Source organism: Roseovarius sp. MMSF_3298, assembly GCF_030733705.1.
GTDB classification, from domain to species: domain Bacteria; phylum Pseudomonadota; class Alphaproteobacteria; order Rhodobacterales; family Rhodobacteraceae; genus Roseovarius; species Roseovarius confluentis.
Window position 1 is genome coordinate 1 of record NZ_JASHIN010000014.1, and the last position, 55,594, is coordinate 55,594.

The window sequence follows — 55,594 nt, forward strand, 5'->3', positions numbered from 1 at the left end:
GTGATCCGCATCGAGCACATGCGCGAGATGAAGGACATGGCGATCGTCGGCAATATCGGTCACTTCGACAACGAGATTCAGGTCGCCAGCCTGAAGAACCACAAGTGGACCAACATCAAGGAACAGGTCGACATGATCGAGATGCCCTCGGGCAACCGCATCATCCTGCTCAGCGAAGGGCGCTTGCTGAACCTCGGCAACGCCACCGGCCACCCGTCCTTCGTGATGTCGGCCAGCTTTACCAACCAGGTTCTGGCGCAGATCGAGCTGTGGAAGAACGGCGGCGAATACCAGAACGAGGTCTATATCCTGCCCAAGCACCTGGACGAAAAGGTCGCGCGGCTGCACCTGGACCGCATCGGCGTGAAGCTGACACAGCTCTCGCCTGAACAGGCCTCTTACATAGGCGTCAAGCCGGAAGGGCCGTTCAAGCCCGAGCATTACCGCTACTGAACACAACCAGCTTGGTCCGGCCGCTCAGGCCGGGCCAAACGCCGTGGCGACTTCTTCTTGACACGCCATCTTGACCGCGACATAAGGCCCACCCACCTCAAGATATCGCATCGTCCGGCACGCCTTTGCCGATGGCTGGATCAACGGCTGTGTCGCAAACTGCGCATTTGAACTAGCGAGGCTGACCGCTGGACACACTTATGCTGCCAGTGACCTGCCCCCGAAACTTCCCTCGTTGTGATGTAGAGTTTGCTCAACCTTTCGAAGGAGCAAACAGATGCGAAAGAGCCGTTTCACCGAGGCGCAGATCATCGGTATGATCAAGGAACAGGAGGCAGGAATGCCGACGGCGGAGGTGTGCCGCAAGCACGGTCTCAGCCAGGGGGCGTTTTACAAATACAAATCGAAGTATGGCGGCATAGAAGTGTCTGACGTCGCGAAGCTGAGGGCGATGGAAGATGAGAATGCCAGGCTCAAACGCCTGCTGGCGGACAGCATGCTGGACAATGCTGTTCTGAAGGATTTGCTGGGAAAGAGCTGACGACGCCGAATGAGCGGCGAGAGGCAGCGCGTCGCGCGATGCGGGGTCACGATATCTCGCAACGACGGGCCTGCCGACTTGTCGGTGTCGATCTGAAGACGGTCCGGCGCGAACGCCCGCGGGACAACCCCGAGATACGCAAGGAGATGAAAGCCGTCGCGGCCAAGCGCCGTCGCTTCGGCTACCGGCGGATCGGGGTGATGCTGGAGCGCAAGGGAATGATCATGAACCACAAGAAGCTGTATCGGCTTTACACGGAGGAGAAGCTGGGCGTCAGGCGACGACGGGGCCGGAAACGGGCGCGAGGATCGAGGACGCCAATGCCGGAAGCTCTGAGGTCGGGCGAACGCTGGTCGTTGGACTTTCTGTCCGACACGTTCGGTGCTTCACGCCGGTTCCGCATCTTGGCAGTGAACGATGATTGCTGCCGCGAGAACCTGTGCCTGATGGCCGATACCAGTATCTCGGGCGCCCGTGTGGCGCGGAAACTGGATGCGCTGATTCGCATCTATGGCAAGCCCGCGGCGTTGAAACGCATCGGTCAGGGCGGGCAGGCGCCTTTCTTCGAAGGCGTCTTTTACTTGTCGTGGGTCTGACTTTACGTGCCGCCTGCATCCCCACACTGGGTCGAATAATGCCGGAGGCGCGTCATGCATTATGAGCGGCGCAAAGAAGCAAGATTTTGCGACGCGCTTTCGGTGATCATTCCATGCTACAACCCTGATCCAGACCGGTTGTATGCCTGTCTTGAGAGCCTTGCGGCTGTATACCCCGCGCCGGAGATCGTCATGGTCGATGACGGGTGTGACGAGCCTCTTACAAGCGCGCTGCGCCTGCCTGAGGGACTTGGCCAACCGCGTATCCTGCGACATGCGATCAATCGTGGTCCGCTCGATGCTCGGCGCAGCGGGCTACTCGGGGCAACCCGGCCGTATATCCATTTCGTCGATGCGGACGATCTGGTGGATGTCGCTCTCTATCGCGCCCTGTCGGGGCGTGACCGACTGCCTGATATCCTGACATTCCGGGCCCTAAATCAGTTGGAGGATGGCAGCGAAACTTCGAGAGGGCAGCCCGAGATGGACCACACGCTATTGCAGCGCGCCGAGCGCGTGGAAAGCTTCTTTGGCTTTCGCTATCTGTTTTCCGTGTGGAACAAGATCTACACGCGCGAACTGGCCATGCAGGTACATGCCAACCTGCCGACTATGCTGGACCTCCGGTTTGGCGAGGATTTTGTCTTTAACGCCTACGCTTTTTGGCTGGCAGAGAGCCATGAACACGTGGAAACTGTGGGCTACAGGTACTGTCAGCACGCCGCCCAGGTCAGCGCGTCTGCGTCCCAGGAGAAGATGCAGCAAAGGTTGATCGCGGACCAGACGACGTCGATGACAACCGTTTTGGAATTTCTACTGGCTCAGGAGCCGGGAAAAGACCGTGACACAGCAGTGCACGCTTTTTCCGTGCGCGAATACCATGCGACGATGCGGTTGCTACAGAACACGCTTGGAGTCACACAGGCAACGCAGATTGACGAGGTCGCGCATTTGATGGACGCCCGTCTTGCGGTCTTTGCCCCCTGGGCGCGCGAGATCCTGCGGCAGCGGGAAAGAGCCGACGGCCTTCAGGCCCGAATTGCCGATCGTTAGAGTTCGCGCCAGGAACACGTTCTACGATTGGGGTGGCATTCAGCCTCGCCCATTCGCTAAGAACAGAGATGTTTAAATACGACCGGCCTGGGTCAGGCTGGACTGACATGAAACGAAACGAGGATCACGGCCATGCCAAATGTCACTCCTGTTATACTTTCCGGCGGCTCTGGGACTCGGCTTTGGCCGCTCTCGCGCAAGGGGCATCCTAAGCAATTCACCTCGCTTATCGGCCAAACCTCGCTGTTTCAGCAGGCGGCGGCGAGGGTTTCGGGACCTGGCTTTGAACCGCCCATCGTCATCACTCATGCCGATTTTCGGTTCGTCGTGCTTGATCAACTCAGGGACATCGAAGTTGATCCGGGGCTTGTGCTGATTGAGCCCGAGGGGCGCAACACGGCGCCCGCGGTGTTGGCGGCCACGTTGGCCGCGCTTGCCGAAGATCCGGACGCGGTTCTGCTTGTGGCGCCTTCGGACCATGTCATTCCCGATGCGCCAGCCTTTCGTGACGCCGTGACACGCGGGCTTGGAGCGGTCGAGGAGGGCCGGCTAGTGACATTCGGGATCGAACCGGACCGGGCCGAGACCGGCTATGGCTATCTTGAGCTGAACTCTGTCCCTGATCAGGACGGCAGACCCGAAGAGCTCAAGCGTTTCGTGGAAAAGCCCGATGCGGATCGGGCCGAGCAGATGCTGGCCGCTGGAAATTACCTTTGGAACGCCGGCATCTTTCTTTTTGCCGCAAAAGACATGAAGGCCGCGTTTGAAGCTTATGCGCCCGACCTGTTGGCGCCGGTCACCGCCGCGGTCGAGCAGGCGGAATCCGATCTGGGTTTTGTGCGTCTGTCACCCGATACTTGGGCGCAGGCCGACGATATCTCGATCGATTACGCGGTGATGGAAAAGGCCGACGCCCTGTCTGTCGTCCCGTACCGGGCCGGCTGGTCTGATCTGGGAAGTTGGGAAGCGGTGGCCCGCGAGATGGGCCAGGACGAAGAGGGCATCGCCGCCGAAGGGCCAGTGACGGCCATTGACTGCAAGGATGTCATGTTGCGTGCCGAAGATCCCGATCAGGAACTGGTGGCAGTAGGTGTCAGCGACCTCTTGGTCGTCGCGATGAAGGACGCGGTTCTCGTGGCGGATCCTGCCCGTGCCCAGGACGTCAAGCTGGCCGTATCGACGCTGAAGGAAAAAGGCGCGCGCCAAGGTGAGCTTTTTGCCATGGATCACCGCCCATGGGGGCATTTCGAGACCTTGGCGGCAGGTGACAGGTTTCAGGTCAAGCGTATCGTCGTCAAACCCGGCGCGCAATTGTCCCTGCAAAGCCACCATCATCGGTCTGAACACTGGATTGTCGTGGCCGGTACGGCACGTGTCACCATCGGTGACGAAGTGCAACTCGTGACCGAGAACCAGTCGGTGTACATCCCGCTTGGGATGAAACATCGGATGGAGAATCCGGGGAAGGTGCCAATGATCCTGATAGAAGTGCAAACCGGCACGTATCTGGGGGAGGATGACATCGTACGATTTGATGACATCTATGCGCGCGGCCAAGGTGCGAAAGGGTAGCTTTCTTGTTCAGGGCGCCGCCTGTTGAGTTGGGAAACAAGTATCGGTTTCGTGCATGTTTTGGACTGACCCGGAAAGGCTCTAGATGCTCTGGTCGTATTCGCCCACGGAAGGTTCGGTGCGGATGACGGTGTCGATCTCGGCGAAGATGGCGCGCATTTCCTCGTCTGACGTGGCGCTTTCGCAGACCACTACGAGGTTGGGCGTGTTGGACGACGCGCGCACCAGGCCCCAGCTGCCGTTTTCCAGGATCACGCGGGCGCCGTTGACGGTGACCACTTCCTTGATGGGCTGGCCGGCAAAGGTTTCGCCCGCCTCATGCTTGGCGACGAGTTTCTGCACCAGGCGGTCGAGCACGTCGTATTTCTCGGTGTCGCCGCAATGGGGCGACATGGTGGGAGTGGACCAGGTCGTGGGCAGGGCGCGGCGCAGGTCGGACATGGACATGTCGGGATTGCGGTCCATCAGCTTGCAGATTTCCACCGCGACGCGCATGCCGCAGTCGTAGCCGCGGCCCACCGGCTGGGCCAGAAAGTAGTGGCCGGATTTTTCGAACCCGGCGAGCGCACCCAGTTCCTTGACCCGGCGCTTCATGTGGCTGTGGCCGGTTTTCCAGTAGTCGGCTTTCACGCCGTTCTTCTGCAGCTCGGGGTCGGCGGCGAAGAGACCGGTGGATTTCACGTCGGCCACGAAGGTGGAGTTGGGGTGCAGCTTCGACAGGTCGCGGGCCATGATGACGCCCATCTTGTCGGCGAAGATCTCTTCGCCTTCGTCATCCACCACGCCGCAGCGGTCGCCGTCGCCGTCGAAACCGAGCGCGAAATCGGCGCCCGAGTCCTTCACAGAAGCGGCCATGTCGTGCAGCATTTCCATGGCTTCGGGATTGGGGTTGTAGTTGGGGAAGGTGTAGTCGAGCGTGTTGTGCGAGGGGATGACCTCGACGCCCAGACGCGCGAACAGCTCGGGCGCGAAGGCCGAGGCGGTGCCGTTGCCGGTGGCGCAGACGACGCGCAGTTTGCGGGACATTTTGAAGTCGCCGACGAGGTCGTCGAGATAGGCCTCGCGCACGCCGCTTACGAATTCGTAGCCGCCACCCGAATGGGGTTCGCCCTCGCCATTCAGGACGATGTCGCGCAGTTCTCCCATCTCGTCGGGGCCGTGCGTGAGGGGGCGGTCAAAGCCCATTTTGACCCCGGTCCAGCCGTTCGGGTTGTGCGAGGCGGTGACCATCGCGACGGCCGGCACATCGAGGTGGAACTGCGAGAAATAGGCCATGGGCGAGAGTGCCGGGCCGATATCCTTGACGTGGATGCCGGCCTGCATGAGGCCGACGATCAGGGCGTTCTTGATCGACAGCGAATAGTCGCGGTAATCGTTGCCGACCGCGATCACCGGGTCGATGCCGCGGCGGCGCATCTGGGTGCCGAGACCGAGGCCGAGGGCGGTGATGCCGGGCAGGTTGATCTCGTCGGGGTATTTCCAGCGGGCGTCGTATTCACGAAAGCCCGTGGGCGTGATCATCGGGTCGCGGAGAAATTCCCAGGTGTTCTGGGTCACGTCGGCGGCAGGCTTGGTCACGGAAATACCTTTAGTTTGGATCGATGCGGCAAGGATATTCTTTTGCCAGCCTGTCGAATTGCATGAGGCTGTGCAAGAGGGCGGGCATCTGGTCGAGCTGGATCATGTTGGGCCCGTCCGAGGGCGCGGTGTCGGGCGCCTCGTGCGTCTCGATGAAGACCGCCGCGATGCCCAAGCTGACGGCGGCACGGGCCATGACCGGGGCAAACTCGCGCTGGCCGCCGGAGCTGCCGCCCTGGCCGCCGGGCTGTTGCACGGAATGGGTGGCGTCCATCACCACCGGATAGCCGGTGGCGGCCATTTGCGGCAGGGCCCGCATGTCCGCGACCAGGGTGTTGTAGCCAAAGGAGGTGCCGCGTTCGGTCAGCAGGATGCGGGTGTTGCCGGTGCTCTCGATCTTGGAGATGACATTGGGCATGTCCCAGGGGGCGAGGAACTGGCCCTTTTTGACGTTGATCGCGGCACCGGTTTCGCCGGCGGCGAGCAGGAGGTCGGTCTGGCGACAGAGGAAGGCGGGGATCTGCAGGATGTCTACGACCTCGGCCACCGGGGCGCACTGGTCGGGCAGGTGAATGTCGGTCAGGACCGGCACGCCGAGCGCATCCTTGACGGATTGCAGGGTCTTCAGCCCTTCGTCGATGCCGAGGCCGCGCTTGCCCGACAGGGACGTTCGGTTGGCCTTGTCGAAGGACGCCTTGAAGACGTACTGGGCACCGGCGGCGGCGCAAGCCTCTTGCATTGCGCCCGCGATCATCCGGGCGTGATCGGCGCTTTCCAGCTGGCAGGGGCCGGCGATGACGGTGAGCGGCGCGTCGTTTCCGACGCGCAGGTCTGCGATTTCAACTGTTTTCATGTCTTACGACGAAACCTGTTCCTTGAGCACCGATGCGGTCAGCGACAGCAACAGGTAGATACCGCCGAAGATCAGGAACGCAAGCAAAGTGTTCTCGAACTTGCGCGGATAGGAGGGATCCTGCGAAGCGACGGGTTTCACCGCGACTGTCAGGTAGCGGACTTGCTTGTTCGCCTCGATCTCGGACTGGCGCTTGGTTTCCAGCGCGGATTGCAGGACCATGTCGGAGGTGGCGAGATCGGCCTGTGCCATCTGGATCTCGGCAGCCTGGCTGGCGAGCGAGGCGTTTTCCTCGGTCGCCTCGGTCAGGCGGGCGTTCTGCTTGGCGAGTTCTTGCGACAGGACCTCGACCTCGGAGCGCAGGGCCTCGACCCGGGCGGTGTTGGGGCGAGAGTTGGCCAGCTGGGTGTTGAGCGCCAGCTGCTTTTCCTGCAGCTGCAATTCGACGTTGCCGATGAGTTGGCGGATGTTGGCGATCTCGCCTTCGGGGTCGAGGATCGAGCCTTCCTGCAATTCGACGAGGCGGCGCTGGGCGGCGCGGCGTTCATCCTTGGCCTCTTGCAGCGCGGCCTCGGCGGTCTTGACGGCATCGAAGCGTTTTTCCTGGCTGAGTGCGTCGACGCGTTCCTCGGCGTATTCGATCAGCTTCTCGGAGAACTCCTGGCTGGTTTCGGGATCGGCGGTGGCGACCTCAAGCCGGATCACGCCCTCGGTCGGGTCATAGCCGAGGTTCACGTATTTCTCATAGACCTTGTAGGCGTCCTCGTTCGTTGCATCGGGCTCGAGACGCTGGATCGGGTCGATCTCTTCGCCGCTGAACATCGCCTTGAAGCCCACATCCTCGTTCAGGCGCAGCATGGCATCCTTGGATTCGAGGTAGGATTGGACCGCGATTGAATCCTGCCCGGTGGCGAATTGCGAAGGCAGAAGGCCGCCCAGACCGCCCTGGCCACTGCCGCCGCCGTCGGCGGTGATGATCAGGAACTCGGACTTGGTGGAATACATCGGAGTGGCGATGGCATAGAAATAATAACCCGCGATCAACGTCGGCAGCATCACGAATGCCGCCAGCCGCGACATGAGCAGCAGCATCTTCTTGCGGCGGCGCGAGGCGATGTCGCGCTGGATCTTCTGGATTTCGTGGGCGCGCCGGTCGGCCGGGCTGAGCTCGGTCGAGGGCAATGCGATCTGGCCCACCGGCACGGTCTGGGGCAATTGCACGCGTTCGCCGCCGGTTTCCGCGGGCAGCGTGTTTTCGCCGCCCGAGACCAGCTCGACGATGTTGGAACGCTGGAACGGGTCGATGCCGCGGGCGCGCAGGAGGCGGACCGCGTCGAAATCGGAGGTGGGGGCCAGCCCATGTTTCTGGGCCATGCGGCGAGCCATGCGCAATTGCCGGCCGGTCAGGCCTTCCTTGCGGATATCGTCGATATCCTGAGACACCGAGACCTCGCGGGTCGAAGATACTTCGCCCTCGTGCACCGGGGCGTGCTGAGTGTCGTCCACAGGCGGTTGTGGGGTGGTTTCCGGCGTCTGCTGCACCTCGTCTTCGACGCCGGTCTCGGGGCCGGGCCCGGCGGCATGTCCGTTGCCCGACACGGTGCGGCGGATGCGGAACTTTCTAGCCTTGGGTTTCGTAGTCATAGAGCCTTTTTGCCTCTTCCAAGGTGTCGAAAATATGCAGTTTGCCATCCATCAGGACGGCTGCCTCTCGCGCGAATTTCTCGAGCGTGGCGGGCTGGTGCGATACGATCACCACTGTGGTTGTACGCAGGCGTTCCCGAAGGATGTCGCCCGCGCGCCGGTTGAATTCAACGTCGGTGGAGCTGGGCATGCCCTCGTCGATAAGGTACATGTCGAAATCCAGCGCCAGCATCAACGAAAAGGTGAAGCGCGATCTCATGCCCGAGGAATACGTGCCGAGCGGCTGGTCGAAATATTCGCCAAGGTTGCAGACATAACGGCAGTATGCCTCGACATAGTCGGGGTCGAGCCCGTAGAGCGTGGCGATGTAGCGCGCGTTTTCCTTGGCCGAGACGCGGCTGATGACGCCGCCCATGAAGCCCAAGGGGAAAGAGATGCGGCAGCCGCGCCGGATCTCGCCCTCGTCGGGTTTCTCAAGGCCCGCCATCATCTTGATCAGGGTGGTCTTGCCCGTGCCGTTGGGGGCCAGGATACCGAGCGAGCGGCCAAGCTCCACCCGGAACGACACGCGGTCAAGGATCACCTTGCGCTGCGTGCCCGTCCAGAAGGACTTGCTGACATTGTCGAACTCGAGCATTTGGAAGCTCCGTCGCTGCTCTTGACCCTCGTTTAGCGAGGTTTTGTTGCGGCTGCGTTAGCCATGATCCCGTACATTATGTCGGAATTGTCCACGATGTGACAACAAATCGGGGCAAATTTGTGTGCATGGTAAGAAAAAACGAGGAAGCGGCGCGAAAGCCCGGGAAGCTCTCGCGCCGCGTGGTCGAGGTTAAGAGGTCTTGCAGGGTCAGGCGACGGCGTGCCACGCCATCCCGGCCAGAACGGCGCCGGTGAGCCCGAAGCCGAAATAGGCAAAGAAAATCCGTGGCTTGACTAACGCCCAGACGGCGATGGCGGCGGGGATGCAACTGACGCCGCCTGCGATGACGAAGCTCATCGCAGCACCTTGGCTCATGCCTTGCGCCAGCAGGGCATCGACCAGCGGCACGGCGGCATAGCCGTTGAGGTAGGCCGGCGCGCCGACAAGCGCCCCGAGAAGGATCGTTCCGATGCCGTCGCCGCCCAGCACCGAGGCAATGGTTTCAGCGGGGATGTATTGCAGCATCACCGCCTCGATCACGTAGGCCAGCGTCAGCCATTTCAGCAGGAGGATGCCGTTGTCGATGACGTTCTCGCGGAAGGTGGCGGTGCGCTCGTCTTCGGCCCAGAAACGCCAGACAGGGCTGCCTTGGAACGGCTTCTTCGCACCGCAGCACCCGCCGGTCTGGCGGTTTTCGCGCAGGGGGTCGGCGAATAGGGGCGAGCGGGCGAGCGCCATGGTGACGAAGCCGCCCATGAGGCCAACACCCACCGCGGCGGCGGCCTTGGCGACGGCGAAATCCCAGCCGATCGTTCCGGAGGTGATGAGGAACATGGCCGGGTCCATCAGCGGCGAGGCAAGCCAGAAGGCCATCACGGCCCCAAGCGGCGCGCCGAGCGCCAGCATGGCGGCGATGAAGGGAATGACCTCGCACGAGCAGAAGGGCGACAGGCCGCCCAGGAGAGCCGCGAGGAAGATCATGCGGACCTGACGGCCCTCGAAGGCCTTGGCCAGCAGGGTCTCGGCGCCGGTGGCCTTCATGTAGGCCACGGCGAGGACGGCGAAGACGATGAAGGGCGCGGTGTGCAGGAGCGCGCCCGCGGTGAAAGTCACTGTCGGCCAGAATTGCGGCGGGTCAAGCACGGCCACGGCGGAGAGGATCAGCGCCAGCGCCAGCCACGCCTTGTCGAGGCTCGCCCATCTGCGGCGCAGGGTGGGGGCGGAAATGTCAGCCATGGTCGTGGTCCTTTGGATCATCGTGCGCGCAATGGTCCCTGTCGGCACAGCATTCGCGCAGCAGAAAGTCGGCCAGCGCGTGCAACTCGTCATAGGCGACAGCGGCGCAGATGATGCTGCGGCCCTGTTTTTCCTGCCGTACGAGCCCGGCCTGTGCCAGAATCTTCATGTGATGGGTCAGGGTCGAGCCTGCAACCCCGGCGCGTTCACCCAACTCGCCGATGCGCAGCCCTTCGGGACCGGCGCGCACGAGGGTGCGCAGCACGGCGAGACGTTGTTCGGAGCCCAGCGCGGCAAAGGTCGAGGCGGTGAGGGCGAGATCGAGGTCGGGAATCGAGGTTTGTTTCATGTTTCTAGAATTATCGAAATTAGCGTCGCTTGCAAGCCATATTTCTAGAAATATCGAAATGACATGCTCCGTGAGCCCTGTGGAGCCCCTTTAACATCGCGCTGCACTGCGGTATGAGCGGCGCAAAGAGACCCGAACCGAAGAGGATTTCCCAAGATGGGTTACAAAATCGTCGTCGCGGGCGCCACGGGCAACGTGGGCCGCGAAATGCTGAACATCCTGGCTGAGCGCCAGTTCCCTGTCGACGAGATCGCGGTACTTGCCAGCCGCCGGTCCATCGGCACAGAGGTCAGCTTTGGCGATCAGACATTGAAAACCAAGGACATCGACGGGTTCGATTTCACTGGCTGGGATATGGCGCTGTTTGCCATCGGCTCGGAGGCCACCAAGAAATACGCGCCGATCGCGGCCAAGGCGGGCTGCGTGGTGATCGATAACTCGTCGCTGTACCGCTATGATGCCGATGTGCCGCTGATCGTGCCGGAGGTGAACCCGGATGCGATCATGGGCTATACCAAGAAGAACATCATCGCGAACCCGAACTGTTCCACTGCTCAGATGGTCGTGGCGCTGAAGCCGCTGCATGACCGCGCGAAGATCAAGCGCGTGGTGGTCAGCACGTACCAGGCGACCTCAGGCGCGGGCAAGGAAGGCGTCGACGAGCTGTGGGACCAGACCAAGTCGATCTACAACCCCACGGACGAAGTGCCGCCGAAGAAGTTCCAGAAGCAGATCGCCTTCAACGTCATTCCGCATATCGATGTCTTCATGGAAGACGGGTCGACCAAGGAAGAATGGAAGATGGTGGTCGAGACGAAAAAGATCGTGGACCCAAAGATCAAGGTCACGGCGACCTGCGTGCGGGTGCCGGTGTTCGTAGGCCACGCGGAATCGGTGAATATCGAGTTCGAGGAGTTCCTGGACGAGGACGAGGCGCGCGACATCCTGCGCGAGGCGCCGGGTATCATGGTCGTCGACAAGCGCGAGGACGGCGGATACGTCACGCCGATCGAATGCGTGGGCGATTTCGCCACCTTCATTAGCCGCATCCGGCAGGACAGCACGATCGACAACGGCATCAACCTGTGGTGCGTCAGCGACAACCTGCGCAAGGGCGCGGCGTTGAACGCGGTGCAGATCGCGGAAACGCTGGGCAACCGGGTGTTGCAGAAGGGCTAAGCCCCTACCATCGCCGTGAAATTCCGGCCGCGCCGTCCTTTCCCAAGGGCGGCGCGTTTTCTTTTCGTGAAAAAATTTCACGGTGCGGCCAAGAACGGCGGACTTGCGCGCGTCACATGAGAGACCGATCATCCGGCCAATTATCCTGGAGTAGACACCATGCGTTCGCTTTCCCTGATCATCCTTGCCGCCCTGCCGTTTCCCGCGCTGGCCGAAGACTTCGCCCTGTCGAGTGACGTGGGCACGGTCACGCTTTACCCGCAAGGCGCCACCATTACGCGGCAGGTGTCTTACAGCATCCCGGCGGGTCAGCATCAGCTGATCCTGACGGATTTGCCGCGGTCGACGCCGCTCGCTTCTGTTCGCGTGGCGGTCGAGGGCGCGGCGATGGGCAGCGTCACGACGCGACGCGATTTCGTGCCGCCGCGCACCGAGGAAGACACCGCCGCGTTGCAGGCCGCCCGCGCCGAGGTGGAGCGGCTGGAAGACGAGTTGCGGGATGCCCGCGCCGCGGTCGAGACGATCCGACTGGAGGCCGAGGCGGCGCGGGCGCGAGTAGCGTTTCTTGAGAAACTGGGCGAAGGCGAGGGCGTGACCGAGCTGGACATTGCCGAGTTGCGCGACCTGTCGGCGATGATCGGAGAAGAGACCTTGGCGGCGCTTCGCAACGCTCAGGATGCCGAGCGGCGCGCCGATGCGGTGGCGCGGTCGCTTGAAGATCTGGAAGAAGAGCTGGAGCGTGCGAAACAGGCCGAGGCCGCGCTGGTGCCCGAGCACGAGGACCGCGCGATGCTGGCGGTCGCCGTCAGCGCCGAGGCGGCCGCCGATGGCGTGCTGACGGTGACCTACAACACCGACGCGGCCGGGTGGGAGCCTGTCTATGACCTGCGGCTGGATCGGACCAGCGGCACGCTGACGCTGGAACGGGGCGCCTACGTGGCGCAGTCGACGGGCGAGAACTGGCAGGCGGCGGAACTGACCCTGTCGACCGTGCGCCCCAGCGAGCAGACCGCCCCGAGCGAGGTGTGGCCATGGCTGCGCCGGATCTACGAGGAGCAGATGCCGCAACCGCCCATCCCGCTGGCGCGCAGTGCCGCCGAGTCGGACATGGCGGCGGGGGCCGCCAAGGAAGAGGCGATGGCGGTCATGCCCGAGCCTGTCGCCGATTTCGACGGGCTGTCCGTGACCTACAGCTATCCGGGCACGGTGTCGGTCGCCACTGGGGCGGACCGGGTACGCCTTGCGCTGGGCACGCTGGAGACGCAGGCCGAAACGGTCGCCAAGGCGGTTCCGCTGAACGACCCCAGCGCGTTCCTGGTGGCGGAGTTCACCAACGACATGGGCGAGCTGATCCTGCCCACCGCAGAGGCAAGCTTTTACCTGGACGGGCGCTTCGTGGGGCAGCGTTACCTCGAGATGATTCCGGCAGGCGACGAGGCGGAACTGTCCTTTGGCCCGATCGAGGGGCTGCGCCTGACGCGTACGGTCGAGGACCGGGCCGAGGGCGACCGCGGCGTGATCTCGAAATCCAACCGGATATCCGAGACGGTGCGCATCGAGGTCGAAAACCTGACCGGCGAGAGCTGGGCGTTGCGGGTGCTGGACCGGGTGCCCTATTCCGAGCAGGAGGACCTCAAGATCAATTGGGAGGCCAGCCCCGCCCCGACAGCGGAGAGCGTCGACGACAAACGCGGCGTGTTGGCGTGGGAGTTCGAGCTGGGCGCGGGCGACACGCAGAATATCCGCCTGGAGCACACGATCCAATGGCCGGATGGCATGATGCTGCGCTGAGGCGGTTCGCGGCCCGAAAAGCCGCATGCGCCGCCCACGCGGGCGCGGTGCATGCGGCGCGCGGCAGCTAGACCGGGACGAAGCCTTTTTCCTCGGGCAGGTAATGCTCGATCACGCCTTCGCCGATATCGTGCCAGAGGCCGTGCAGGGTGAGGTTGCCCGATTCGATGGCTGCTGCCACGAAGGGGAAGGTGACGAGGTTTTCGAGGCTGACGAGCACGGCCTGCTTTTCCAATGCCGCCACGCGTTCTTCGGTATCCTTGATCTTTTTCACGCGTTCGTAGCCGGGGCGCAGGATATCCATCCAGCGGCCCACGAAGCTGGTCTTGTCGTTGAGTTCGGGCGCCTCGCCCGAGCACATCGCGTCGCAGCCGCGCACGCCGCCGCAATTGGAATGGCCCAGCACGATGACGTGCGCGACCTTTAGCGCGGTGACGGCGTATTCCACCGCCGCCGAGGTGCCGTGCTGCTGGCCGTCGGGGGTGAAGGGCGGCACGAGGTTGGCGATGTTGCGGTGCAAAAAGAATTCGCCCTGGTCGGCACCGAAGATGGCGGTGACATGCACGCGGCTATCGCAGCAGCAGATGACCATCGCGCGGGGGTGCTGGCCTTCTTGCGCCAGGTGGCGGTACCAGGCCTGGTTGTCCTGGTATTTCGTGGCCTTCCAGCCCTTGTAGCGTTGCACGAGATAGCTGGGGAGCGGGCGGACTCTCTTCATGGTGGCGCCTTTGGATCTGTCACGGTTCCTAACGGTGATAATCTGGATTCTAGAAGAATTCGAGATAGAAATTGGTCGGCGGCAAACCAATTCAAAAGGCTTTGCCGGCATGGTCGGCCCTGCCGAGGGGGCATGGAAATGTGGGAAAGACCGTGGAAAGAATTACTCTTTTGAACCAGACCGAGGTCGTGGAGCTGGACCAGGGGCGGTTGGAGCAGCTTTACCTTCAACTCGGCGAGGCCGGAGCCGAGGATGTCGTCTGCCGCGCACTGGAAGAATTGGCGGTGCGCCTGTCGCATACAGAGCGGTGCTTTCGCCGCAACCAGGTACAGGACATGCGCAAGAGCGCCCGGAGCCTGATCGCCATTGCCGAGCAGGTCGGGATGAGCAAGCTGGCGGGCGTGGCACGGGACGTGACGCTGAGCATCGACCTGTGTGATAAGGTAGCGGTGGCGGCCACGCTCGCGCGGTTGCTCAGGATCGGCGAGAGCTCTTTGCATGAAATCTGGGACGTGCAGGATTATTCTGTCTGAGGCCTTGCAGGTGCGGCGCTTAAGGCTAGGCTGAGCGGGAACGAAACCATCCCGGGACATGCGCCATGCCGCTTGAGTTTGCACCGGACGGGGCTGATGCCCTTCCGCTTCACGTGATCGAACAGGACGCGCTGGAGGATTGGCTGTCAGGCCAGTCCGCCAATGTGACGACATGGGTGAATGCGGCGGGATTCACCGGCGGGCTGGGCCAGTCGCTGCTGGTGCCGGATGGTAATGGCGCGCCGGAGATGGCGTTGGCAGGCTATGGTACCGAGGCCGCACGCAGGCGGGGGCGGTTTCACCTTGCCGGGCAGGCCGCGAGCCTGCCCGAGGGGGTCTATCGTCTGGAAGGGCTGGCGCCGGAGCGGGCCGCGGAAGAGGCGCTGGGCTGGCTGTTCGCGGGCTATGCCTTTGACCGCTACAAGGATCAGAAACCCGCCAAGGCGACGCTTGTGGCCCCCGAGGGGGTCGATGCGGCCCGGCTGGAGGCGATTGCCGCCGGCGAGGCGCTGACGCGCGACCTGATCAACACGCCTGCGTCGGACATGGGGCCTGCCGAACTGGAGGCGGCCTGCGCCGACCTGGCCAAGGAGCAGGGCGCGGAGATCGAGGTCATTCGCGGCGAGGCGCTGCTGGACGAAAACTTTCCGATGATCCACACGGTGGGGCGCGCCGCCGACCAGGCGCCTCGGCTGATCGACATGCGCTGGGGCGACACCGGGCCGAACCTGACGTTGGTGGGAAAAGGTGTATGTTTCGACACCGGGGGGCTGAACCTGAAGCCGGGCGCAAGCATGGGCCTGATGAAGAAGGATATGGGTGGCGCGGCGACGGTGCTGGGATTGGCCCGTATGATCATGGCGCTGAAGCTGCCGGTGCGCTTGCGGGTGCTGATCCCGGCGGTGGAAAATTCCGTCAGCGGCAATGCATTTCGCCCCGGCGACATCCTGACCGCACGCAATGGCATGACGGTGGAAATCAACAACACCGACGCCGAAGGGCGGCTTGTGCTGGCCGATGCGCTGAGCTTTGGGGCCGAGGATGAACCGGACCTGATGATCTCGATGGCGACGCTGACCGGAGCCGCACGGGTGGCGGTGGGGCCGGATATCGCGCCGTATTTCACCGATGACGGGGTGCTGTCCGGCGCGCTGGACGCGGCGGCGTTGGAGGTGGCAGACCCTGTCTGGCGCCTGCCGTTCCATGAGCCCTACGAGGCTATGATCGAGCCGGGGATTGCCGATCTGGACAACGCGCCCAAAGGCGGGTTCGCTGGCGCGATCACTGCCGCGCTGTTCCTGCGGCGGTTCGCGGGTGGCACGCGATACGCGCATTTTGACATATACGGCTGGAGCCAGAGTGCTGCGCCGGGCCGTACCAAAGGCGGGGTCGGTATGGGTGCACGGGCGCTGCTGGAGGCTTTGCCCGAGGTGCTGACGCTGTGACCGACCGCCGGCGGCTGCATTCCAACGGCCGCGTGGCCGATGCGGGCCTTCTGGGACAGGTCGAGGCGGAGTTGTTCGTGGAAGGCGAAGACCGGCAGGTGATCGTGCCTGTCACGCCAGTCCTGTCGGAGCCGGAGGGCAAGCGCGAGCGTGAACTGGTATTTGGCGAGGGTGTGCGCCAGCTGGAGGAGCGGGACGGCTGGGTCTTTGGCTATGCGCTGCGCGATGGGTATGCGGGGTATGTCGGGGCCGGTGATCTTGCCTTGCCGAAAGGGCCGCCGAACCATGTGGTGCGGGCGCGAATGTCCTATGCGCTGGGAGAACCGGATTTCAAGGCGAAGACCGAGCATCTTGCGCTGAGCCTTGGGGCCTGGGTGAGCGTGACCGGCACCGAGGGGCGCTGGGCCGAGATCTTGGCACCGGAGGGCCGGATGTACGTCCCGGCGGTGCATTTGCGCGTGGCCCGCGCGGTCGAAGCCGATCCGGTGGGCGTGGCAGAGCGACTTGTGGGCACGCCCTATGTGTGGGGCGGGAACTCGGCGCTGGGGATCGATTGTTCGGGGCTGGTGCAGGCCGGGTGCCTCGCTTGTGGTGTGGCTTGCCCCGGCGACAGCGACATGCAGGAGGCGGAACTTGGTGAGGCGCTGCCCGAAGACGCGCCGTTGCAGCGTGGCGATTTGCTGTTCTGGAAAGGGCATGTGGCATGGGTGGTTGACCCCGAGACGATCCTGCATGCCAATGCGTATCACATGGCCGTCGCTTATGAACCATTGCAAGACGCCGTCGCGCGGATCGAGGCGCAGGGGGACGGGCCGGTGACGGCCCGCAAGAGATTGGAGACAAAGCCATGAGTGACCCGTTCTTTCAGCCCGTTTCCGGGTTCGAGCTGCCGCGTTTCGCCGGTGTGCCGACCTTCATGCGGTTGCCGCATCTGTTGCCGGATCATGCGCGGTATGGCGACGTGGATGTGGGGATCATCGGGGTGCCTTGGGACAGCGGGACGACGAACCGCCCCGGGCCACGCCACGGGCCGCGGCAGTTGCGCGATGCGTCCACGATGATCCGGGCGCAGCATGCGGTGAGCGGCGTGCGACCGTTCGAGGCGCTGAACTGTGCCGATCTGGGCGATGTAGGGCCGAACCCCGCTGATATCGCGGACAGCATGGAGCGGATCACGAACTTTTACCAAGGCGTCGTGGATGCCGGGATCACGCCGCTGACGGCGGGGGGCGATCACCTGACCAGCCTGCCGGTGCTGCGTGCGGTCGCCCAAAACGGCCCTCTGGGCATGGTGCATTTCGACAGCCATACGGACCTTTTTCACAGCTATTTCAACGGCCAGATGTACACCCACGGCACGCCCTTCCGCCGCGCGGTGGAGGAGAGTCTGCTGGACCCCAAGCGCGTGGTCCAGATCGGGCTGCGCGGCAGCATGTACGATTCCGAGGACCGCGATTTCGCCCGCGCCGAGGGCATCCGGCTGATCCTGATCGAGGAGTTCTTCGAACGAGGCGTGGCCGACGTGATGGCCGAGGCGCGTGAGATCGTGGGGGATAAGCCCGCTTACGTGTCCTACGACATCGACTTCGTAGATCCGACCTTTGCGCCCGGAACCGGCACACCCGAGGTGGGCGGTCCGAACTCGTACGAGGCGTTGCAGGTCTGCCGGGAACTTGAGGGCGTCAATATCGTGGGCGCCGACATGGTCGAAGTGTCGCCGCCGTTCGATGCCAGTGGGAACACGGCCTTTCTGGGCGTGTCGATCATGTTCGAGATCCTGTGCGTGATGGCCGCGGGACGCGCAAAATGAGTGCGATCGTCAATACCGAGCAGGCCGAGCATTGGTCGGGCAAGGCGGGCGAGGTCTGGGTGCGTGAACAGGCAATGTTCGATGGGCTGATGGCGCCGGTGCTGGACTTGTTGCTGGCGCGGGCAGGACTGCAAACCGGGAGCCGCGTGGTCGATATCGGCTGCGGCACAGGCGCTGGGTTGATCGCCGCGGCGGAGCTCGTGGGCGAGGGCGGCCACGTGATCGGGCTGGACGTGTCGGAGCCGATGCTGGAGCTGGCGAAAGAGCGGCTGGAGTCAGAGGGCGTGACCAATGCGACCTGCCTTTTGGCCGATGCGCAGGTGCATCCGTTCGGCGACATGGCGGCGGATCACCTGGTGTCGCGCTTTGGCGTGATGTTCTTTTCCGATCCCGTGGCAGCCTTTGCCAACATGCGGGGCGCGTTGAAACCGGGCGGGCGCATGACCTTCGTGTGCTGGGCCGGGATGGACGGCAACCCCTGGTTTCGCATCCCTGCCGAGGCGGCGAAGGCCGTGGTTGGCGCGCCCCCACAACAGGACCCGCGTGCGCCGGGGCCGATGGCATTTTCAGAGGCGGACTACGTGCGGGATATTCTGGGGCAGGCCGGGTTCGAGGGGATCGGGCTGACCACTGAAGAGATCACGCTGACGCCCATTGGCGACCTTGAGCAGAATGCCACCTTCGCGTCACGCGAAGGGCCCGCCGGGAGGATCGTCAAGGACATGGGCGGTGGTCGCAAGGACTATGTCGCCGTGGCGGCGAAGCTGCGCGAGGCCTTGAAAGCGTTCGAGCCCCCGGAAGGCGCGCTGCGCATTCCGGGGCGGGTGCACATGGTCAGCGCGACCGCAGGCGGTTGAGCACCTCGCGCGAGGCGTAGCCGTCGACCTTCATGCCCGCGCTTTGCTGGAAGCCCATGATCGACTTGGACGTGTTCGGCCCGATGATGCCGTCGATCTTTTCCAGCGGATAGCCCATTTGCTTCAGCCGGCGCTGGATTTCCTTGCGTTCCTCGAAGCTGACGGGGGTATAGCCGCGCGGCCAACTGGCCTGGATCGCGGGGCCGCCCTTGATGCGGTCGGACAGGTGCCCGACGCCGATCGCGTAGGCGTCGGCATTGTTGTAGCGCTTGATCACGTCGAAATTGGAAAAGACCATGAAGGACGCGCCGGCAGGCCCCGCCGGTTGCAGGATGCGGGCCGAGCCGTAGTCGCGCACCGGGCGGCCATCGACGCCGACGACGCCCTGCGCGGCCCATTGCGAGGGCATCCGGCTCGTGTTGCCGAAGCGGGCGCCATTGGGCACGCGCACTTCGACGCCCCAGGGCATGCCCTTGCGCCAGCCGAAACGCTTGAGATAGGCGGCGGTGGAGGCGAGCGCGTCGGAGGGATCATTGGACCAGATGTCGCGGCGCCCGTCGCCAGTGAAATCCACGGCATAGGCTTCATAAGATGTGGGAATGAACTGCGTATGGCCCATCGCGCCGGCCCAGGAGCCGGTGAAGTTTCGCGGCGTGGTGTCGCCGTTCTGCAGGATCTTCAGCGCGGCCATTAGCTGTTTCTCGAAGAAATCGCCCCGGCGGCCGTCGAAGGCCAGCGTCGAGAGCGCCTCTATCACGGGGATGTCGCCCATGCGGGTGCCGTACTTGCTTTCCAGGCCCCAGACGGCGGTGACGACCTCGGCCTCGACGCCGTAGGCCTGTTCGATCCGGTTCAGGGCGCGGCGGTGGCGGCGCAAGGCGTTTTGGCCCATGCCGACACGTTCGGGCGAGGCGGCGCTGTCGAGGTAATCCCAGATCTGGCGTTTGAACTCGGCCTGGTTGCGGTCTTTCGAGACCACGTCCGCGTTATAGTTGATGCCGCGGAAAGCGGCGTCGAAGACCTGCGCCCTGATCCCGCGCGACAGGGCGCGACCGCGGAACGAGCGGACCCAATTGTCGAAGGCGGGGTTGGAGACGCGGGTGACCTGCGCCTCGCCTGTGCTTTCGCTCAAGACTTCGGGGCGCAATTTCGGGCGAAGGGACTTGGTCGAGACGGCGACCCGTGTGACCTGTGGCGTCGGCGTGGCCGCCTGTGCCGCTGCGGGTCGTACGACGGGCCGGATCGACGATTCGAGGGCCGTGGCCGCCGCGCCGCCGGACAGAAGGGCAGCGCCCAGAACTGGAAAGAGATACCTGACAAACATTGCTCGCCCCTTTTGGATGGGTTTGATTGGAGCATAGCCTGAAACAGAGTGTTTCAAAAGTGTTCAATGATGGGGCCGGGCGAAGTGTCGCCGTTCTTCAGGCCGTGTCGCAGGTCATGGCGGCAAGGCATTCGCGCAGTAGGATCGCGCGGCGGGGGCGGAAGGACGCGCCGGTCAGTTCCAGCCCGTGCATCCGGTCGAGGCGGAAGGCGCGGAAATCGCCGCGCAAGTGGCAGAAGGCCAGAAGGCAGAGCGAGGATTGCATGAGGACGACCGACAACGGGTCGACCTCGCGCGTGGTTTCGCGGCCCTCGGCGTCGGAATAGTCGAAACGGATGGTCTTTTCCTCCCACGTGGCGCGGCGCAGGCGGGCGGTGTCGACGCCGGATTGCGGCAGAGGGGTAAAGCGGCGGGCCGAGAGCACGGCGTGATCCAGCCGGTGCGCCTGGGCCTGCGGCAGGCGGGCGCGCAGCTTGGCCAGCGCCGATTGCGCGGCTTCGGCCAAGGTGCTGTCGCCCACCTCTTCGACCTCGCGCAGGCCCAACACAAGCGCCTCGAGTTCGTCCTCGTCAAGGTTGAGCGGGGGCAGGGCGGCGTCCTCGATCAGGCGGTAGCCGAAGCCCGCCGCACCGTCGATCACCGCGCCAAGACCGCGAAGGGCGTCGATGTCGCGATAGATCGTGCGAGCGGTCACGTCGAGCCGGTCCGCCAGCGCCTGCGCCGTGGCGGGGGGCGGCACGATGCGTAGGGCCTGCATCAATTTGAAAAGGCGTTCAGTCCGGGTCATGGCGCCGAGTATGCTGCCACATGGTGACAAGATTTGTCAGCATAGTTTGGCCGCAGGCGACGCGATGCACCTGTCACGGCAGCGAAATCTTTCCAGTGTCGTCTTGAATTGGGACGGAGCCTGCTCAGATTCGCTGCAACGCGTCTGATGCGCGGGATTGGAGTTACCTGAATTGGATATCGTCTTCGTGATCGCCGGGCTTGCAGGCCTGATCCTTGGCGGTGAATTGCTGGTGCGCAACGCGGTGCAACTGGCGCGGGGGATAGGCGTGTCGCCGCTTGTGATCGGGCTGACCATCGTGGGGTTCGGCACCTCGGCGCCGGAACTGGTGACCAGCTTGCAGGCGGCGTGGGTCGGTGCGCCGGGGATCGCGCTGGGCAACGTGGTGGGCAGCAATATCGGCAATACGCTGTTGATCGTGGGGGTCGCGGCGCTGATCTCGCCCATTCTTGTGGCGCGGCGGGCACTGGCGCGGGACGGGGCCGTGATGCTGGGCGCGACGTTGGCCTGCGCGGCTATGGTGCTGAGTGGCGAGATGGGGCGCTTGGCCGGGCTGGGGCTCGTGCTCGCGCTGGCGGGCTACCTGGCCTTTACCTTCATGGCAGAGCGCAAGGGGCCGACGGCGGCGGGCGAGGTGTATGCCGCAGAAGGCGATTTGTTGCCCGAAGCGCCGGTGCGGGCGGGCCGTGCGGCGCTGGGGCTGTTGATCGGGCTGGTTGTTATCCTGGCCGGGGCGCGGTTCCTGGTGTCAGGGGCCGTAGGACTGGCGCAGATGCTGGGGATGAGCGACGCGGTGATCGGATTGACCGTGGTGGCAATCGGCACGTCGATGCCGGAGTTGGTGACCTCGGTGCTGGCGGCCCGCAAGGGGCACGGCGAGGTGGCGTTCGGGAACATCATCGGCAGCAACATCTTCAACATCCTCGGCATACTGGGGGCGACGGTCTTGGTGGTGCCGATGGCCGCACCCTTGCCGATCACGGGGGTGGACCTGGCCGTGTTGGTGGGCTCGGCGGTGGTGTTAGTGGCGTTCGCCTTTACCGGCGCGCGGATCGATCGGCGTGAGGGGGCCGTGCTGCTGGCGGCCTACGCTGCTTATATTGTCTGGCTGTTGGCGAGCATCTAGCGGCGTTTCCGGGGCAGTTATGAAAATGCATCGTTTTCTGCGTTCGAAGAGGCAGCGAAAAGCGTATCAATTCATCCCGGAAACGCCTTAGCGACGCTTGCGTGAGACCTTGCGCTTGGTCTTGTCGGATTTGTGCTTTTCGCGCGCCAGCTTGCGCTTGGGGCCGCCGCGCCCGCCCTTGGGCTTGCCGCGTCCCCGCCCCTTGCGGGGCGTGTCCGAACCGCCGGGCGTGATCGTCTTGCCGTCGAGCCGCACGAGGTCGAGCGCGAGACCGCCGGTGACAGGTGCCGCCTCGCTGAGGCGGACGACGACGCGCTGACCGAGTCCGATGACCATGCCGGTGTCGGACCCCATCAGGGTGCCGCGGTCGCGGTCGAGGTGGAAATACTCGTTGCCAAGCGCGCGCATCGGGATGAGGCCGTCGGCGCCGGTCTCGTCCAGCCGGACGAAGGCGCCGAACTTGGCGATGCCGCTGATCCGCCCGGTGAATTCCTCGCCCACGCGTTCCGACAGGAAGGCGGCGAGGTAGCGGTCATTGGTGTCGCGCTCGGCCATCATCGAGCGGCGCTCGGTTTCCGAGATATGCTCGCCGATGCTTTGCAGGCGCTCCTCGTCGAATTTCGACAGGCCGTCCTCGCCCCAGCCATGCGCCGAGATCAGTGCGCGGTGCACGATCAGGTCGGCATAGCGCCGGATGGGCGAGGTGAAATGCGCGTAGGATTGCAGGGCGAGGCCGAAATGCCCGAAATTGGAGGGCGCGTAATAGGCCTGCGTCATCGAGCGCAGGGTGGCGAGGTTGATGACTTCGACGTGGTCGGTGCCCGCCGCGCCGTGCAGCAGTTGGTTGAGGTGGGCCGTCTTCAGCACCTGGCCCTTGGCCAGCGTCAGGCCCGCGGCCTCGGCCACCTCGCGCAGGGTGTCGAGTTTCTCTGGCGGCGGTTCCTCGTGGACGCGAAACAGGAGCGGGGATTTCTTGGCAATCAGCGTCTCGGCGGCGGCCACGTTGGCCAGCACCATCATGTCCTCGATCAGCTTGTGGGCATCGAGGCGGTCGGCGAAGTTGACCGATGTGACCTTGCCTTCGTCGCTGAGCACGACCTTGCGTTCCGGCAGGTCGAGGTCGAGCGGTTGGCGGTTGGCGCGCGCCTCCTGCAGGGCGGCGAACGCCTCGTAAAGCGGGTTTATGACCTCGTCCATGAGGGGGCCGCATTTGTCGTCCGGGTCGCCGTCGCGGGCAGCCTGTACCTGCTGGTAGGTGAGCGAGGCGGCGGAGCGCATCAGGCCGCGCACGAAGCGGTGGCCGATCTTTGTCCCGTGGGCGTCGATCTGCATGCGCACGGCGATGCAGGCGCGGGGCACGCCTTCGTGCAGCGAGCAAAGGTCGCCGGACAGCCGGTCGGGCAGCATCGGCACGACGCGATCGGGGAAATAGCTGGAGTTGCCGCGCTTGCGGGCCTCGGCATCGAGGGCCGAGCCGGGGGTGACGTAGCAGGCGACATCGGCGATGGCGACCCAGATGACGTGCCCGCCCTCATTTTTGGGGTCGTCGTCGGGATGGGCCCAGACGGCATCGTCGTGGTCGCGGGCGTCGGCGGGGTCGATGGTGACGAGCGGCAGGTCGCGCAGGTCTTCGCGGCCCTTGAGGCCTTGCGGTTTCTGTGCGTCGGCCTCGGCGATGACGTCATCGGGGAAATCGTCGGGAATGCCGTGCTGATGGATGGCGATGAGCGACACGGCCTTGGGCGCGGTCGGGTCGCCCAACCGGTCCAGGATGCGGGCCTGCGGCAGGCCCATGCGGCCCTTGGGCCCGGCCTGTTCGGCCTCGACCAACTCGCCATCCTTGGCGCCGCCTGTGGCGGAGGGTGCCACGGTCCATTCCTTGCCGTCGCCCTTGTCGATCGGCAGGATGCGCCCGCCCTCGGCGGTTTTCTTGAAGATGCCCAGCACCTTGCGCGGGTTGGTCCCGATCCGGCGAATGAGTCGCGCCTCGTAGTGATGCGCCTCGCCCTTGACCTCTTGCAGGCGGCCCAGGATGCGGTCGCCGGGGCCGAGCGCGGGATCGCTGGCGCGGGGGATCAGCAGGACGACCGGTTCCACCCCCTCGCCATGCCATTCCAGCGGGCGCGCCAGCAGCTCTCCATCGGGGGTCTGGTCACTGACTTGCAGCACGCTCACGGGTGGCAGCTTGTCGGGGTCGCGATAGGTTTTCTTGCGCTTTTCCAGATGCCCCTCGGCCTCGAGCTCCTTCAGGATGCGCTTGAGGTCGATCCGCGCCGCCCCCTTGATGCCGAACGCCTTGGCGATGTCCCGCTTGGAGGTCAGGGTCGGATTGTCCGAGATCCATTGCAGGACCTGTGATTTGGAGGGCAATTCGCTCATGCAATGGCACCTAGCACGAAGGTGGGGTGCGTTCCATGCGAAGATTGCCGTCGCGGCCCGCCGCACCTTCTTTTTCTTGCCGGAAATACTCTCGGGGGTCTGGGGGTGAAACCCCAGCCGGTCGACGCGGGCCTTGCCCGTGGCGAAACCGGTCACAGCGCTTTCAGGTCCTCGATCGTATCCACGTCCTGCAACGTATCGACAAGACCGATGCGCGCGCCCGGCAAGGTCTCCCTGCTGTCGGCCAGCGCATGTTCGGTGGACCACCGGACGCCTTGCAGGAAATTCGTAGGGACGCCGCGCGTGCGTTTCATCCCGATCAGCCAGTAGCCGCCATCGGGCGCAGGCCCGAATACTGCGTCGTGCCAGCCAAGCGTGGCGAAAGCGCGGGCGATATGGGCGCGGGTGATGCCGGGAATGTCGCTGCCGATGATGCAGACGGGCCCGGGCGGGCGGGCCCGCATGACTCGGGCCATGCGGGCACCGAGGTCGCCGGGGCCTTGGGGTATGCGCTCAAGATCGGCAGGCCAGGCGCGGCTGGGCATGCCCGCGACGTCCGGGGCGACGGCCAGCGCGAGGTTCCAGCGGGGATCGCGCAGGCGGCGTAGCAGGCGGGCAGTCTGGTGGCGGACCCACCAGGTGGCAGCGATGGGGCCGATATCGCGGGCCAGGCGGGTTTTCACCCGCCCCGGGCGCGGGTCTTTCAGCATGACGACAAGCTGTCGCCGGATCACGCGAAATAGTCTTTCAGAACGCGGGCATAGATTGCCTTGAGCTGTTCGATCTGAGCCACCTCGACACGTTCGTCGACCTGGTGCATGGTCTGGCCCACGAGGCCGAATTCTACCACAGGGCAATGATCCTTGACGAAGCGCGCGTCCGAGGTGCCGCCGCTCGTGGACAGGACGGGCGTGACGCCGGTTTCGGCCTCGACCGCGCTCGACACGAGCTCTGACAGAGGGCCGGGCGGGGTGAGGAAGCTTTCGCCGGAGTTCTTGACCTGCATGTCGCCGCGCACGCCGAACTTGGCGCAAACGTCATCGAGTTCCGATTGCAGCCAGTTCGTCAGGCTGTTGCCGCTATGGGAGTCGTTGTAGCGGATGTTCACGGTCATGCGCGTGGACTCCGGGATCACGTTGGTCGTCGGGTTGCCGGTGTCGATGGTCACCACAGCCAGCGTCGAAGGGTCGAAATGGTCGGTGCCCTCGTCCAGACTGTGCGACGACAGTCGGTCCGCCAGTCGCGCCATGGCGGGCAGCGGGTTGCAGGCGCGGTGCGGATAGGCGGAATGGCCCTGCACACCTGTGAGAGTGATCCAGGCGGACAACGAACCGCGCCGGCCGATCTTCATCATCTCGCCCATGGTTTCGGGGCATGTGGGTTCTCCGACAAGGCAGGCGGTCATTGCCTCGCCTTCGGTCTCCATCCAGTCGAGCAGGGCAAGCGTGCCGTCGCGTGCATCGCCTTCTTCGTCGCCGGTGATGGCAAGGATCACCGCGCCTTCGGGAGGCGTGTCGCGGACGAAGTCGATGGCAGCGGCTGCGAATGCGGCGACGCCGGATTTCATGTCGGTGGCGCCGCGGCCCCACAGTTGGCCGTCGCGAATCTCGGCGCCGAAGGGATCGGCGGTCCAGGCATCTGCATCGCCCACCGGCACCACGTCGGTATGGCCGTTGAAGCCGAAGCTGCGGGTGGCCTTCTTGTCGCCCCAGCGGGCGTAAAGGTTGGCGATGCCGTTGCGATCCACGCGGGTGCAGGAGAAGCCCGCGTCGGCGAGCAGGCGCTCAAGCAGTTGCAGCGCGCCGCCTTCCTCGGGGGTGACCGAGGCGCAGCGCACCAGTTGCGCGGTCAGGTCGACGGGGTCGGTCGGGGCGGAGTTTTGCAGCATTTTGGGTTTCCTGTGACGTTTCGACAGACCTAGCCTGCACGGTTTGTAACCGCAAACCCGCGCCCGGAAAAAAGTTTGTCCTCGGGGCATGATCGATGACGGAAATTCTTAACAAAGCGAAAGAAACGTGTTAGTTGATCCTTAATAAATGACCCGAGGCAGGGCAAAAGAGCAGCTGGGCAAATTGCCCGACACGTTAGCAGGCACAAAAAAACAAGCCGCGACGTGTCAGACCGGACCACCGGAAAAGCCGATTCTTGGCGTGTGCTGACCTTGGACGTACATGAGGTGGGCAGTATGGTCAGGGGCGTTGAAATCCCTATAGACGATCGTGCGTCGGCGGTAGAAATGGCCGAGACGATCTTTGGTGACGGTGTGCAGGTGGTCAGCGCCTCTTACACCGGTGACAAGGACTCTTCGGGGATCTACACACAAGGCAATTCGATCTCGCCGGGGGTAATGCCGTCGGACACCGGGGTGATGTTCTCGACCGGGGAACTGAATGGGTTCACCAATTCGACCTGGTGGTGGTCGAACGATTCCAACCAGTCCAGCCAGACATCGACCAGTTCCAACGGTCCCAACAACGACCCGATGTTCAATGCGGCGGCGGGGGCCCCCACATACGACGCCTCTTTCCTCGATGTCGATTTCATCCCGACCGGGGACGTGATGACGATGCAGTTCGTCTTTGCGTCGGAGGAATTTCCCGAGTACGCGACCGGCGCGTTCCAGGATTTCGTAGGTGTTTGGATCAATGGCACACAGGTTCCGCTGAGCGTGGGAGACGGGGATATCGACCCCAACAACCTGAACGCCGGGTCGAACGCGAACCTTTTCGTCGACAACACCTCGGACCAGTACAACACCGAGATGGACGGTTTCACAGTCACGATGACGCTGACGATCCCGGTCAATTCGGGCGACGTGAACTCGATCCGGATCGGGATCGCGGACGTCACGGACGCCAACTACGATTCGACGCTGATCATCGCGGGCGACAGCGTGCAGACGACGCTGGTGGCGCAGGATGATGTGTCGAACCTGTTTCCGACAGGCGCGAAGACGTTGGATGTCCTGGACAACGACGTCAACAACACCAGCGGCGCACTGACAATCACGCAGATCAACGGTCAGGACGTCGTCGCGGGCAGCACTGTTACGCTGGCCACGGGCCAGACGGTGCTGCTGAACGCGGACGGCACCATCACGGTCGTTGGGGACGGCGACGTGGAGGAAGTCAATTTCACCTACACGGTCGAGAGCACGAACGGGCAGAGCGACACGGGCTTTGTCACGCTGAACTCGATCCCGTGTTTCGTGCGCGGGTCGCGTATTCTGTGCGAGCGCGGCGAGGTGCAAGTCGAAGACCTGCGGGTGGGAGATCTGGTGGCGACACGAGACGACGGCCTGCAACCGCTGCGCTGGGTCGGCCACCGCGAGGTGGCGGGTGCCGGACCCTATGCACCGATCCGCATCTTGGCGGGCACGTTTGGCGATCATGGCGAACTTTGGCTGTCGCCGCTGCACCGGGTGCTGATCCGCGACAGCCTGGCCGAGCTGCTGTTCGGCGAGCGCGAGGTGCTGGTGGCGGCCAAGGACCTGGTCAACGACCGGAGCGTCCGGCGCATCGAGGTCGAGAGTGTGGATTACTTCCATCTGCTGTTCGACCGCCACCAAGTGATCGTGTCCGAAGGTTTGCCGACCGAGAGCTTCCTGCCCGGATCCCAGATCAAGAACAGTTTCGAGGCAGAGGTGCTGGAAGAAATCTGCACCCTTTTCCCCGAAATCGACCCGGAAACCGCCGAGGGGTACAGCCCTGCGGCACGACGGATACTGCGCGGCTTCGAGGCGCAGATCCTGTCCAAGAAATGGGCGGCGTGACAATGGGCTGGATCGGACTGCGAGACCTCAATGACGGTTGGTTCAAACCGGACCCGCGGCTGACGGATACCGGCGCGGACCGGGTGTTGCACCGCGGCAGCCTGGTGGTCGAGACCCGCATCTCGGCCCAGATCCGGCCGCAGACATTGCTGGCGTTCCGTCGGACGTGGCCCATGCCCGGTTTGTTCACGATCCAGGCGTTGCCGCAGGGCGGGATCGTGCTGGTGAACGCGCAAGGCGACGATATTTGCCATGCGACCCTGCCGCTCAAGGGCGACGGGCGGTTGGACATCCTGCGGCTGACCTATTCGTGGGACAGCGCCGAAGGCTGGGCGCGGCTGACGCTGGAGCGGCCCGAGACTGACCAGGTGGAGAGTGTCGCGCTGAATGCCACCTTGCCGCTACCGGTGGACGATCTGAACGCCATCTTCGCGCATGGCTGCAATTTCGAGGTCGACGAGGAGGTCGTGTTCCTCGCGCTTTCGGACAAGATCGAGCCGGTGGGGCCATTGCCCGCACTGACGTCGCAGGTGCCGATCATGACCGATCGCGGGGAGCGCCCGGCGGGCGAGATCCGGCGCGGCGATGTCGTGGTGACGGACGATGGCCAGCGCGTGCCGGTGTTGCAGGTCGTCAAGCGTACCGTGCCCGCGCGCGGCAGTTTCCGGCCCATCCGCCTGCGGGCGCCCTATTTCAAGCTGACGAAGGACATCGTGGTCTCGCCGCAGCAGCGGCTGGTGATGCATGGCAGCGAGGTGGAGTACATGTTCGGCCGCGAGGCGGTGCTGGTGCCCGCGCGGCACCTGGTGAATGACCGCTCGGCGTTCAAGGCCAAGGGGCCGGACCTGGTGACCTATCACCACCTGCTGTTGCCGGGTCACGAAGCGGTGCTGGCGGCGGGATGTGCGCTGGAGAGCCTTTACATTGGCCGGATGCGCCGCAAGCCAGAGGCCATCGCGGCAAGTGTGCTGGCTACGTTCGACCGCAATCGTCTGCCGGAACACGCCAAGCCGGTCTGGCCGGTGCTGAAACCGTTCGAAGCGGTGACGCTGGCGACAAGCCGCGCGGCCTAAACCGCGCGGAAGGTCAGTCGTAGAAGGGCGTCATCTGGGCAACGATCACGGCGTTTTCATCCAGCGCGCGCTGCATCAATTCCGTCTCGTCGTCGCTGATCTCGTGGCCTTCGGCCAACCTCTCGTCGAGCGTGCCATAGCCGGACACGTCAAGCGGCGCGGTGTCGGCCTGTTTCAGGATCGCCACGGTTTCGCGTACCGCCTCGGCCTCGTCTACGCCGGAGGCATAGACCACGAGTGCAGCGCCCGTGGCCTTTTCCGGCAGACCGTCGCCCTGCTTGCGGCCGATCTCGACCAGCAGGGTGAAGACTTGCTGGGGTTTCTTCTTGTCAGGGTCTTTGGCCATGAGGACCTCGTGCCGGGCCTGCCGCGCAGGGATCAGTCGCGCAGAAGTTCGTTGATGGCGGTCTTGGAGCGGGTCTGTTCATCCACCCGCTTAACGATCACGGCGCAATAGAGGTTGAGGTTATTCTTGGTCGGCATCGAGCCCGACACGACGACCGAGTAGGGCGGGACTTCGCCCATGAAGACCTCGCCGGTTTCGCGGTCGACGATCTTGGTGGACTTGCCGATGTAGACGCCCATGCCCAGAACCGAGCCTTCGCGCACGATGCAGCCCTCGACGACCTCGGACCGGGCGCCGATAAAGCAGTTGTCCTCGATGATCGTGGGGCCGGCCTGCATCGGCTCCAGCACGCCGCCGATGCCGACGCCGCCAGACAGGTGCACGCCCTTGCCGATTTGCGCGCAGGAGCCGACGGTGGCCCATGTGTCGACCATGGTGCCCTCGTCCACGTAGGCGCCGAGGTTCACGAAGGAGGGCATCAGCACCACGCCCGGCGCGATATAGGCCGATTTGCGCACGATGCAGTTCGGCACGGCGCGAAAGCCGCCCTCTTTCCACTCGGTTTCGCCCCAGCCCTTGAACTTGCTGTCGACCTTGTCCCACCAGGTGCTGCCCTGCGGGCCGCCGGCCTGGGGCTCCATGTCTTTCAGGCGGAAGCCCAGAAGCACGGCTTTCTTGGCCCATTGGTTGACGTGCCAGTCACCGTTCTCCTGACGCTCGGCCACGCGCAGTTTGCCGCTGTCGAGGGCGTTGAGCGTATCCTCGATCGCCTCGCGGGTTTCGCCGCCTGTGCTGGGCGTGATCTGATCGCGGTTTTCCCATGCGGACTCGATGGCTGTTTCAAGCTGTGCGTTGGACATCTCTGGCGTGCTCCCGTGGCAGGTCGTGTTGTGCTGGAATGCCCTATACGGGTGGACGGGAAAGATCGCAATGCGGCGCTGCGCCGGGCCTTCACCGGCGAAAGCGCAACGGGGACATAAAAAAGCGGGCGCCGCTCTGGGGCGCCCGCCGGTCTGCATCTTGAATTCGTGGGAGTTAGCGTACGATGTAGACCACGCGACGCTCGGCCGGTTCGACCAGCACGGGCACGCCGTTCACGTAGGCGTAGCGATATTCCGAGTCCGGAACTGTCCGCAGGTCCACGACTTCGGGCAGGGTGGCGCCGGTTACGACCTCGCCGTCGAGGTAATAGGGGTCCATCGGGTTGTCGCGCACGTAGACCACTTCGCTTTGAACCGGGTCGATCGGACCGACATAGTTGTCGGCCAGCGGGGTGATGGTGCCGCCGGCATCGACAGTATCGGCTTCGCTGTATTCGTAGGTAACGGTCGGCAGGTTCATGGCGCTGCGGTTCTCGATAACGCGGACCGAGCCGGCATCGGTGGACGCGGCGAGATAGTCGCCATAGGCCCAGCCCTGCGTGCCGTTATAGCTGACCTCGCACCACGAGCTGGCTTCGATGCAGCCCTGAATGCTGACGGCGCCGGCATTGGGGATGACGTCGATCACGGGCTGTGCCGGGCTGGGACCCGCGCGCAGGTTCAGGTCGGTCACGGCGGTCGCGTCGACATCGGCCAACGCGGCGCCCGCGCCGATGGTGCTGACAAGGGTCAGGCTCAGAAGTCGCTTTTTCATGGGTAGTCTTCCTCACTCACATAATCTGCCGTACGGACGGGATGTCCGTCGGCACTCTGAAGCCTCAACGCCGTGATTTCGGAGAGTGTTCCCACGCGGCCCGGCACCGTGGGAAAACGGGCGTCAATCCGCCGATAGCGGGTCCGGTGCGAGGTTGCCGCCGCAGACAAGTACCGCGACCCGTTCATGTTTGTCGGGCTGGTACGCACCGCTGATCAGGGCCGCGAGCGCGGTGGCCCCGGCGGGTTCGACCAACTGTCGGGCGTCTTTCCAGAGCGCGTGCTGGGAAGCGGTGATGGCGTCGTCATCCACGGTCACGGCGGTCACGTCGTTCTGCTGCGCGAGGTCAAGGCAGATCGAGCCGATGCGCCGGGCGCCGAGCGCGTTGGCGGCCACGCCCGAGACCTCGACATCGACGCCTTTGCCCGCCTTTAGCCCGGCGTTCAGCGCAGCGCAGGTTGCAGGTTCGACGGCCACGACCTTGCGACGCCCGTCGAGCCAGGCCAGTGCGCCGGCGATCAGGCCGCCGCCGCCGCCGGCGATCAGGATGGTGTCGGCCTTCAGTCCCTGGTCCTCCCACTCGGCCATGCAGGTGCCTTGGCCGACCACGGTGGCGGGGGTGTCATAGGCGTGGATCTGCATCGCGCCGGTTTCGGCCTCGTATTCCTTTGCGGCATCCAGCGCGTTGGAATAGGCGCCTTCGACCAAGTGCAGGTCGGCGCCCTGGTCGCGGATCAGCGCGATCTTGGCGGGGCCGGCCATTTCAGGCACGTAGATGCGGGCGCGGTGGCCCAGCTTGGCGGCGGCATAGGCCACGGCCGCGCCGTGGTTGCCGCCCGAGGCCGCGACCAGCCCGGCCTTGGGAACGTCCTGTGACAGAAGCGTGTTGAAGGCGCCGCGCGGCTTGAAGCTGCCGGTATGCTGGGTGTGCTCCAGCTTGACCTCGATGGGGTGATCCAAGCCAAAGCCCGACATCTCGGCCGCAGGGGTGCGGCGCAGGTGCGGGGCGATACGGAATTTCGCGGCGGCGATCTCGGTTTTCCAGTCCATTTCAACCCCTTTCGCACGCGCCCGTGGCTAGGCAAATCGTGCGGAACCCTATACGCCTGAGGAAACGAACCCAACAGGGAAGTGCAGGATGAAAGACGACCGCAATAGCCAGTTCCGGGATGCGCATTCCGACCGCAGCACCGCAGCCCAAGTGCCCGACACGCCGCAGACCCGTGCGCCGGCGTACAGGCTGGCCTTTGCCGATGACGATTTCCTGTGCCGTGACGAGCTGCGACCTGTGCGGTTGCAGCTGGAATTGCTGAAGCCCGAGATGATCCTGAACGAACGCGGCATCGAAAGCACGGTGGTGCTGTTTGGCGGCGCGCGCATTCCCGAACCGGCCGTCAAGGACACCGCGCGGACCGAGACGCTGGCGGGCCTGTCACGCTTTTATGACGAGGCGCGCAGTTTTGCGAAGATATTGACCGAGAAGTCGATGCAGAGCTATGGACGCGAGTTCGTCGTGGCCACGGGCGGCGGGCCCGGCGTGATGGAGGCGGGCAACCGGGGCGCTGCCGATGCGGGGGGTACCTCGATCGGGCTGAACATCGTTCTGCCGCATGAGCAGGCGCCGAACGAGTACGTGACGCCGGGGTTATGCTTCAACTTCCATTACTTTGCCATCCGCAAGATGCATTTCCTGATGAGGGCCAAGGCGATCTGTTGCTTCCCCGGCGGGTTCGGCACGCTGGACGAGATGTTCGAGGCGCTGACGCTGATCCAGACCGACCGGATGAAGCGGGTTCCGTTCCTGCTGTTCGGTGAGGAATTCTGGCGCAGGATCATCAACTGGGAGGCCCTGTCGGACGCGGGCACGATCAGCGCCGAGGACCTGGACCTCTTTCAGTTCGTCGAGACCGCCGAGGAGGCGGTGAAGATCATCGACGACTGGTACGAAGAGCTCTAGTCGCCCTCGAACGCGCAGAGCGCGTGGACATCCATGCCGAGCGCTTCGAGCCGGGCGCGGCCGCCGATATCGGGCAGGTCGATGACAAAGGCGCAGCCGACGATCTCGCCGCCCAGCCGTTCGATCAGCCTGATCCCGGCCTCGGCGGTGCCGCCGGTCGCCAGAAGGTCGTCGACCAACAAGACCTTTTCGCCCGGGGCGATGGCGTCGTCATGGATCTCGACGATCGCCTCGCCGTATTCCAGTTGATACTCCTCCGAGATCACGGCGCCGGGCAGCTTGCCCTTCTTGCGGATCGGCACGAAGCCCTTGCCCAGCTGGTGTGCCACCGCGCCACCCAGGATGAAGCCGCGTGCCTCGAGCCCCACGACCTTGTCGATCTCCATCCCAGCATAGGGGTGCAGCAGCTGGTCCACCGCCAGCCGCAACCCGCGCGGGTCTGCGAAGAGCGTAGTGACATCGCGGAACATGATGCCTTCATGCGGGAAATCGACGATGGTGCGGATGTAATCCTTGACCGTTTTCGCGTTGGGCATGGCTGTATCTCCGGTTGGGCCTGTCCGTCTTTGCGTTTGGCGCAACTGGCGCAAAATCGCAAGGTTTGGCTGGGATCGGCGGGGTATTGACGCCCAAGGAATTGATTTACAAGAGGGTTTGCCAAGGCTGCATATGCTTTGTATATACTTTGCGATACTGGTGACGGAAAACGCAAATCAGGAGCTCGCGTGGCCAAGAGTGACGACAAGAAAGCCGGGAAGAAAGACAGCCAGTTGATCCTGCGGCTGAACAAGGATGACCGCGACAGATTCATTGAACTGTGCAAGGAAATGGACACCAGCGCGGCGCGGGAAATCCGCGGGTTCATCCGGAAATTCATCAAGAAGAACGGCTGAGAGCCTACCAAAGTGCGGGCTTCGTCACCATCAGCCAGAAGACCAGTGTGAGTGACGCGAAGGCGGGCCATCCGAGGGCAAACCAGATGCGGTAGGCGCGGTGGGCGGCTTGTGGCAGAGGGGCGTCGGTATGCAGCGCCTCGGCGGCGAGGTTGCGGATGCGGATCTGAAGCCGCACGACAGGTGCCCAGCAGGCGAAGCCGAGAAGGTAAAGCGCGTAGGTGACCAAGAGCCACGGTGCGAAGGGGTCGAACCCGGCCATGTGGATGAGGGCGAGGCCGGTCAGAGGCTGCACGATCCCGGCGGGGGTGGTGAAGAGCCAGTCCGCCACCACCACGCCCGAGGCAACGGAATGGATCGTCTGCACCCGGCCCGTGCGCATCGCCCAGACCATCTGGAACGCGGTGCCGATGCCGGTGCCGAAAAGGACGGTCGAGCTGAGAATATGCAGCCACTTGGTAATGAGGTAGGGATCCATCGTCAGCGCTCGTCCTCGAGAATGAAATGGATTGCAATAAGGGCGAGGATCGGCAGGTTCTTGAGCATACCGCCGAGCGGCAGCAGCCAAAGGCCGGGGGAAAGCAATGTGAAAGCAAAGGTGTAGGCGAGGACCAGCGTGGCCTGAAGCCCGGCGACGAGGCGGGGGCGCCAGCCGCGAAACAGGGCGGCTGCAAGAGCGAGATCCATCAGGCCGCCCAGTCGCGCCATCGCCACGAGGGCCGTGTCGGGCAGAGCTGTGTCCGGAATCAGCGGCAGGAAATCGGCGCGCGGCAGGAAGAGACCCAGAAGGCCGGAGGCCAGCCACAGAAGGCCCAGTACGATGCGCAGGGCCGGGCGGGCGAGGTAGAGCCTGGCGTGCCAGAGATCCTGCGTGCCGGTCGGACGGGCGCCAAGGAAGGTGGAGAAGCCGCGGGGCTTTTCCGGCAGGGTTTCGGTCAGCGTGGCATGGTCGGCCAACACGCCGTTCTGCAACTGGGCGACTGAGGTGGCCGAGATGGGCCCAAGGCGCATGAGATCCCCGACGCGGCCCATCCAAGTGGCCAGCCTGACCGGCAGGCGTAGATGGCGGGTGGGCGGCAGGCCCAACCACGCTCGGAGACCCTGCAGCATTCCGGCTTGCGTGACGGTTTCAGGCCCGCCGATGTCGTGCGGGCCGGGGCCCGGAGGATGGCGCAGCAGGTGATCGACGGCGCGGGCGAGATCGGCGGCGTGGATCGGGTTGAAGGCCTGTTGGCCGTCGCCGATGACAGGGATAGCGAAGGGCAGGGCCGCCAGCGCACGGGCAAGCGAGGAGCCGCCATAGGAAGTCTCGCCCAGGACAAGGCCGACGCGGAGGACGGTTACATCATGCTGTGTCGCGATTTCCTCTGCCTTGTGGCGGAACCGGGCGAAGTCGGTGTCCGATCCGTCGATACCGACGGCAGAGATCAGGAGCACCTGTGCGTCGGGACGCGCGGAATAGAGCGCCTCGGGGGCGATGACGTGAAAGGCGGTATAGACCGAATGGGACGCGTCAAGGACGCCGGCGCTGTTGACGATGTGGGTGATGCCATCGAGGTGGGTGCGCCAGAAGGCGGGATCGTGGGCGCTCGGGTTGGTGAGATCGACCTCCAACGTATTGAAACCCATGTGTTTCAGGCGGGAAGTGCGGCGGGCGCAGGCGAGCACGCTCCAGCCCGCGTCCCGCAGGCCGAAGGCGAGGTGACGGCCGATGAACCCATCGGCTCCGAGGACGAGGACGGTGCCCGGTAGGCTGTTCACGCGGTGCGGCGCAGGGCGGCTGTCATGACGCCCATGCCCATCAGCGCCGCGCCGCCGCCACGGGTGAGCCAAGTGATGACGGAGGGCCGCCCGATGGTTTGACGCAACTTGTCGGCAAGCAAGGCGTATGTCAGTGCATTTATCCAGGCAAGGGCAACGAAGGTAGCAATCAGGATGGCAAACTGCGGCGCTAACGCATTGTCAACGCTTACGAATTGCGGGACGAAGGCGATGAAGAACGCGATCGACTTGGGGTTCAGCGCGGTGACGGCGGCGGCGTGCCAGAAGACGCCCCGCGCGGGTTTCGCGCCGTTTGCCGTGTGATCCAACCCGGTGCTGGGCGGGCTGCGCAATAGTTTGACCCCGAGATAGACGAGGTAGGCCGCACCGATCCATTTCAGGACCGTAAACAGCGTGGCCGAGGCCAGAACGAGCGCACCGAGCCCCAGAAGGGATGCGGTCATCGCGATGAAATCGCCAAGGGCGACGCCGGTGGCGCTGGCGACAGCGACGCGTTTTCCCTGGCTGAGCGCGTAGGACAGGACCAGCAGCACGGTCGGGCCGGGGATCAGAAGCAGCGCGATGGTGGCCGCGACGAATGTCAGCCAGAGGTCTAGGGGCATCGGGTTAAACCTTTCTAAAGGACACGGGCGGCGACGGCGTCCAGGCGCGACACCAGGGCGGGGTCGCGGGCCTCGGGCGCGGTGAGGATGGCATGTTCGAGCGCGCGGTCGCAGCCATGGGCACAGGCGTCACGGTCGTCCGATCCCAGCAGTCCGGGCAGGCGGGCAACCATGTCGCGGGCCTTGTCGGCGTTGCCCAAAAGGGTGGCGATGATCTGCGTGACGTCGACCTCTCCGTGGTCGGGGTGCCAGCTGTCATAATCGGTGATCATGGCGACGGAAGAATAACAAAGCTCGGCTTCGCGGGCGAGCTTGGCCTCGGGCATGTTGGTCATGCCGATGACGTCGGCGCCCCAGCTGTCGCGGTACATTTTCGATTCCGCCAGCGTGCTGAATTGCGGGCCTTCCATGGCGAGGTACGTGCCGCCCTCGTGCACGGTCACGCCGGCCGCGCGGGCGGCCTCGGCGCAGGCGGACCCAAGCCGCGGACAGGTCGGATGTGCGATACTGACATGGGCGACGCAGCCCTGGCCGAAAAAGGAGCTCTCGCGCGCGACAGTGCGGTCAATGAACTGATCCACAATGACAAAATCGCCCGGCGCCAACTGTTCGCGGAACGAGCCGCAGGCGGAGACGCTGATGATGTCGGTCGCGCCCAGACGCTTCAGCGCGTCGATATTGGCGCGGTAAGGCACCGTCGAGGGGCTGTGCACGTGGCCGCGCCCGTGACGGGGCAGAAAGGCCATGTAGGTGTCGCCCAGCATACCCGTAAGGATCTGGTCGGAGGGCGCGCCCCAGGGGGTGTCCACCGTGACCCATTCAGGGTGTTGCAGGCCGTCGATCTGATAGAGGCCGGAGCCGCCGATCACGCCGAGATAGGATGTCATGAGTGTCCTTTCCGCTTTGCCACAGCGAATACCGTGCGACGCGGAAATTCAACCCTGTAACGACGGTATCAGGCGCCGGCACCCAGCGTGCAGAGATCGCCGCGACCGATCAGCGAGGTGACCATCGGGCCCTGCTCGGTGTCGCGGATGGCAAAGCCGTAACCGCGCAGACGGAACTTCCATTCCCGGTCAGAGATGCAGCGTTGGCGTTCTTGCATCACGAAATCGCGGATGTCGTTTTTGGTTTCAAATCCCATCGTTTCCTACCCTTCCACAAATAGGTTGATGAAACGGGGATAATCACGCTGAGTGGCGGCAATCGTCCCGAAATGTGTCACGAAAAAGATTTCTGCACATTGTGGGCGCAAGGGTTAACGGGCCGCCTTGCCGTGAAAACGTGACGTCGGTATCGCGTCGGTATTCCAGTGGTATCGCGACGGTGCGATTTTTGCACATTTGGCGGGTTAACGGACCGCACGGTGTCGCCCGGAAAATGCAAATTTTCCGGGGCATTCTCTGCGCATGAAATGTCGCCCCGTCAGACGTCCGCGTCGTCTTCCATGTCGAGATGAGGATCCTTGGTTTTCTTCGTGTCCTTCGCCGCGGGCTGGCTGGACCCCTCTATCGTTTTGGCCTCGTCCGCGTTGCGGTCGAGGCGCAGGTGGGTGGCGGTGCCGTCCTTGTCCTCGCCGAAGTAGACGGTTTGATGCGGGAAGGGGATCTCGATGCCGCGCTCGTCCATGATCCGCTTGCAGATCTCGTTATAGGCGCGGCCGATGCCCCATTGCGTGCCGGGCACGGTCTTTATCCGGGCGCGCAGGACGACGGCGCTGTCGCCGAGGGCTTGCACGCCGAACCATTCGAGATCGCCGGTGATGCTCTCACCGGCTTCGCTTGCCCGCAACTCCTCGAACGCGTCGACCATGGCATCCTTGCCGTCGTTGACGTTCTCGCGGTAGGCGATGCCCACATCCGCGACGAAGTAGGAATAATCGCGCACGTAGTTCGACACCATGTCCACGGACGAGAACGGTATGACGTGCACCACGGCGTGCAGGTCGCGCAGGGTGACCGAGCGGATGGTCAGCTTCTCGACCGTGCCGGTGGTGCCGCCCAGCGTGACCACGTCGCCCACGTTGATGGCGTTTTCGAACTGGATGAAGATGCCGGTGATGATGTCCTGCACCATTTTTTGCGCACCGAAGCCGATGGCCAGGCCCAGCACACCGGCGGAGGCGATGAGCGGGGCGATGTCGACGCCAAGTTCGGCCAGAACGAACATCAGGATGATGACCAACAGTGCGATGGTGGCGGCGTTGCGCAAGAGCGTCAGGAGCGTGATCTCGCGCGAGGTTGGGGCGCTGCCGAACTCGGCGTTCAGGCGGTAATCGACCCAGGATACCAGCGCGAGCCACAGGATCGCCCCGGTCAGCAGGATGAAGGCGATGCTGACGATGGCGCCGGCGGCCCAGGTGCCGAATTCGCTGCGCATGAAGCCGGAAATGTCCCACAGCCCGATGGCGTCGAGCGCGAAGGCCAGAACGCCGATCACGATGAAGACACGCACGATCTGGATCACGCGGCCAAGCAGCGAGTTGATCCGCGGCTCGAGCGTGGGCATCCGGCTGCTGAGGTTCATCGGCATGTGCATTCCGCGCACCGCAAAGCGTGACAGCCCGCCCGAGAGCAACACCCCGAGGATGATGATGCCGATCACCTGGGCCGAGTTCAGCAGCAAGGGCAGGATCAGTCCATCGGGCCGCGCGGCCACGATGACGGCAAGGCCGGCGAGATAGAGCAACACGGGAATGTACCAGTTGCGCCCGATGAAGCGCAGGGCGCTGGGCCGCTCTTCGGGGGTGGGGCCGAGGATCCAGCCCGCCACGTCCTTGCGCGAGCGGACCACCAGGATGGCGGCCATGGCGATAGCGATGAAGGCCAGCAGGGTCGAGATGCCGCGCCCGGCGGCATAGGAGGCCTGCCGGTTCACGATGGGGACGATCAGAAGCTGGCCGTAGCCGATCACGGAGGCAATGGCGCCGAACCACGACGACATGCGGCGGGCGGCGACGTCGGAGATGGCGATGAAGCGCAGTTCGTGGGTTGTGGGCGCGAGTACCGCGCGGAGCGCCACCTTGGCCAGCCCGACAAGCAGAAAGGCGTTGAGATAGAGCGTCTGGCGCACGCCGATGACACCGGTTTCGCCGTAAAGATAAAGCGCGACGAGATAGCCCAGGCCCCAAGCCGCAAGGACCACAAGGATGTCGATAAGCGTGGTGGCCGCGACTACCGCAAGGGTGCGCACGAAGCCCCAGTCATGGGCCTTGTCGCCCATGCGGCGATAGATCAGCTTCGCGCCGGCGCGCAGCAGGAGATAGGAACCAACGGTGACGACGATGACCACGGCGAGCGCCTGGAGCGCCTCCCACAGCACGTCGACTTGCCCGCCATCGAGCGCCATGAGCGTGTTGGGCAGGGCGACGACCGCACCGAAAGCGGAGCCGATGGAGGTGGCGGCGGTTTCGAAGAACGACTTGGTGAAATCGGCCAGCTGGCGACCGATGGAGGTGTCTTCCTCGGGATCGACGACCTCGTCGGCGGTGGTGGTTTCGGCAGCGCCGCGCAGCGACTGGATCAGTGCATCGCGCGCCTCGGGGTTTTCGAGCAGGTCAATGAGCTGCTGTGCCTCGGCGGAAGGCACGTTGGCCTCTTGCGCGCTGGCCGGCGTCAGGAAAAACAGGCCGAGCGCGGCCACGAGCAGAATACGGGTCAAAAGAAACATCGGTCGTCCAGTGCTGGTCTTCGGTTTGCGAGACACTTAGCACTGTCACTCTTGATCGCAACCTTGACCTTGGTGGGGTGTCAGGCAGCCCGCGGGATCAGGCGCGCACCACGTAGACCGAGCACTTGGCGTGGGTCACGACGTGGCTGGCCGTGGTGCCGAGCAGGTAATCCTGCACCTTGGGATTGGCGGAGTTCATCACGATGACATCCACATTGCGCTCGCAGGCAAGCTTGACGATCTGGCGGTGGATCGCGCCTTTGCGCACCACGGTTTCGACCTCGACCCCGTCAGCGGGGTTGTCCTTGATGAATTTCGCCAGTTGCTGGGACCAGTACGCCTCGGAGTCGCGGATGTTGAGGTTTCGCTCCATCTCAGGGGCGACGGTGGCCACGATCAGCTTGGCGCCACGGCGCTTGGCCATTGCGACGGCCTCTTCATAGGCGCGGGTGTGGGTTTCGAGGTGGCGCAGGTTGACGGGGCAGAGAAGAAGTTCGGTGTCGGAAGCCATCGGGTGTTCCAAATGATGCAGTGTGGATGAAAAGGGCGGGATGGCGGGCGGCAGGGGGGAAAAGAATCAAAGGGTCCCCCGGCTTGGTCCGGGGGTTTAAGAGATGCGACGATCCCGGGTCAAGCCCGGGATGACGTGAATTTTCACAGTCCGGCCTCGGCCTCGATTTCGCGGCGGGACTTGCGCTGACGCTCGGTGGCGGATTTGAGCTGTCCGCAGGCGGCCATGATGTCCTCGCCCCGCGGGGTGCGGATGGGCGAGGCGTAGCCGGCCTTGTAGATGATATCGGCAAACTTCTCGATCCGGTCCCAGTCGGAGCGCTGGTGCGGGGCGCCGGGCCATTCGTTGAACGGGATCAGGTTGATCTTGGCCGGGATGCCCTTGATCAGGTTGATCAGGCGGCGGGCATCCGCGTCACTGTCGTTGATGTCCTTGAGCATGACGTACTCGAACGTGATCCGCTCGGAGTTCGACGCCTTGGGATAGGCGCGCAGCGCATCGAGGAGCGCGGCGATGTTCCATTTGCGGTTGATCGGTACCAGCTTGTCGCGCACCTCGTCGGTGGTGGCGTGGAAGGAGACGGCCAACATGCAGCCGATCTCCTCGGCCGTCTTGTGGATTTCGGGCACGATGCCGGACGTGGAGAGCGTGATGCGACGGCGGGAGAGCGCAATGCCTTCGCCGTCCATGGCGATTTTCATGGCGTCGCGGACGTTGTCGAAATTGTAGAGCGGCTCGCCCATGCCCATAAGCACGATGTTGGACAGAAGGCGCGGGCCATCGGTGCCCATGCCGACGCCGGGCTTGGGCCATTCATCGAGGTCGTCGCGCGCCAGCATGACCTGGCCGATGATTTCACCGGCGGTCAGGTTGCGCACCAGTTTTTGCGTGCCGGTGTGGCAGAAGGAGCAGGTGAGGGTACAGCCGACCTGGGAGGAGATGCAGAGCGTGCCGCGGTCTTCCTCGGGAATATAGACGGTTTCCACCTCGTGCCCGCCGGCGATTCGGACGAGATACTTGCGGGTGCCGTCGGCGCTGATCTGGCGGTCGACGATCTCGGGCAGCTCGATGATGAATTTCTCGGCCAGCTCGGCGCGGTAGGCCTTGGAGAGGTTGGTCATGGCGGCGAAATCGCGCACGCCCCATTGGTAGATCCACTGCCAGATCTGGTTCACGCGCATCTTGGCCTGCTTTTCCGGGGTGCCGTGGGCGATCAGGGTGTCGCGCAGGGCGTCGCGGGTGAGGCCGACAAGGTTGATCGGCCCCTCGGGCTGCTTGCGGGGGATGGTCAGGACATCCTGGGTGATGGGCGCAGAATCGGTCATCGGATAGATCTCAACGGGTTCAGGTTGCGCCATCATATAGGCGCGGGCGGCTGATTCCAAAACGGGGATTGCCCCCTCGAATAAAGACAAACCCCCGAAGCGGCTGCCCGGGGGTCGTCTTGACAATGCGTGTGGCCGTTGCGGCGGTCTTACAGGAGACCTTCGCGCTGGGCCTTCTTGCGTGCGAGTTTGCGGGCGCGGCGGATAGCCTCGGCCTTTTCGCGCGCTTTTTTCTCGGACGGTTTCTCGAAATGTTGCCGAAGCTTCATTTCACGAAAAACGCCCTCACGCTGCAGTTTCTTTTTCAGGGCACGAAGCGCCTGATCGACATTGTTGTCGCGAACACTGACCTGCATGTGGTTGTCACCACCTTTCTAGGTTAAAGTTGCATAAAGTGCAGGAAGTGGCCGTATAGCAAAGCCGTCCTAGTTTGTCTAGGCGAAGGATGCCGATGCAGATCAGCACGAAAAGGAGCCCCGGAATGAGTGATCCCGACGTGAAAACGCAGCTTTTGGAAGCGGCAAAACCGCATGTGGCCTTTGACGGATGGACCGAGGCCACGTTCCGCGCCGCGGTGGAGGATGCCGGAGTGTCCATGGGCGTGGCGCGCGCGGCATGCCCGCGCGGCGCCGTCGATCTGGCGCTGGCCTTTCGCGAGGAGGGCGACGCGGCGATGCTGGAGCGGATGGCGCGGGAAGACCTGAGCCAGATGCGCTATAGCGAGCGGGTCGCGGCCGCCGTGCGCTATCGGCTGGAGGCGGTCGAGGACAAGGAACTGGTGCGCCGGGGCGTGACGCTGTTTGCGCTGCCGCATCACGCGGTGGACGGGGCCAAGGCGGTCTGGGGCACCTGCGACAAGATCTGGGAGGCGCTGGGCGATACCTCGGACGACGTGAACTGGTATACGAAGCGGGCGACGTTGTCGGGGGTCTATTCGTCGACCGTACTGTACTGGCTGGGCGACGAGAGCGAGGGACACGTGCGGACCTGGGAGTTCCTGGACCGGCGGATCGAGGACGTGATGCGAATCGAGAAGGTCAAGGCGAAGGCGCGGGAGAACCGCGTGGTGAGCGGGCTGATGGCGGGGCCGTTGTCGGTGTTCTCGAAAATCAGCAAGCCCGCGCCGGGGCGGACCGGCGGGTTGCCGGGGCGGTGGACACGGTAGAGACGGCGGTGGGTTATTGCCCACCAAAGGTGGGTTTTCACCCACCCTACGTGACATCGGCTATTGGTGCGCCCGGTGACGTCTGTCGGGGCCTCCGGCGGGGATATTTTCAGCCAGAGGAAAAGAGTGGCTCCAAGGGCTGGGTGGCGGTGTGATCGGGCGCTGTTTGTTGCTTTTTCCGGGCGGGCTGATACCACGGATCGGATGACGGGGTTCTGGAAACGAGGCAAGCTGAGGCGATGGGCATGGCGCAGGTGGTGATCCTTTGCCTGATGGCGGTGAGCGTGGGCCTAAGCGCCTGGGCCATTGCGCGAGATGTGCCGCCGGTGTGGCGCTTTGCCGTGCCGGGGGCGGTGCCGACGGAGGGGGATCCGGCTTTCGAGACGGTCTTTGAGTATGATGTCGGAGAGGGGCAGGCGCATTCGGCATCGGTCGTGGTGACCGAGGGCGGCTTTGACGTGCTGTGGTTCGAAGGCTCGCAGGAGGCGCAGGCGGATGTGGACATTCACGGTGCCGCATTCAGGCACGGGTCGGAAGGGTGGCAGGCGGCCGGGCGGGACGTGCGGATCACGCGGGCGGCGCTGGGCGAGGCGATGAACCCGCCGCAGCTGGTGGTGACGCTGGGCAATACGGTGGAGAACGAGGCGAAACGGGGCCATGTGTTCGCCACGGTCGTGTCGGTGGGGGGCTGGGCGATGGCTTCGGTCGCCGATGTGGAGATGGGAGCGGCTGGGCCAGTGCGCGCCCGCAAGCTGAACCTTTCGCCTTTTCTGAACCGGTCGCACCTGGTGAAGTCGCCGATGGTGCAGTTTGCCGACGGGAGTATGGGGTTGCCGGCCTATTTCGAGATGGGGGCGGCGCATGGAGTCTTGGTGCGGTTGGGGCCGGGCGGCCGGGTGCGGGATACGGCGCGGATGACCGGGGCGGGCCAGCCGATCCAGCCGATGATCGTGCCCTTGGGCGAGAACCGCGCGGTGGCGTGGCTGCGAGATTTCGCGCCGTCGGGGAAGCTGCTGGTGAGCCATACCGAGGATGGCGGGCAGAATTGGTCCGAGGTGGTGGCTTCGGACATGCCGAATCCGAGCGCGCCGGTGGCGGCGCTGCCGCTGGGCGGTGGGCGCATCCTGATGGCGGCGAATGACGACCCTGGTGGGGGGGACCGGCTTCGGCTGCTGTTGTCGGAGGATGAAGGGGACAGCTGGCGCGTCTTGCGGGAGCTTGAACCGAACGGGGCCGGGGCGCGGTATCCGATGTTGCGGCGGCTGAAAGGGGGCGGGATCGCGCTGGTCTACTCCGTTGGCAACAAGACGGGGCTTCGGGCGCATGTGCTGAACGGTGCCTGGGTGGCGACGCAATGAGCGGGCTGGGTGCGACGGTGGGCGTGGCGGTGGTGCTGGGCTGGGTGGTGTTTGCCCTGAGCGGGCTGGTGCTGTCGTCGTCCCTGGCCGCCGGGCTGGCGATGGTGGCCGCTGTTCTGGTGGGCGTTTTGTGGCGCGACACGGTGGCGTTGAATGGCGCGGTGGCGGTGCTGGCGCCGTTCGGGGTGATGTTGCCGGCGTTGGCGCTGCGGCATGTGGCGGTTTCCTTGGGTTGGGACGTGCCTGGGTTTTCGGGCGTGGAGATTGCGGTGTTCCTGTGCGCCTACGTGGCGTTCCTGGCGTGCGCGTTCGGAGTGATCCCGGTGGATGTGTACCGGTTTGGCTATGCGCCGTGGCCGGTTGCGGAGATGGTGCTGGCGGTGTGCCTGTACGCGCTGGTGACGGGGAACTGGTTTCTGGCGGGGGTGGCCGTTCTGGGGCAGCTGGCGTGGGTGATGGGCTGGGGCAGCAGCAACTGGTTCGACTTGGTGCTGCACGTGCTGCTGGTGCCGGTGGCGGTTGTTGTGCTGGTGCTGCGGGTGGTCTGACGCAGGTGGCGGGCGTGAGGACGCTGCGCAAGCGGGATTTTGCTGCCGCTGAGAATGGCTTCATGGAGCCCGGGGTGACGTATATCGTAGGGTGGGGTTTTACCCCACCATCCCCGTCGTGGTAAAACCCCACCCTACATGGGCTGTGACACGTCCGCTTCGTCCGCAAATCGGTTTTTTCAAGGTGTCAAAGGTTGCAGGCGTAGAATGCGAAGGCTGGCTTCATCGAATCGGATCGAACAGCGCATCGTCCAGTGTGCAGTCGCGGATCACGTCGCGGCCGCAGGGGACTGGGGCGAGGTCGCGGGAGAGGCAGATGCGGGCTTCCTGGATGCGGCCCGCGCGGCAGGTGATCGTGATGCCGTCGGGCTCGAGCTTGGGGTTGGCCTTGAGGAACGCTTCCTCGACAACGGAGGCGGGGAGCTTGACCGGGTCTTTCAGTTTGCGAAAGACCTCGGGGCGGGTGATGCGGCCGTATGCGTCTCGTGACAGGGCATAGTAGGCGGGGGCGGAGAGGCCGGAGCAGGTGCCGTGTTTCTTCCATTGGTACCACGCCAGCCCGGAGGTGCCCATGATGTCGGCCATCTCGCCCGTCATGGCACGGGAGGGCGGGCGTTCGGCGGATTGGCAGTGTTCGGGCCAGCCGCGGTGGTATTGCGGCCAGAGCCCGTGCAGCACCCAGCCGTGATCGCGCGACGCGTCGCATTGCGGCGAGCCGCGGTCGTCGCCCTCGAGCGCGCACCAGGTGGGCGACCAGCTGAGCGACAGGACGTAATAGTCGAATTCGCCGGGGCGGTCGTCCTCGGCCAATGCCGTGGTGGCGGAGAAAAGCAGGGCGAAAAGCAGCCGCATGTTCACTCTTTCTTTTTGTGTTCGGGGCTACTATATAGCCGCCAAGTTCCCCGACAACGAGAACCCGTCCCGGCCCCCGGGACCGCCGTTTCAGGCGAGGGGAAAGATATGCGTGAAGGAGCCTTTGAGAGATGTCGAAACCGTTGATGGCCAAGGCCACCGCCGTCTGGCTGGTGGACAACACCACGATCAGCTTCAAGCAGATTGCCGATTTCGTCGGGATGCACGAGCTGGAAATCCAGGGGATCGCCGATGGCGACGTGGCCGCCGGGGTGAAGGGGTTCGACCCCATCGCCAACAACCAGCTGACGCAGGAGGATATCGACAAGGCCGAGAAGGATCCGCTGCACAGGCTGAAGCTGAAATACAATGCCGCCGCCGTGGGCGAGGAAAAGCGCCGCGGGCCGCGCTATACCCCGCTGTCGAAGCGGCAGGACCGGCCGAACGCGATCCTGTGGCTGGTGAAATTCCACCCCGAACTTGCCGATGCGCAGATCGCCAAGCTGGTCGGCACGACCAAACCGACGATCCAGACGATTCGCGAGCGCACGCACTGGAACATCTCGAACATGCAGCCGATCGACCCCGTGGCGCTGGGCCTGTGCAAGCAGACCGAGCTGGACGCCGCCGTGCAGAAGGCCGCCGCCAAGAAGGCCAAGGAAGGCCAGGCGATCGACGATGACGAGCGCCGCAAGCTGTTGTCGACCGAGCAGAGCCTAGAGTCGGATGCCGAGCCGCGGATGCCCACGGCCATCGAAGGGCTGGAGACGTTCAGCCTGGGCGGGGAAGAGACCGCCGGCGAGGACGAGACGGAAAAGGAATACGACGCCGACAGTTTCTTCAACCTGCCCGATGATGACGGCGAGGATGACGAGGACGACGAGGACAACCGGGGTTGACGCCTGCCGGACATCGTTGACGACTGCGAACCGCGTCCGGGAACGGGCGCGGTTTTTTCGTAGGCGGCGCGCGTGATCAGGGAGTGGGCGCGGGGCGGGAGGTGGCCAGCAGGCCCGCGCCGACGATGAACGCGATGCCGAGAGACGAAAGCGTGTCGGGGCGTTCGGTGAAGATGAGCCAGCCCCAGAGGGCGGAAAAGCCGACGTAGGTGAAATCGAACGTGCCGATCACCGCGGGCGGTCCGTTCTGGTAGGCATAGGCGGCGCCGATGCTGCCGATCAGGATGGCGGTGGCGAGGATCGCGATGGTCCGCCAGTCGGCGGCGTCGAGCGTTGTCCATGCAGCGGTGAAGGGCGCGGCTGTGCCCGTCGGGGCAGGCAGGAGGGCGAAGGCGAGGCCGCCCGCCAGGATGAAGGCGACGTTCAGCACGGCGGAGAGCATCAGCGGATGTTCGCCCCGGCAGCGCGTTCCGGTCATCAGCATGGCGATGGCATAGAGCATGGCTGCCTGCAGGGGCAGGAGCGCATAGGTGGACAGGCCCGAGGGCGTGGGCTTGATGATCAGAAGCACGCCGGCAAAGCCGATCGCCACGGCCAGCCAGTGGCGCGGGGCGATGGGGGTGCGGGTGGCCAGCGCGCCGAAGAGCGTGATGAAGAGCGGCGAGGTGTAATAACCCGACGCCGCGACGGACAGGGGCACATGCGGCAGGGCGGCATAGTAGGCGACCCACATGGCGACGAGGATCAGGCTGCGCAGGCTGGTCCAGCCGGGGTGGCGCAGCGCGAAGGCGGACCGCGCGACGAGCGCCATGAGGGCCAGCAGTACGGGCAGCACTAGGGCCGAGCGCAGGATGAACATCTGCCAGAGCGAGATCGCGCCGGATGAGAGCTTGATGAGCGCATCGCCGAGCGCCAGGGCCGCCACCGCGAGGGTGATGACGAGGATGGCGCGGGCGGTGTTGTTCGGGGGTGTCATGGTGTGAACGGCGTGGGTTTTCGCCCAGCAAAGGTGGGTTATCACCCACCCTACGTGGGATTGCGGACAGGTCGGGTCAGGCGCGGGTCAGAGTGCCTTTCGCGCGTTGAGGGCCGCGGTGATGGTGCCATCATCGAGATAGTCGAGCTCGCCGCCGACGGGGACGCCCTGCGCCAGCGAGGTGAGGGTGACGCGGTCTTCGAGCTGGTCGGCGATGTAGTGGGCGGTGGTCTGGCCGTCCACGGTGGCGCCGAGTGCGAGGATGACCTCGGAAATGTTCTCCGTTTCGATGCGGTCGACCAGCCTGGGGATGCGAAGCTGCTCGGGGCCGACCTGATCGAGCGCCGAGAGCGTGCCGCCAAGCACGTGGTAGCGGCCCTTGAAGACGGACGCGCGTTCCATCGCCCAGAGGTCGGCGACGTCTTCGACCACGCAGAGCATGCCGTTGGCACGTTTATCGGACAGGCAGATATCGCAGGTCTCGGTGGTGCCGACATTGCCGCAGACGATGCATTCGCGGGCGGTCAGCGCGACCTGGCCCATCAGGTCCGCAAGCGGCGAGAGCAGCAGTTCGCGCTTGCGGATCATGTGCAGCACCGCACGCCGGGCCGAGCGGGGGCCGAGGCCCGGCAGCTTGGCCATCATCTCTATCAGGGCATCGATGTCGCGGGTGGAGTTCATGAGGGCGGGAGGCGCCTCAGAACGGCAGCTTCATGCCTTCGGGCAGGCCCATGCCCTCGGTCAGCTTGCCCATCTCTTCCTGCGCCTTTTCGTTAGCCTTCGCCTGGGCGTCCTTGATGGCGGCGAGGATCAGGTCCTCGACCACTTCCTTGTCGTCGGAGTTGAAGATCGAGGGGTCGATATCGAGGCTTTTCAACTCGCCCTTGGCGGAGCAGACGGCCTTGACCAGCCCCGCGCCGGATTCGCCGGTGACGGTGATGTTGTGCATCTCTTCCTGCAGGTCGGCCATCTTGGTCTGCATTTCCTGCGCGGCCTTCATCATTTTGCTCATGTCGCCAAGCTGGCCTAGTCCTTTGAACATCTGTCTCTCCCGGGGTTTGAGGGCTGTCGGGACATAGATACGGGCCGTGGGGGGTGTCGGCAAGGGGAGGGTGTGGGTTTGAGGGGCGCGCGCGTGGGTTATCACCCACCCTACATGGTGTCGGGTCGTGTGCGCGGGGAAGCCGCCCCTCTTTAGTGTTCAGGCCGCGTGCATTTCCGCAATGCACAGCCGATCCCGGATCGCCTGCGGCACCAGCCGTGCGGCGCTGATACGGGGATAGGCCATTTCGTTGATTGTGCGGTCCTCGCCGTAGAGGTCGACATACTCGCGGTAGTTACTAAAACTCTGCCTTCCGACGTAGTCTATGAAGGTCTCGGCAGGGGCGCCATTGGCAAGGATGATGTCGTGGTTCTCGGTCTCGATATGGTAGTAGGTCAGACGGTTCGGCAGCTCGGCGGTCGGCACGAGGGTAATGGTCTCGCCGTTTACCAACGCGCCTGCAGTGATCACCAGCCCGTCAAGGATCATCCCATGATCTGCCGTTACTGTCAGGTCGTTGTGCGGCAGTCCGTCGCCCAAAGCGCCCGCTTTGATGCGCACAGGTGCGACGGCCGCGCCAGAGAAGAACGGCAAACGGGTCTGTCGTCCGATCCATTTGACCGGCACCGCGCGGCCCTTTGCGGTGGTCACAAGGTCGCCGGCGCACAGCGCTTCTACCGCGGTTTCTCCGTCAGGGGTGGCGATCAGCGTGCCCGCGGCAAAGCAGGTGGCAAAATCGTCCGTGGAGCGCGAGTCGTAGACGATCGGTTGCGGGAAATTGAAGTCCGACACAGAAAGATAGTCCGGAACAACGATCAGCACCTGAATGATGTTCGGATCCACAAAGCTGGCCGCACCTTGTACCAGGGCCAGTTCCATCGTGCCGCCTCCGACCATGTCCACGTTCAGGGTGCCCAGATATGGCAGTTGCTCGCCCGAGACCGTGGCGACGATTTCGTTCTCCGAAAAGAACATGTCGCCCACACCATTCCCGTCGTCGAAGGTGAAGTTTTGCACCGAGGTTCCCTCGAAGAACGTGTCGGTGTTCGTGGTGTTCACCTGGTAGGACGCGAAGCCTGAAATCTCATAAGTTGCCATGTGGCACCTTTTTTTTGCCTGGGGTCATCGAAACATTTTCGCGCAGACCGGTTGAAATGGAATGCTTGCAAAGCTGATCGGCCAATGTCGACCGGCAAAACGAAAATACTTCGGAGAGGTGTGACTTCTGCAACTGACGATGCTGGGTCATGGGCAAAGCCTTGTGGTCCGTTAGCCCCGAAAAGACGCGTTCAAGCGGGGCGTCCCAACGGTGTCCCGCCAAGCCTGGAGCGGTGGCGAGACCCCTTGGCGCAGAGGCGGCCGTCGCGTGATCGTCTGGGCATACAAAAAGGCCCCCGGATCAAGCTTCGGGGGCCTTTCTGCGATGTGGTTAGATGCGGACCGAAGGGGCGTTACTCCGCCGCCATCGGCGCCTGTGCCAGGTTGCGCAGCACATAGTGCAGCACGCCGCCGTGTTCGACGTATTCGATCTCGATCGCCGTATCGATCCGGCACTTGAGAGTGATCTCTTTCGTCGTGCCATCCTTGTAGGTGATCGTGCAGGGCACCTCGGCCTGCGGCTTGATGTCGTCGAGGCCGTGGATCGAGACCTCTTCCTCGCCGGTCAGCTCCAGCGTCTTGCGGGTGTCGCCGCCGGTGAACTCGAACGGAATGACGCCCATCCCGACGAGGTTCGAACGGTGGATACGCTCGAAATTCTCGGCGATGACGGCCTTGACGCCCAGAAGTGCGGTGCCCTTGGCGGCCCAGTCGCGCGAGGAGCCCGCGCCGTATTGCTCACCGCCGAAGATCACGAGCGGCGTGCCTTGCTCCTGGTAGGCCATTGCGGCGTCGAAGATCGAGGTCTGTTCGCCGTCGGGGCCCTTGGTGTAGCCGCCTTCGACGCCGTCCAGCATCTCGTTCTTGATGCGGATGTTGGCGAAGGTGCCGCGCATCATCACCTCGTGGTTGCCGCGACGCGAGCCGTAGGAGTTGAACTCGCGCACCGGAACCTGGCGTTCGCGCAGGTATTCGCCGGCCGGGGTGGTTTCTTTGAAGGACCCCGCGGGCGAGATGTGGTCGGTCGTGACCATGTCGCCCAGAAGCGCCAGAACGCGGGCGCCCTCGATATTGGAAATCGTGCCCGGGTCCTTGCTCATGCCCTGGAAGTAGGGCGGGTTCTGGACGTAGGTCGATTGCGGCGGCCAGTCGTAGGTTTCGGCGTCTGAGGTCTCGACCTGCTGCCATTTCTCGTCGCCCTTGAAGACGTCGGCATACTTGGACTGGAACGCCTCGCGCGTGACGGTCTTTTCGACCAGTTCGGCGATTTCGCTTTGCGACGGCCAGATGTCCTTGAGGTAGACGTCGTTGCCGTTCTTGTCCTGGCCCAGCGGGTCGTTGGCGATGTCGACATTCATGTCGCCCACCAGCGCATAGGCCACGACCAGCGGCGGCGAGGCGAGGTAGTTGGCGCGCACGTCGGGCGAGATGCGGCCCTCGAAGTTGCGGTTGCCCGACAGCACCGAGACGCCGATCAGGTCGCTGTCGTTGATGCATTTCGAGATCGGTTCGGCCAGAGGGCCGGAGTTGCCGATGCAGGTGGTGCAGCCGTAGCCCACGAGGTTGAAGCCGATGGCGTCGAGATCATCCTGAAGCTCGGCCGCCTCGAGGTAGTGCGACACGACCTGAGAGCCGGGCGCGAGCGAGGTCTTGACCCAGGGCTTGCGCGTCAGGCCAAGCTCGTGCGCCTTGCGGGCCACGAGGCCGGCGCCGATCATCACGTAGGGGTTGGAGGTGTTGGTACAGGACGTGATCGAGGCGATCACCACCGAGCCGTCATGCAGCTGGTGCTTGTGGCCCGCCTCGTCGGTGTACCAGCCTTTCTTGTGGTGGCCTTCGTTGCCGGGGATATCGCGCGGCTCGGGCGCGCCGCCTTCACCTTCCCAGCGGGCCTCGGTGTCGGGGCCGGCATCCTTGCCTTCGCGGATGCCTTTGACATAGGCGTGGAAGGCCGATGCGGCCTTGTCGAGCGCGATGTAGTCCTGCGGGCGCTTGGGGCCGGAGATGGCGGGTACGATGGTGCCCATGTCGAGATGCAGCGTGTCGGTGTAGACCGGGTTGTAATCCGATCCGCGCCAGAAGCCGTTTTCCTTGGCGTAGGTTTCCACCAGCGCGATGCGGTCCTCGTCGCGGCCCGTCTGGCGCAGGTAGCGCAGGGTTTCGTCGTCGATCGGGAAGAAGCCGCAGGTGGCGCCGTATTCGGGGGCCATGTTGGCGATGGTGGCGCGGTCGGCCAGCGGCAAGGTGTCGAGCCCGTCGCCGTAGAACTCGACGAACTTGCCGACGACGCCTTTCTCGCGCAGCATTTCCACGACCTTCAGCACGAGGTCGGTGCCGGTGGTGCCTTCGACCATCTTGCCGGAAAGCTCGAACCCGACGACTTCGGGGATGAGCATCGAGATGGGCTGGCCCAGCATTGCGGCCTCGGCCTCGATCCCGCCGACGCCCCAACCGAGAACGGATGCGCCGTTGACCATGGTAGTGTGACTGTCGGTGCCCACGAGGGTGTCAGGATAGGCGACGGTTTCGCCGTTCTGGTCCTGGTCGGTCCAGACCGTCTGGGCGAGGTATTCGAGGTTCACCTGGTGACAGATGCCGGTGCCCGGCGGCACCACGCGGAAGTTGTTGAACGCCCCCTGGCCCCATTTCAGGAACTGGTAGCGTTCCATGTTCCGCTCGTATTCACGGTCGACGTTCATCTGGAAGGCGCGGGGGTTGCCGAATTCGTCGATCATGACCGAGTGGTCGATCACCAGGTCGACGGGGTTGAGCGGATTGATCTTTTGCGCGTCGCCGCCCAGTTCCTTGATCCCGTCGCGCATCGCGGCGAGGTCCACCACGGCGGGCACGCCGGTAAAGTCCTGCATCAGCACGCGGGCGGGGCGGTAGGCGAGTTCCTTGGTGCCCTTGCCGCCGTCCTTGGCCCAGTCGGAGAAGGCCTTGATGTCATCGGTGGTGACGGTTTTGCCGTCCTCGAAGCGCAGCATGTTTTCCAGCACCACCTTGAGCGCGGCGGGCAGCTTGGAGAAATCGCCCAGGCCCGCCTCTTCGGCGGCGGCAATGGAATAGTAGGCGACGGAGGTGTCACCGACCTTCAGCGTCTTGCGGGTCTTGGAGGAGTCGTGGCCGACTGTAATGGGCATTGGTGGATATCCTTTCACGTATGAAGGCAGGATTGTCTGGCTTGCTTCTGACCCAAACCTGAGAGTCGTTCAAGAGGGGTTTGGCGTTTATTGTATACTATTGCACACAATTTGTGAATGTTACAGTTTTCACGCGACTCTCTCGAAACCTTGATTGGCAGTTTCATGCCGTGATGAATACTCAGAAGCGACGTCACGAACAAATAGGTAGAGCGCCAGGCATGAAAATCAGCAGACTGATCACGGGGCTTGCGGCTGTTGTGCTGTTTTTCGCGGCACCGGCGATGGCGCAGGAGGCAGACCGCCCCGTGGTGGTGGAACTGTTCACCAGCCAGGGCTGTTCCTCGTGCCCGGCGGCGGACAAGTTCTTTCACAAGCTGGCGGGGCATGAGGGCGTGATCGCGCTGTCGCTGCACGTGGATTACTGGGATTACATCGGCTGGAAGGACAGTTTCGCGAACCCGGCGTACACCAAGCGCCAGCGGGCCTATGCCAAGGCGGCGGATCGGCGGGTGGTTTATACCCCGCAGATGGTGGTCAACGGGGCCGATGACGTGGTGGGCAATCGGGCGATGGACGTGGTGGACGTGATCGACCGGCACCGGCGGCTGCCGCGCACGGTGGACCTGGACCTGATGCGGCAGGGCGAGACAGTCGTGGTGGAGGCGGAGCGCCTGGTGGAGCTTGACGGACCGCTTACGGTGCAACTGGTGCGCTACAGGCCCGAAAGCACGGTGCATATCAAGCGCGGCGAGAACGCGGGCCGGACGATCAGCTATGCCAACGTGGTGACCGAGATGCGAAGCCTGGGCGATTGGGACGGGGCCGCGCCGTTGCGCGTCGAGGCGGAAGCCGGGGGCGATGCGCCGGTGGCGGTGCTGTTGCAGAACAAGGGCGGCGCCGGGTTGATCGAGGCGGCGGCGGTTCTGGAGTAGGTTTGACCGTTGGGGTGTGGTGGGTTTTCACCCACCCTACGCGGGAAGCGTCGACCGAGGCACGCGTGGGTTTCACCCACCCTACATTTGCGAATTGATGTCGCGCGGCTGTCAGCCGATTTCCTGTACCAGCGCGGGCAATTCGCCCAGGTTCTTCACCTTTCGGAACCGCGTGGCATCTTCGGGCGCGTCGTCCACCTCGTAGCCCCAGGTCAGGTCGTGGGGGACGTGCACGCCCCAGCCGCCCGCCGCGATCACCGGGTTCACGTCCGAGCGCAGGGAATTGCCGGCCATCAGCGCATGGGCCGCGCCATCGCCGTGGCGGTCGAAGATGCGGGTGTAAACCTGAGGTGTCTTGTCCGACACGATCTCGACCGCGTCGAAAAGGTCGCCCAGGCCGGACTGGGCCAGCTTGCGCTCCTGGTCGAGAAGGTCGCCCTTTGTAACAAGAAGCACGCGGTGGGTGCCGGCCACCGCCTCGACGGCGTCTCGGGCGTGGGGCAAAAGCTCGATGGGGTGTTCCAGCATCTCGCGGCCCGCAGCGATCAGTTCGGAGATGACCGAAGCGGGCACGCGGCCGTCGGTAACGTCGATGGCGGTTTCGATCATCGACAGGGTAAAGCCCTTGATCCCGAATCCGTAATGCCCGAGATTGCGTTTTTCGGCGGCCAGCAGGTGCTCTGCCAGGTGGTGTCCGTCGACGTAATCGCGCAGGAGATCGGCGAATCTGTCCTGGGTCAGCTTGAAGAAGCGTTCGTTGTGCCAGAGCGTGTCATCGGCATCGAATGAGATTGTCGTGAGAATTTGCGACATTGCGACCCTTGTCCAGGATGCGCCCCCTTTTCAGACGCACTCGGGAAGTTATATAAACCGCTCACGAAACGCCATACGCGCAACGGGGATTGATGCAGCATCAGGTGATCATGTCGGGCAAGGACGATGACGGCGACGGCGATGCCGCCGTGGTGGTCGATACCAAGCCCAAGACCAAGCGGCCACCGCTTTACAAGGTGTTGCTGCTGAACGACGATTATACCCCGATGGAATTCGTCGTGGCAGTGCTGGAACGGTTCTTCGGCATGAACCATGCGCAGGCGTTCGAGATCATGCTGACCGTGCACAAGAAAGGTGTCGCGGTGGTCGGCGTCTTCAGCCACGAGATCGCGGAGACCAAGGTGGGGCAGGTGATGGATTTCGCCCGGCGCCACCAGCATCCGCTGCAATGCACCATGGAAAAGGAATAAGGTGAGCACGGCATCGCGCCTGTCGCTGGCCGTGGAGGATGGCACCATCGCGTGGCCCGAGGGCGCGCGGGTGGCCGTGTTTGCGCCGCGCACCGGGGCGGACCTGTCGGCGCTGCCCAAGGACCGCACGCAGGTCATCACCCGATTCCGGCCCGATTGGGAGGCGTTCCAGGCCGCCGGATGGGACTGTGTGCTGGAGGCCGAGGGGCGGTACGGTGCGGCGGTGGTCTTTGCCACGCGCGCGAAGGCGTTGTGCCAGGGTTTGATCGCGGAGGCCGCCAGCGTCAGTGACGGGATCGTCGTGG

55 protein-coding genes and 1 pseudogene (1 of these 56 cut by a window edge) are annotated in these 55,594 nt (G+C 64.2%); 23 read left to right on the forward strand and 33 right to left on the reverse strand.

The window, feature by feature from the left end:
* The 4 genes and pseudogenes from RBB18_RS13340 to RBB18_RS13355 all read left to right on the forward strand — a co-directional run.
* On the forward strand, window positions 1–453 hold a 453-nt coding region (locus tag RBB18_RS13340; protein WP_306112231.1), incomplete at its 5' end, for an adenosylhomocysteinase.
* Between the two features lie 277 nt (window positions 454–730).
* Window positions 731–1,524: pseudogene (locus RBB18_RS13345) on the forward strand (transposase); the annotation flags it as partial.
* Window positions 1,525–1,644: 120 nt separating this feature from the next.
* A complete protein-coding gene (locus RBB18_RS13350; protein WP_306112232.1) occupies window positions 1,645–2,643 on the forward strand; it encodes a glycosyltransferase in 999 nt (332 codons plus the stop codon).
* Window positions 2,644–2,775: 132 nt separating this feature from the next.
* Window positions 2,776–4,215 carry a mannose-1-phosphate guanylyltransferase/mannose-6-phosphate isomerase gene (locus tag RBB18_RS13355; RefSeq protein WP_306112233.1) on the forward strand — a complete coding sequence of 480 codons (1,440 nt, stop codon included), beginning with the start codon at window positions 2,776–2,778 and terminating at the stop codon, window positions 4,213–4,215.
* 81 nt (window positions 4,216–4,296) lie between these two features.
* On the opposite strand, the gene RBB18_RS13360 is transcribed toward RBB18_RS13355, so the two are convergent.
* From RBB18_RS13360 to RBB18_RS13385, 6 genes are all read right to left on the reverse strand, one after another.
* Window positions 4,297–5,793 (reverse strand): phosphomannomutase/phosphoglucomutase, encoded by a 1,497-nt coding sequence (locus RBB18_RS13360; protein WP_306112234.1) that lies wholly within the window; start codon window positions 5,791–5,793, stop codon window positions 4,297–4,299.
* Between the two features lie 10 nt (window positions 5,794–5,803).
* Window positions 5,804–6,646, reverse strand: coding sequence for a 3-deoxy-8-phosphooctulonate synthase (kdsA, locus tag RBB18_RS13365; RefSeq protein ID WP_306112235.1), 843 nt, complete (start codon window positions 6,644–6,646; stop codon window positions 5,804–5,806).
* A 3-nt stretch (window positions 6,647–6,649) separates the two neighbouring features.
* Window positions 6,650–8,290 carry a capsule biosynthesis protein gene (locus RBB18_RS13370; protein ID WP_306112236.1) on the reverse strand — a complete coding sequence of 547 codons (1,641 nt, stop codon included), beginning with the start codon at window positions 8,288–8,290 and terminating at the stop codon, window positions 6,650–6,652.
* Window positions 8,268–8,927 (reverse strand): ABC transporter ATP-binding protein, encoded by a 660-nt coding sequence (locus RBB18_RS13375; protein WP_103763067.1) that lies wholly within the window; start codon window positions 8,925–8,927, stop codon window positions 8,268–8,270. Before RBB18_RS13375 ends, RBB18_RS13370 begins: the two co-directional genes overlap by 23 nt.
* Before the next feature lie 210 nt (window positions 8,928–9,137).
* Window positions 9,138–10,166 carry a permease gene (locus RBB18_RS13380; protein WP_306112237.1) on the reverse strand — a complete coding sequence of 343 codons (1,029 nt, stop codon included), beginning with the start codon at window positions 10,164–10,166 and terminating at the stop codon, window positions 9,138–9,140.
* A complete protein-coding gene (locus RBB18_RS13385; protein ID WP_103763069.1) occupies window positions 10,159–10,515 on the reverse strand; it encodes a helix-turn-helix transcriptional regulator in 357 nt (118 codons plus the stop codon). Before RBB18_RS13385 ends, RBB18_RS13380 begins: the two co-directional genes overlap by 8 nt.
* A 156-nt stretch (window positions 10,516–10,671) precedes the next feature.
* Here RBB18_RS13385 and RBB18_RS13390 point away from each other — a divergent pair, with 156 nt between their 5' ends.
* Both RBB18_RS13390 and RBB18_RS13395 read left to right on the forward strand, forming a co-directional pair.
* A complete protein-coding gene (locus RBB18_RS13390; protein WP_103763070.1) occupies window positions 10,672–11,694 on the forward strand; it encodes an aspartate-semialdehyde dehydrogenase in 1,023 nt (340 codons plus the stop codon).
* Window positions 11,695–11,853: 159 nt separating this feature from the next.
* Window positions 11,854–13,485: a DUF4139 domain-containing protein gene (locus RBB18_RS13395; RefSeq protein ID WP_306112238.1), complete on the forward strand. Its 1,632-nt coding sequence runs from the start codon at window positions 11,854–11,856 to the stop codon at window positions 13,483–13,485.
* A 67-nt stretch (window positions 13,486–13,552) separates the two neighbouring features.
* On the opposite strand, the gene RBB18_RS13400 is transcribed toward RBB18_RS13395, so the two are convergent.
* Window positions 13,553–14,203 carry a carbonic anhydrase gene (locus RBB18_RS13400; protein WP_274594681.1) on the reverse strand — a complete coding sequence of 217 codons (651 nt, stop codon included), beginning with the start codon at window positions 14,201–14,203 and terminating at the stop codon, window positions 13,553–13,555.
* Between the two features lie 152 nt (window positions 14,204–14,355).
* Here RBB18_RS13400 and RBB18_RS13405 point away from each other — a divergent pair, with 152 nt between their 5' ends.
* The 5 genes from RBB18_RS13405 to RBB18_RS13425 all read left to right on the forward strand — a co-directional run bounded on the left by RBB18_RS13405 (window position 14,356) and on the right by RBB18_RS13425 (window position 18,848).
* Window positions 14,356–14,736, forward strand: coding sequence for a hypothetical protein (locus tag RBB18_RS13405; RefSeq protein ID WP_306112239.1), 381 nt, complete (start codon window positions 14,356–14,358; stop codon window positions 14,734–14,736).
* 65 nt (window positions 14,737–14,801) lie between these two features.
* Window positions 14,802–16,181, forward strand: coding sequence for a M17 family metallopeptidase (locus tag RBB18_RS13410; protein WP_306112240.1), 1,380 nt, complete (start codon window positions 14,802–14,804; stop codon window positions 16,179–16,181).
* Window positions 16,178–17,032 (forward strand): C40 family peptidase, encoded by an 855-nt coding sequence (locus RBB18_RS13415; protein WP_306112241.1) that lies wholly within the window; start codon window positions 16,178–16,180, stop codon window positions 17,030–17,032. The genes RBB18_RS13410 and RBB18_RS13415 overlap by 4 nt, the downstream gene beginning before the upstream one ends.
* Complete coding sequence (gene speB / locus RBB18_RS13420) at window positions 17,029–17,991, forward strand: agmatinase (protein ID WP_306112242.1); 963 nt, start codon at window positions 17,029–17,031, stop codon at window positions 17,989–17,991. Before RBB18_RS13415 ends, speB begins: the two co-directional genes overlap by 4 nt.
* Complete coding sequence (locus RBB18_RS13425; RefSeq protein WP_306112243.1) at window positions 17,988–18,848, forward strand: class I SAM-dependent methyltransferase; 861 nt, start codon at window positions 17,988–17,990, stop codon at window positions 18,846–18,848. The genes speB and RBB18_RS13425 overlap by 4 nt, the downstream gene beginning before the upstream one ends.
* Here the strand turns inward: RBB18_RS13425 and RBB18_RS13430 are convergent.
* Together RBB18_RS13430 and RBB18_RS13435 are read right to left on the reverse strand one after the other, a co-directional pair.
* Window positions 18,826–20,172 (reverse strand): lytic murein transglycosylase, encoded by a 1,347-nt coding sequence (locus RBB18_RS13430; RefSeq protein ID WP_306112244.1) that lies wholly within the window; start codon window positions 20,170–20,172, stop codon window positions 18,826–18,828. The genes RBB18_RS13425 and RBB18_RS13430 overlap by 23 nt on opposite strands.
* Window positions 20,173–20,269: 97 nt before the next feature.
* On the reverse strand, window positions 20,270–20,959 hold the full coding sequence (locus tag RBB18_RS13435) for a YafY family protein (RefSeq protein WP_306112245.1): 690 nt from the start codon (window positions 20,957–20,959) through the stop codon (window positions 20,270–20,272).
* A gap of 172 nt (window positions 20,960–21,131) precedes the next feature.
* On the opposite strand from RBB18_RS13435, the gene RBB18_RS13440 reads away from it, so the two are divergent.
* Complete coding sequence (locus tag RBB18_RS13440; protein WP_306112246.1) at window positions 21,132–22,085, forward strand: calcium/sodium antiporter; 954 nt, start codon at window positions 21,132–21,134, stop codon at window positions 22,083–22,085.
* An 87-nt stretch (window positions 22,086–22,172) separates the two neighbouring features.
* Here the strand turns inward: RBB18_RS13440 and rnr are convergent, their stop codons facing one another.
* The 3 genes from rnr to dapE form a co-directional block, all read right to left on the reverse strand.
* Entirely contained in the window at window positions 22,173–24,464 is a 2,292-nt protein-coding gene (rnr, locus tag RBB18_RS13445; protein WP_306112247.1) for a ribonuclease R, read from the reverse strand.
* A 152-nt stretch (window positions 24,465–24,616) separates the two neighbouring features.
* Complete coding sequence (locus RBB18_RS13450) at window positions 24,617–25,195, reverse strand: TIGR04282 family arsenosugar biosynthesis glycosyltransferase (RefSeq protein ID WP_306112263.1); 579 nt, start codon at window positions 25,193–25,195, stop codon at window positions 24,617–24,619.
* On the reverse strand, window positions 25,195–26,352 hold the full coding sequence (dapE, locus tag RBB18_RS13455) for a succinyl-diaminopimelate desuccinylase (RefSeq protein ID WP_306112248.1): 1,158 nt from the start codon (window positions 26,350–26,352) through the stop codon (window positions 25,195–25,197). Before dapE ends, RBB18_RS13450 begins: the two co-directional genes overlap by 1 nt.
* 297 nt (window positions 26,353–26,649) lie before the next feature.
* Between dapE and RBB18_RS13460 the strand changes: the two genes are divergently transcribed.
* Together RBB18_RS13460 and RBB18_RS13465 are read left to right on the forward strand one after the other, a co-directional pair.
* A complete protein-coding gene (locus tag RBB18_RS13460) occupies window positions 26,650–28,236 on the forward strand; it encodes a Hint domain-containing protein (RefSeq protein ID WP_306112249.1) in 1,587 nt (528 codons plus the stop codon).
* 2 nt (window positions 28,237–28,238) lie between these two features.
* The gene (locus RBB18_RS13465; RefSeq protein WP_103763425.1) at window positions 28,239–29,309 is read left to right on the forward strand and encodes a Hint domain-containing protein; all 1,071 of its coding nucleotides are present in this window, start codon (window positions 28,239–28,241) and stop codon (window positions 29,307–29,309) included.
* A gap of 13 nt (window positions 29,310–29,322) precedes the next feature.
* Here RBB18_RS13465 and RBB18_RS13470 read toward each other — a convergent pair whose 3' ends face one another.
* From RBB18_RS13470 to RBB18_RS13485, 4 genes are all read right to left on the reverse strand, one after another.
* Window positions 29,323–29,655, reverse strand: coding sequence for a hypothetical protein (locus tag RBB18_RS13470; RefSeq protein ID WP_103763084.1), 333 nt, complete (start codon window positions 29,653–29,655; stop codon window positions 29,323–29,325).
* A 32-nt stretch (window positions 29,656–29,687) separates the two neighbouring features.
* Window positions 29,688–30,515 carry a 2,3,4,5-tetrahydropyridine-2,6-dicarboxylate N-succinyltransferase gene (gene dapD, locus RBB18_RS13475; RefSeq protein ID WP_306112250.1) on the reverse strand — a complete coding sequence of 276 codons (828 nt, stop codon included), beginning with the start codon at window positions 30,513–30,515 and terminating at the stop codon, window positions 29,688–29,690.
* A 175-nt stretch (window positions 30,516–30,690) separates the two neighbouring features.
* Window positions 30,691–31,290, reverse strand: a complete 600-nt coding sequence (locus RBB18_RS13480) for a DUF1236 domain-containing protein (protein ID WP_306112251.1) — start codon at window positions 31,288–31,290, stop codon at window positions 30,691–30,693.
* A 123-nt stretch (window positions 31,291–31,413) separates the two neighbouring features.
* On the reverse strand, window positions 31,414–32,340 hold the full coding sequence (locus RBB18_RS13485; RefSeq protein ID WP_306112252.1) for a threonine/serine dehydratase: 927 nt from the start codon (window positions 32,338–32,340) through the stop codon (window positions 31,414–31,416).
* A gap of 88 nt (window positions 32,341–32,428) precedes the next feature.
* On the opposite strand from RBB18_RS13485, the gene RBB18_RS13490 reads away from it, so the two are divergent.
* The gene (locus tag RBB18_RS13490) at window positions 32,429–33,247 is read left to right on the forward strand and encodes an LOG family protein (RefSeq protein ID WP_103763088.1); all 819 of its coding nucleotides are present in this window, start codon (window positions 32,429–32,431) and stop codon (window positions 33,245–33,247) included.
* On the opposite strand, the gene RBB18_RS13495 is transcribed toward RBB18_RS13490, so the two are convergent.
* Window positions 33,244–33,783: an adenine phosphoribosyltransferase gene (locus RBB18_RS13495; RefSeq protein ID WP_103763089.1), complete on the reverse strand. Its 540-nt coding sequence runs from the start codon at window positions 33,781–33,783 to the stop codon at window positions 33,244–33,246. The genes RBB18_RS13490 and RBB18_RS13495 overlap by 4 nt on opposite strands.
* A 189-nt stretch (window positions 33,784–33,972) precedes the next feature.
* Between RBB18_RS13495 and RBB18_RS13500 the strand changes: the two genes are divergently transcribed.
* Entirely contained in the window at window positions 33,973–34,140 is a 168-nt protein-coding gene (locus RBB18_RS13500; protein WP_170067184.1) for a hypothetical protein, read from the forward strand.
* A 4-nt stretch (window positions 34,141–34,144) separates the two neighbouring features.
* Here RBB18_RS13500 and RBB18_RS13505 read toward each other — a convergent pair whose 3' ends face one another.
* The 9 genes from RBB18_RS13505 to rpsU form a co-directional block, all read right to left on the reverse strand.
* Window positions 34,145–34,618 carry a DUF2269 domain-containing protein gene (locus RBB18_RS13505; RefSeq protein WP_306112253.1) on the reverse strand — a complete coding sequence of 158 codons (474 nt, stop codon included), beginning with the start codon at window positions 34,616–34,618 and terminating at the stop codon, window positions 34,145–34,147.
* 2 nt (window positions 34,619–34,620) lie between these two features.
* Window positions 34,621–35,901, reverse strand: a complete 1,281-nt coding sequence (locus RBB18_RS13510; RefSeq protein WP_306112254.1) for an SDR family oxidoreductase — start codon at window positions 35,899–35,901, stop codon at window positions 34,621–34,623.
* On the reverse strand, window positions 35,898–36,524 hold the full coding sequence (locus RBB18_RS13515) for a LysE family translocator (protein ID WP_306112255.1): 627 nt from the start codon (window positions 36,522–36,524) through the stop codon (window positions 35,898–35,900). Before RBB18_RS13515 ends, RBB18_RS13510 begins: the two co-directional genes overlap by 4 nt.
* Window positions 36,525–36,538: 14 nt before the next feature.
* Window positions 36,539–37,411 carry an S-methyl-5'-thioadenosine phosphorylase gene (locus RBB18_RS13520; RefSeq protein WP_306112256.1) on the reverse strand — a complete coding sequence of 291 codons (873 nt, stop codon included), beginning with the start codon at window positions 37,409–37,411 and terminating at the stop codon, window positions 36,539–36,541.
* A 68-nt stretch (window positions 37,412–37,479) separates the two neighbouring features.
* Entirely contained in the window at window positions 37,480–37,668 is a 189-nt protein-coding gene (locus tag RBB18_RS13525; protein WP_306112257.1) for a hypothetical protein, read from the reverse strand.
* Window positions 37,669–37,949: 281 nt separating this feature from the next.
* A complete protein-coding gene (locus RBB18_RS13530; RefSeq protein WP_306112258.1) occupies window positions 37,950–40,193 on the reverse strand; it encodes a mechanosensitive ion channel domain-containing protein in 2,244 nt (747 codons plus the stop codon).
* Between the two features lie 97 nt (window positions 40,194–40,290).
* Window positions 40,291–40,704, reverse strand: a complete 414-nt coding sequence (locus RBB18_RS13535) for a universal stress protein (RefSeq protein ID WP_274594696.1) — start codon at window positions 40,702–40,704, stop codon at window positions 40,291–40,293.
* 143 nt (window positions 40,705–40,847) lie between these two features.
* On the reverse strand, window positions 40,848–42,029 hold the full coding sequence (rlmN, locus tag RBB18_RS13540) for a 23S rRNA (adenine(2503)-C(2))-methyltransferase RlmN (protein WP_306112259.1): 1,182 nt from the start codon (window positions 42,027–42,029) through the stop codon (window positions 40,848–40,850).
* A 149-nt stretch (window positions 42,030–42,178) separates the two neighbouring features.
* On the reverse strand, window positions 42,179–42,385 hold the full coding sequence (gene rpsU, locus RBB18_RS13545; protein ID WP_007818122.1) for a 30S ribosomal protein S21: 207 nt from the start codon (window positions 42,383–42,385) through the stop codon (window positions 42,179–42,181).
* A gap of 125 nt (window positions 42,386–42,510) precedes the next feature.
* Between rpsU and RBB18_RS13550 the strand changes: the two genes are divergently transcribed.
* The 3 genes from RBB18_RS13550 to RBB18_RS13560 all read left to right on the forward strand — a co-directional run bounded on the left by RBB18_RS13550 (window position 42,511) and on the right by RBB18_RS13560 (window position 45,100).
* Window positions 42,511–43,194, forward strand: a complete 684-nt coding sequence (locus RBB18_RS13550; RefSeq protein ID WP_306112260.1) for a COQ9 family protein — start codon at window positions 42,511–42,513, stop codon at window positions 43,192–43,194.
* A 245-nt stretch (window positions 43,195–43,439) separates the two neighbouring features.
* Window positions 43,440–44,552 carry an exo-alpha-sialidase gene (locus RBB18_RS13555; protein WP_306112261.1) on the forward strand — a complete coding sequence of 371 codons (1,113 nt, stop codon included), beginning with the start codon at window positions 43,440–43,442 and terminating at the stop codon, window positions 44,550–44,552.
* Window positions 44,549–45,100 carry a hypothetical protein gene (locus RBB18_RS13560; protein WP_306112262.1) on the forward strand — a complete coding sequence of 184 codons (552 nt, stop codon included), beginning with the start codon at window positions 44,549–44,551 and terminating at the stop codon, window positions 45,098–45,100. The genes RBB18_RS13555 and RBB18_RS13560 overlap by 4 nt, the downstream gene beginning before the upstream one ends.
* Window positions 45,101–45,322: 222 nt before the next feature.
* Here the strand turns inward: RBB18_RS13560 and RBB18_RS13565 are convergent, their stop codons facing one another.
* Window positions 45,323–45,952, reverse strand: coding sequence for a ribonuclease T2 (locus RBB18_RS13565; protein ID WP_306112633.1), 630 nt, complete (start codon window positions 45,950–45,952; stop codon window positions 45,323–45,325).
* 131 nt (window positions 45,953–46,083) lie between these two features.
* Here RBB18_RS13565 and RBB18_RS13570 point away from each other — a divergent pair, with 131 nt between their 5' ends.
* Window positions 46,084–46,851 carry a DUF1013 domain-containing protein gene (locus RBB18_RS13570; RefSeq protein WP_103763099.1) on the forward strand — a complete coding sequence of 256 codons (768 nt, stop codon included), beginning with the start codon at window positions 46,084–46,086 and terminating at the stop codon, window positions 46,849–46,851.
* A gap of 76 nt (window positions 46,852–46,927) precedes the next feature.
* On the opposite strand, the gene RBB18_RS13575 is transcribed toward RBB18_RS13570, so the two are convergent.
* From RBB18_RS13575 to acnA, 5 genes are all read right to left on the reverse strand, one after another.
* Window positions 46,928–47,827 (reverse strand): DMT family transporter, encoded by a 900-nt coding sequence (locus RBB18_RS13575; RefSeq protein WP_306112634.1) that lies wholly within the window; start codon window positions 47,825–47,827, stop codon window positions 46,928–46,930.
* A gap of 87 nt (window positions 47,828–47,914) precedes the next feature.
* On the reverse strand, window positions 47,915–48,508 hold the full coding sequence (gene recR, locus RBB18_RS13580; RefSeq protein ID WP_306112635.1) for a recombination mediator RecR: 594 nt from the start codon (window positions 48,506–48,508) through the stop codon (window positions 47,915–47,917).
* Window positions 48,509–48,524: 16 nt separating this feature from the next.
* Entirely contained in the window at window positions 48,525–48,869 is a 345-nt protein-coding gene (locus RBB18_RS13585) for a YbaB/EbfC family nucleoid-associated protein (protein ID WP_103763102.1), read from the reverse strand.
* A 159-nt stretch (window positions 48,870–49,028) separates the two neighbouring features.
* A complete protein-coding gene (locus tag RBB18_RS13590; protein ID WP_306111545.1) occupies window positions 49,029–49,967 on the reverse strand; it encodes a Hint domain-containing protein in 939 nt (312 codons plus the stop codon).
* Window positions 49,968–50,320: 353 nt separating this feature from the next.
* Window positions 50,321–53,110, reverse strand: a complete 2,790-nt coding sequence (gene acnA, locus RBB18_RS13595) for an aconitate hydratase AcnA (RefSeq protein WP_306111544.1) — start codon at window positions 53,108–53,110, stop codon at window positions 50,321–50,323.
* Window positions 53,111–53,331: 221 nt separating this feature from the next.
* On the opposite strand from acnA, the gene RBB18_RS13600 reads away from it, so the two are divergent.
* On the forward strand, window positions 53,332–54,045 hold the full coding sequence (locus RBB18_RS13600) for a thioredoxin family protein (RefSeq protein ID WP_306111543.1): 714 nt from the start codon (window positions 53,332–53,334) through the stop codon (window positions 54,043–54,045).
* A 111-nt stretch (window positions 54,046–54,156) separates the two neighbouring features.
* On the opposite strand, the gene RBB18_RS13605 is transcribed toward RBB18_RS13600, so the two are convergent.
* Window positions 54,157–54,858 (reverse strand): HAD family hydrolase, encoded by a 702-nt coding sequence (locus RBB18_RS13605; protein ID WP_306111542.1) that lies wholly within the window; start codon window positions 54,856–54,858, stop codon window positions 54,157–54,159.
* A gap of 92 nt (window positions 54,859–54,950) precedes the next feature.
* Here RBB18_RS13605 and clpS point away from each other — a divergent pair, with 92 nt between their 5' ends.
* A complete protein-coding gene (gene clpS / locus RBB18_RS13610) occupies window positions 54,951–55,289 on the forward strand; it encodes an ATP-dependent Clp protease adapter ClpS (protein ID WP_103763109.1) in 339 nt (112 codons plus the stop codon).
* A 1-nt stretch (window position 55,290) separates the two neighbouring features.
* Window positions 55,291–55,594 carry the 5' end (the start) of a class I SAM-dependent methyltransferase gene (locus RBB18_RS13615; protein WP_306111541.1) on the forward strand. Its footprint extends 698 nt past the window's final position, so only the first 304 of its 1,002 coding nucleotides appear in the window; it begins with the start codon at window positions 55,291–55,293; the stop codon falls past the right edge of the window.

Bases quoted from the DNA above. Each gene is read 5' to 3' on its own strand.
- RBB18_RS13350 (WP_306112232.1), top strand. From the start codon at position 1,645: ATGCATTATGAGCGGCGCAAAGAAGCAAGATTTTGCGACGCGCTTTCG.
- RBB18_RS13355 (WP_306112233.1), top strand. From the start codon at position 2,776: ATGCCAAATGTCACTCCTGTTATACTTTCCGGCGGCTCTGGGACTCGG.
- kdsA (WP_306112235.1), bottom strand. From the start codon at position 6,646: ATGAAAACAGTTGAAATCGCAGACCTGCGCGTCGGAAACGACGCGCCG.
- RBB18_RS13370 (WP_306112236.1), bottom strand. From the start codon at position 8,290: ATGACTACGAAACCCAAGGCTAGAAAGTTCCGCATCCGCCGCACCGTG.
- RBB18_RS13375 (WP_103763067.1), bottom strand. From the start codon at position 8,927: ATGCTCGAGTTCGACAATGTCAGCAAGTCCTTCTGGACGGGCACGCAG.
- RBB18_RS13380 (WP_306112237.1), bottom strand. From the start codon at position 10,166: ATGGCTGACATTTCCGCCCCCACCCTGCGCCGCAGATGGGCGAGCCTC.
- RBB18_RS13385 (WP_103763069.1), bottom strand. From the start codon at position 10,515: ATGAAACAAACCTCGATTCCCGACCTCGATCTCGCCCTCACCGCCTCG.
- RBB18_RS13390 (WP_103763070.1), top strand. From the start codon at position 10,672: ATGGGTTACAAAATCGTCGTCGCGGGCGCCACGGGCAACGTGGGCCGC.
- RBB18_RS13395 (WP_306112238.1), top strand. From the start codon at position 11,854: ATGCGTTCGCTTTCCCTGATCATCCTTGCCGCCCTGCCGTTTCCCGCG.
- RBB18_RS13400 (WP_274594681.1), bottom strand. From the start codon at position 14,203: ATGAAGAGAGTCCGCCCGCTCCCCAGCTATCTCGTGCAACGCTACAAG.
- RBB18_RS13410 (WP_306112240.1), top strand. From the start codon at position 14,802: ATGCCGCTTGAGTTTGCACCGGACGGGGCTGATGCCCTTCCGCTTCAC.
- speB (WP_306112242.1), top strand. From the start codon at position 17,029: ATGAGTGACCCGTTCTTTCAGCCCGTTTCCGGGTTCGAGCTGCCGCGT.
- RBB18_RS13425 (WP_306112243.1), top strand. From the start codon at position 17,988: ATGAGTGCGATCGTCAATACCGAGCAGGCCGAGCATTGGTCGGGCAAG.
- RBB18_RS13430 (WP_306112244.1), bottom strand. From the start codon at position 20,172: ATGTTTGTCAGGTATCTCTTTCCAGTTCTGGGCGCTGCCCTTCTGTCC.
- RBB18_RS13435 (WP_306112245.1), bottom strand. From the start codon at position 20,959: ATGACCCGGACTGAACGCCTTTTCAAATTGATGCAGGCCCTACGCATC.
- rnr (WP_306112247.1), bottom strand. From the start codon at position 24,464: ATGAGCGAATTGCCCTCCAAATCACAGGTCCTGCAATGGATCTCGGAC.
- dapE (WP_306112248.1), bottom strand. From the start codon at position 26,352: ATGCTGCAAAACTCCGCCCCGACCGACCCCGTCGACCTGACCGCGCAA.
- RBB18_RS13460 (WP_306112249.1), top strand. From the start codon at position 26,650: ATGGTCAGGGGCGTTGAAATCCCTATAGACGATCGTGCGTCGGCGGTA.
- RBB18_RS13465 (WP_103763425.1), top strand. From the start codon at position 28,239: ATGGGCTGGATCGGACTGCGAGACCTCAATGACGGTTGGTTCAAACCG.
- RBB18_RS13470 (WP_103763084.1), bottom strand. From the start codon at position 29,655: ATGGCCAAAGACCCTGACAAGAAGAAACCCCAGCAAGTCTTCACCCTG.
- dapD (WP_306112250.1), bottom strand. From the start codon at position 30,515: ATGTCCAACGCACAGCTTGAAACAGCCATCGAGTCCGCATGGGAAAAC.
- RBB18_RS13480 (WP_306112251.1), bottom strand. From the start codon at position 31,290: ATGAAAAAGCGACTTCTGAGCCTGACCCTTGTCAGCACCATCGGCGCG.
- RBB18_RS13485 (WP_306112252.1), bottom strand. From the start codon at position 32,340: ATGGACTGGAAAACCGAGATCGCCGCCGCGAAATTCCGTATCGCCCCG.
- RBB18_RS13490 (WP_103763088.1), top strand. From the start codon at position 32,429: ATGAAAGACGACCGCAATAGCCAGTTCCGGGATGCGCATTCCGACCGC.
- RBB18_RS13495 (WP_103763089.1), bottom strand. From the start codon at position 33,783: ATGCCCAACGCGAAAACGGTCAAGGATTACATCCGCACCATCGTCGAT.
- RBB18_RS13505 (WP_306112253.1), bottom strand. From the start codon at position 34,618: ATGGATCCCTACCTCATTACCAAGTGGCTGCATATTCTCAGCTCGACC.
- RBB18_RS13515 (WP_306112255.1), bottom strand. From the start codon at position 36,524: ATGCCCCTAGACCTCTGGCTGACATTCGTCGCGGCCACCATCGCGCTG.
- RBB18_RS13520 (WP_306112256.1), bottom strand. From the start codon at position 37,411: ATGACATCCTATCTCGGCGTGATCGGCGGCTCCGGCCTCTATCAGATC.
- RBB18_RS13525 (WP_306112257.1), bottom strand. From the start codon at position 37,668: ATGGGATTTGAAACCAAAAACGACATCCGCGATTTCGTGATGCAAGAA.
- RBB18_RS13530 (WP_306112258.1), bottom strand. From the start codon at position 40,193: ATGTTTCTTTTGACCCGTATTCTGCTCGTGGCCGCGCTCGGCCTGTTT.
- RBB18_RS13535 (WP_274594696.1), bottom strand. From the start codon at position 40,704: ATGGCTTCCGACACCGAACTTCTTCTCTGCCCCGTCAACCTGCGCCAC.
- rlmN (WP_306112259.1), bottom strand. From the start codon at position 42,029: ATGACCGATTCTGCGCCCATCACCCAGGATGTCCTGACCATCCCCCGC.
- rpsU (WP_007818122.1), bottom strand. From the start codon at position 42,385: ATGCAGGTCAGTGTTCGCGACAACAATGTCGATCAGGCGCTTCGTGCC.
- RBB18_RS13550 (WP_306112260.1), top strand. From the start codon at position 42,511: ATGAGTGATCCCGACGTGAAAACGCAGCTTTTGGAAGCGGCAAAACCG.
- RBB18_RS13555 (WP_306112261.1), top strand. From the start codon at position 43,440: ATGGCGCAGGTGGTGATCCTTTGCCTGATGGCGGTGAGCGTGGGCCTA.
- RBB18_RS13560 (WP_306112262.1), top strand. From the start codon at position 44,549: ATGAGCGGGCTGGGTGCGACGGTGGGCGTGGCGGTGGTGCTGGGCTGG.
- RBB18_RS13565 (WP_306112633.1), bottom strand. From the start codon at position 45,952: ATGCGGCTGCTTTTCGCCCTGCTTTTCTCCGCCACCACGGCATTGGCC.
- RBB18_RS13570 (WP_103763099.1), top strand. From the start codon at position 46,084: ATGTCGAAACCGTTGATGGCCAAGGCCACCGCCGTCTGGCTGGTGGAC.
- RBB18_RS13575 (WP_306112634.1), bottom strand. From the start codon at position 47,827: ATGACACCCCCGAACAACACCGCCCGCGCCATCCTCGTCATCACCCTC.
- recR (WP_306112635.1), bottom strand. From the start codon at position 48,508: ATGAACTCCACCCGCGACATCGATGCCCTGATAGAGATGATGGCCAAG.
- RBB18_RS13585 (WP_103763102.1), bottom strand. From the start codon at position 48,869: ATGTTCAAAGGACTAGGCCAGCTTGGCGACATGAGCAAAATGATGAAG.
- RBB18_RS13590 (WP_306111545.1), bottom strand. From the start codon at position 49,967: ATGGCAACTTATGAGATTTCAGGCTTCGCGTCCTACCAGGTGAACACC.
- acnA (WP_306111544.1), bottom strand. From the start codon at position 53,110: ATGCCCATTACAGTCGGCCACGACTCCTCCAAGACCCGCAAGACGCTG.
- RBB18_RS13600 (WP_306111543.1), top strand. From the start codon at position 53,332: ATGAAAATCAGCAGACTGATCACGGGGCTTGCGGCTGTTGTGCTGTTT.
- RBB18_RS13605 (WP_306111542.1), bottom strand. From the start codon at position 54,858: ATGTCGCAAATTCTCACGACAATCTCATTCGATGCCGATGACACGCTC.
- clpS (WP_103763109.1), top strand. From the start codon at position 54,951: ATGCAGCATCAGGTGATCATGTCGGGCAAGGACGATGACGGCGACGGC.